The following is a 57,671-nucleotide window of genomic DNA, read 5'->3' on the forward strand; positions in this document are numbered from 1 at the left end:
GCGTGCTGCAATGGCATCGATCGCGCGAAAAGCTCACCAACAACACCCTTCGGGCCCAATCCCATCAGGCCAACGAACTATTGCGCTCGGCCGGCATTTTGCCCCGCAAACTCCCGCCCGCCATGCTGGACATTGCCGCAAAGGGAGACTTCGACGACTTCACCGGCAACTCGCCTAATCTGATTGAGCTGATCATGCAAGGCGAAGGCGATGACGATTCCGACAACGACAACGACGGAGCCACCCGCCTGGTGGCCGTGCATTTGCGCCTCTCGGAAATTCACTTTAGCAACCCCGACCTGAAGCCCCAGCGGGCCGCGATTCAACAGGTGCTGGAGCAGCTTGATCAACTCCGCACCCGCTACGAGAAGGTGCAACATCGCCAGGCGATCGCCTCCGCCGAATCCGCTTGGCGTAGTGCTTGGTTTGAAGACTAGGAAGGACTCGAGTTCATCAGCCAGCTAAAGATTTGCCTCAGGGATCAGCGCCCACCAACCCGATCGCGCCTTGATCGCACCTCGATCGCGCCCGATTCCTTGAAAATCCATCACCACACACCCAACGCCTCATCCCAGGTGCTAGGTTATTGGGGATTTCAAACCCCCTAGCGCAACGTTGCCATGAGAATCCTCGTCACCGGAGGCGCGGGCTTCATCGGTTCGCACTTGATCGATCGGCTAATGAACGCCGGTCATGAGGTCATTTGCCTCGACAATTTCTACACCGGCCACAAGCGCAACATCGTTCATTGGCTGGGCCACCCGAACTTTGAACTCGTCCGCCACGATATTACCGAAGCTATTCGGCTGGAAGTGGATCAGGTTTATCACCTGGCCTGTCCTGCCTCTCCGGTGCACTACCAATACAATCCCGTCAAAACCGTTAAAACCAACGCGATCGGGACCATGAACATGCTGGGCTTGGCCAAACGGGTCAAAGCCCGGTTCCTGCTGGCCTCCACCTCCGAAGTCTACGGCGATCCAGAAGTCCATCCCCAAAGCGAAGACTATCGGGGCAACGTCAACCCGATCGGGATCCGCAGTTGCTACGACGAAGGCAAACGGATTGCCGAAACCCTCACCTTTGACTATCACCGCCAAAACGGCGTAGACATCCGCGTGGTGCGTATTTTCAACACCTACGGAACTCGGATGTTGGAAAACGATGGGCGCGTGGTCAGCAACTTCATTGTGCAAGCCCTGCGTGGCCAGCCCCTGACCATTTATGGAGACGGCTCCCAAACCCGCAGTTTCTGTTACGTGTCGGATTTGGTGGATGGGTTGATTCGGATGATGAACAATCCCGACCACACTGGCCCCGTTAACCTCGGCAACCCCGGGGAATACACCATTTTGGAGCTGGCCAAAGCCGTCCAAGCCCAGGTGGGTTCCGGCGTGGAAATTGACTATAAACCCCTGCCCCAGGACGACCCGCGCCGCCGCCGTCCCGACATTACCCGCGCCAAGCTGTGGCTGGGTTGGGAGCCAACCGTGCCCCTCGAAGAAGGATTGCAAAAGACGATCGAGGACTTCCGCCAACGGATTACCGCTGAAGCCTAAGGGGCAAGTTGGAACAGGCAGCGTCTCAAAACCATCCAGGAACCATCCGGGCCAGAAACCATCCGGGCGGTCGCAATCAACCGGACTGATGCCAGGCTCCAGGGAATACGGATCTCAGTTTGTCTGCACCATTTGGCCCCAATAGAGCTGAATGGTTGCCGATCGCCCCAACTTGTAAGGACTCCACTTGTACAGAAGGTGAATTTATGCGTGTTTGTGTAATTGGAACGGGCTACGTGGGCTTGGTAACCGGAGTTTGCTTGGCGCGCACAGGCCACCATGTCACCTGCGTAGACAACAACGAGGAAAAGGTGAAGCTGATGAAGTCGGGGCAATCCCCGATTTATGAGCCGGGTCTGTCGGAATTGATGCAGGCGGCCATGACGGAGGGGACGATCGAGTTCACCAGCGACCTGGCTTCCGGGGTTGATCAAAGCGACATCCTCTTCATTGCCGTGGGCACGCCGCCCCTTCCCACGGGGGAAAGTGACACGCGCTATGTGGAAGCGGTGGCCCGGGGCATTGGCACCAGCCTGAAGAGTGGCAGCAACTATAAGGTAATTGTGAATAAGTCCACGGTGCCGATCGGCTCGGGGGACTGGGTGCGCACCATCGTGCTCGATTCCTTTAAGGAAAATTCACCGGGCCAACCGGAGCCGGCCTTTGCGGTGGTCAGCAATCCAGAATTTTTGCGGGAAGGTTCGGCCATTTACGACACCTTCAACCCCGATCGGATCGTGTTGGGCAGCAATGACCCCAAGGCCCTGGGGATGATGAGCGAGTTGTATGACCCGATCGTCCGGCGCGACTTTGCAGAAAACCAAGCCCTGCCTCCGGTGCCGATCGTCACGACGGATTTGGCCTCGGCGGAAATGGTGAAATATGCGGCCAATGCATTCTTGGCCACTAAGATTAGCTTCATCAACGAAGTGGCTAATATCTGCGATCGGGTGGGGGCCGATGTGACCCAAGTGGCCAAGGGCATTGGCTTAGATTCGCGGATTGGCCCCAAGTTCTTGAATGCGGGGATTGGCTGGGGTGGTTCCTGTTTCCCGAAGGATGTGTCCGCCCTGGTGCATACGGCCAGTGACTATGGTTACGATGCGGAACTGCTGAAGGCGGCGGTGAACGTGAACCAACGGCAACGGGCGATCGCGATCGAGAAGTTGCAACAGACCCTCAAGATCCTGAAGGGCAAGACGATCGGCCTGTTGGGCCTCACCTTCAAGCCCGACACGGACGACATGCGCGATGCACCGTCCCTGATTTTGATTGAACAACTCAGCCGCCTGGGCGCGAAGGTGAAGGCCTACGACCCGATCGTTTCCCAAACCGGAATGCGCCACGGCCTCTCCAACGTCTATGTGGAAACCGATCCCGAGCTGCTGGCGGATGGTTGCGATGCGCTGGTGATTGTCACGGAATGGGAACAATTCCGCACCCTGGATTACGCCAAGATGGCCAAAGCCATGCACAATCCCACGGTGGTTGATGGTCGAAACTTCCTCGATCGGGCGGCTTTGGAGGCCGCAGGCTTCCACTACGTAGGCATTGGCCGATAAAGATCACCTTCAGGGGCCCCGGGGGCCCCTGCGATATACTGGCCCACAAGCGGTTTTGGCCGTCCCCGCCTTGGGAGGCTCTCGATTGCTCCCAATCCAGCTCCCTAGTTTTGTCCAAAACACCCTCAACACAAGCATGAGGGGGAGAGCAGGCGAGGTTTTTTACTGAGTTCTTGCGCCCGATGGCGCTGTTGCTGTTGCCCTTCAATTCACAGCATTACCGGTTCGCGGGGCACCTCGCGGGGCATCTCGCGGGATATGGCATCCTCGGCAAACGTCAGGGAATTGTGACCCAAGACAGCCGCGATCCCCATCCTCGGGGCGATCGCGCGGGAGGCAACTGTGGCTGAGATTGCCCAAACCCTCATCCTGGCCGTTTTGGTGGGCATCGGGGCCCAAATTGTGGCGGCCTGGTTGCGGCTGCCCGGCATCGTTTGCCTGCTGGTGTTTGGAATTAGCCTGGGGCGCAGCGGCCTCGGGGCGATCGACCCGCAACAGTTGGGCCCGGCCCTGGAGGCGATCGTTTCCTTGGCAGTGGCCCTCATTTTGTTTGAAGGGGGTCTGGGCCTGGAGTTACGCGATGTGGGCAAAGTCTCCGGCAGCCTGCGCAACTTGGTGACGATCGGGACGTTGGTTTCCTTTGCGGGCGGCGGCATGGCGGCCCACTGGTTAGCGGAGTTTCCTTGGCCGATCGCCCTGCTCTACTCCTCCCTGGTGGTGGTGACCGGGCCCACGGTCATCGGCCCCCTGCTGAAAAATATTCAAGTTGATCGGCAGGTTTCAGCCCTTCTCGAAAGCGAAGGCGTATTAATTGACCCGATCGGGGCGATCTTGGCCGTCGTTGTCCTCGACATCATCATCGACGGCGGGGGCGACCCAAGCGCCATCCTGGCCGGCATGTTATGGCGCTTGGGATCCGGCAGTTTGATCGGTGGGTTGGGCAGCTGGGCGATCGCCGCCTTCCTGCGGCGGGCCCCCTTCCTTTCCGATGACCTTCGAAATTTAACCGTTTTGGCCGGAGCCTGGGGTCTATATAGCCTGTCGCAACAAACCGCCAGCGAATCCGGCCTGATGGCAGTGGTTATTGCAGGCATCGTTCTCCGGGCCGCTGAGCTGCCCGAAGCCCGCACCCTGCGCCGCTTCAAAGGGCAACTGACCCTGCTGGCCATCTCCGTCCTGTTCGTCCTGTTGGCGGCAGACCTCTCCCTCGCCAGCGTTTTCACCCTTGGTTGGGGCGGTTTGGCTGCCGTTTTGGTGTTGATGTTGGTGGTGCGCCCGCTGAACGTGTGGCTTTGCACCGCCGGTAGCGACTTTAATTGGCGACAAAAACTATTTGCCGGTTGGGTGGCTCCCAAGGGAATTGTTTCCGCGTCCGTGGCCTCCCTGTTCTCGATTTTGTTGACCCAAGGGGGCATTACCGGCGGCGAGTCCATTAAAGCCTTGGTGTTTTTGACGATCGCCACCACGGTCACCGCCCAAGGCCTGACGGCGGGCTGGGTAGCCGATTGGTTGCGGTTAACCTCCACAGAGCGGCGCGGCATCGCGATCGCCGGGGCCACGCCTGTTGGATTGCTGGTGGCGCGGCTGTTTGCTGATCGCGGGGAAGCGGTGGCGATTGTGGAAACCGACCCGGAAGCCTGCAAGCAAGCCGAAAGCGCCGGATTCCGTGTTTTTTCCAGCAGCGCCCTCGACACGGCCGTTTTGGAAGCGGCCGGTTTGGAGTCCGTGGGAACATTCCTCGCGGCCACCAGCAATGGGGAAGTGAATGCGGTTTTGGCCCAACGCGCCGCCGAAGAATTCGCCCCGCCTCGGGTCTTGGCCGCCGTTCCCACCGAAGAGAACAGCAACGGTAACGGCCAAGCCAAACGCAGCAGCAAGGTGCAACCCGCCTTTGCTACCCAACGCAGCCTCAAGGAATGGAATCAATTGGTGAGCGATCGGGCGGTCAAACTCGGGGAAACGATCATGCGATCGACCGATTTAGACTTGCAACATGCCCATCTCACGGCCCTGATTCGCACCGGAGAATTAATTCCATTGTTGATTGCTCGGGACGATCGGCTGATGGTGGTTTCTGCCCACGACCCATGGTTAGCGGGCGATCGGCTCATCTATTTACTCCATGATCCCAAGCCGAAGCTCCTGCAAAGTTTGGCCGGATCTCGCAAGCCCGAATTCACGATCGAGCGGCTGCCTTCTGTGGAGGAGTTGCCCCTTGCCAGCGAAGCAATCCAAGAAGCCATGTAACTGGATTGTTAAGACCACCAAGTTTACCGTTTCGCTCAAAGTGACGCATATCAATATTGCCGATTTTGTCAGTGAAGTTGATGCAGATTCGCGATCGCACAGCTACCGGACTAATCCCAAATCAAGGATGCAGGTACTGTGAGGACAACGACATTGATCGCTATAAATTAAATTTTGATCTCCAAAGCGACCAAATGCGCCCTTATGTAGAAATTGCACTTAGCAAATAAACCAATCAATTAGGAGGCTTTGAGATGTTAATTATGCCAGTGACAGAAACTGTTCCTTTAGCCATTGATGCTACAGGTGTCATTCGCGTGGGAGGAACCCGCGTGACATTGGACACAATAATTTTGGCATTTCTAGAAGGCAATTTAGCTGAGGAGATTCAAGAGCAATATCCTTCGCTTCAGTTGGCTGATATCTATTCTGTGTTGGGATATTATTTGCGACATCGATCGGAAGTTGATGACTATTTGCGATCGCGATCTAATTTGGCGGTAACAGTACAGCAAAGAATTGAAGCAACTGATAACCCAGTGGGTTTGCGCGATCGGCTGCTGGCGCGACAGATGAATCACTAATTCACTTCTAAAGTATGAAGTTTCTTGCGGACGAAAATTTCAATAATCAGATTGTGCGCGGTATTTTACGGCGCAATACCGCCATAGATATTGAGCGAGTTCAAGATGTGGGCTTGTCGGGCGCGGATGATCCTGCTGTTTTGGCTTGGGCTGCTGACGCGAATCGGGTGACGTTAACCCATGATGTATCTACGATGGCGGGATTTGCCTATGATCGAGTCAAAGCAGGTCTGAAAATGCCTGGACTGGTTGAAGTTAGCCGCCGGGTAGCCGTTTCAGTGGCGATCGACGATATTTTACTCTTAGAAGAATGTGCGTTAGAAGAGGAATTAGAAGGGAGAGTTTATTTCTTACCGCTTCGCTAACTGGGTAACAATTTTCTCAAATTCTATCTTTCCTAGAATGGCGTATTGTTCAAGGTGATCGATTGCTTCCAGGATATCTAGCAACTTTTTCTGATCGCTTCTCATAGGAAAATTACTTTATCCAAAACCCATTGGCTTTATTCAACCAAGTCAATATGCTCACTCTTAAGATCAAACCGGATAGTTAGCTCAAGAGAATCTGACTCTTTTGGATTCCTTGAGAGAAATGCAAAATCTAGGAGCTATTTGGTGGCATAAACTCAACAACTTTCAACCCTTTCCAGAGGTACAAGATCCTTGGGCTATCAAATATTGTCAACAAGAAACTGAATCGTTAATTTTCTCACTGCCAGGTCTTTTCCCCAAAGCACAGTGGGTCAATAATTACTACAACATTGGATTGAGCTTTTAACAGGATTGCCGATGGTTCAGGCCATGGTTGAACTGTTGGAGCAACTGGCCGATCGCTACATCAGCCTCTAGCCAACCCTCAGCCAAGCGCAATAGCCAACCGATCGCCCTAAAAATATTGAGCCTTGGGACAATCATGGCGGTAACCATCATCCCAAGGCCAACAGTAAGCAGCCGCTAGAATCGCTCGATCGAGCCGTGACTATTCGGAATATTCGTAAGTGCCGCCATCACAGACAGAGACGCTGGATTGGATCAAAGCTCCCCGACCCACACCATTCCCGGGGCCGAGCACGCCTTTGAAATCGTAGAGACAATCCTCGCGGCCGTCATCGATCGTGATCTCAATGGACTCGCCCGGATTGAGCACATCAGTTCCCAGAATGTCTGATTCCCAATCGTTGGTGCTGGGGGGAGATGCATAAAATTCTTCGAGCACCCGACTGGTGGAATTCGTCAGAGTGAAGGTCACCGACTGATATTCAGCAGCAGCGGGTTGTGCGCCCAGGGCCGAACCCACGAGGGCCACAGCTAGCCCTGCCAAGGAGGAGTGCCAAAAAAAGCGATTTTTCGCCATAGAACGTCTGAAGAAGAAGTGGATTGCAATTCAAGGGATTGCTGGGCCCCGTGATGGTGGCGGCAACCCTATCCATTGCGTCCATTAAGGTAGCCTACTGATCGGGAAGAATCACAGGGGGATCCACAGCTTTCCAAGGCTGGGGCGATCGCCCGTTAACGCTCGTAAACCCCACTGACCTCCCCGATCGGCTGGTCAATGGGGTTTATGAACCGGTTTCGCTAGATTGCGCCAGATTTTGCGCAGCTACGCGAGCATTACCAGATTTACTTGCTGGTCATGGTGAATGCACCATCCCACTCGGCCTCGGGGGGATTGGTCAGGTAATGCTGACAGCGTTGGAGTTGCAGTTGAGCGGCTTTTTCGTCCTTGTTAATTTCCAACACCATGCCGAATTCAGCCATGGCCCGGGCAAACTGCCGATCGAGATAGAGCCGCCGACCGCGGCCGTAGTGATCCAGGATATCCAGCTTGGCTTGGGGCACTTCGCGAGCCAGGGGCCCTTCCTTGATGGCGATGATTTCGTACACCGAGACGGGCTTGTTCTTGCCCTTCACTTTGATGTAGTCCAGTTCGCGGGCCCAGAGTCGATCGGGGTTGCACTTGCGATAGGTGTTTTCGCTAATCAAGATGTCGCAGCCATATTGCTTGGTGGCCCCCTCCAGGCGAGACCCCAGGTTCACACCGTCCCCGATCGCGGTGAACTCCATCCGCCGACTGGAACCAATGTTGCCGCTAATCACTTCATCGGAATGCAAGCCAATCCCAATGCTGATTTCCTTCTTGCCCTGTTCACGACGCTTCAGGTTGAACTCCACCAACCGATGGCGCATATCCACCGCCGTTTGCACCGCCATCCAAGCATGGTCATCGAGGGGCAACGGTGAGCCAAACACGGCCATGATTGCGTCCCCGATGTATTTGTCGAGGGTTCCCTTGTGTTGGAACACCGCATCCACCATCGACTCGAAATATTCGTTGAGCATGGCCACCACCTCTTCGGCGGTCATGCTTTCGGTGATGGTGGTGTAGCTGCGGATGTCGGAGAACAGCACCGATACATCCTTGCGATCGCCCCCCATTTTGGTTTCACCACTGGCCAGGAGCTGTTCCGCCAACTCTTGGGTCATGTAGCGATACATGGTGCTCTTCAGGCGTTTTTCATCGCTGATATCTTCCATCACGATCAAAGCCCCGCGCACCTGGGTGGGATCGGCCGCGTCGGCAATCGTGTTCAGGGACAGGTTAACGCTATGTTCCTCCTGCTTGGCCTCCGGTTCCGGCTCGGGAACAATCATCGTCGGCTCGTCCCACAGGTCGTCATCAAGGCCGGGGGGCTTGGGCACGGGAGTTGGGGCAGGGGGCGGCGGCGGCGCTTCGATCAGGGTCGAAGGCATCAAGGTTTGGTCGGGGTAATATTGCCGGCGGGCTTTTTCCTCGCTGGCGGAAAGGGCCGCTTGCACCCACTGGTTAAACTTGTCGCCCCCTTCCCGATCGGCCTTGGCCTTCAGGCGCACCACATCCGTGACCGAAAGCCCTTCCAGTTCGTCATCGGACTCCAGACCCAGCAGCTTTTTGGCGCTGTCGTTGGCGGCCAGGATTTTGCCGTTTTTGTCGGTGGAAATCACCCCATCGGAGAGCGATCGCAGAATGTCCTTCTGCATTTGCTCCTGCTGTTTGATTTCCGCAAACAATTTGGCATTTTGCAGCGCCACCCCCGCTTGGATGTTGAAGGCTTCCATGAATTCTTGGTCGCTGCTGTCAAAGCTGGCTTTCCAGCATTCGGGGGCAGCGGGCCAATCGGCGGGATCGTAGGCGGGAAATTCGCCTTGGCGCTTTTTGTTAATGAGCTGGGTCACGCCGATCAAGTGCCGATCGGCATTGAACACCGGCATACACAACATGCTGCAAGTGCGGTAGCCGCTGCGCTGGTCGGTTTGTTTGGAGGTTTCGGAATCGGGGCGATCGTACAGGTCAAAGTCAATCCGCAGGGGCTGACCAGACTGGGCCACTTGGGCGGCGAAGGCCGTGCTGGCCGCATCAATCCGAATTTCCGTGGGCCGACCGTTGATCGGAATTTTGGTCCAGAGCTGATTTTTATTTTCGTCGTAGAGCCAAAGGGTGCTGCGATCGGCCTGCATCAGTTCCTTGGCCTGATCCATCACATTGGCCAGGGTTTCTTCCAAGTCCAAGCTGCTCTTGCTCAGACCTTCCGTGGCCTTCATCAGCGCATTGGCCGCCCGCTGACGTTTGATGGCCGCGTAGAACGCCCGCGACGACTCCAAAATTAGACGGATGGAGGGAGCAAACTCCCGAAACACCTGTTCATCGTGGCCGGTGAAGCCTTCGAGATCAATTTTGTCCGCCAGTCCCGTGCTCGGATCCACGCCGGGCTTCAGTTTGTTGATCAGTTGCACCACGGCCACGAGTTCTTCAAACTCGTTGAGCAGGGGCATTACCAGCATGGTGTAGGTGCGGTAATGGTTTTGCTGATCAAACTTTTTGGCGGCGGCCGATCGGGGATCGTTGTAGAAGTCGTAGGGAATGTTGATGACTTTGCGGGAGGTGGCCACTTCTCCGGCAATCCCGACGGTGGAAGGAATCCGAATTTCGGGTGCGCCCTTGGCCACCTTCGACCACAGTTCCCCCCGCTCTTCGTCTAACAGGTAGATGGTGGTGCGATCGGCGTTGAGCAGTTCCCCGGTTTTCAGGCTGATCGATTCGAGCATTTCCTCCAGAACCGTTTCAAACCCCCCTTGGTTGTCGTTGAGCACGTCCAACATGGAGAGGGTTTGGTTCACGACCCGGAGCTTATCCTCCACGTCGGTGACCACCTGTTTAAAGGTGTCGCGCTTCAGGGGTGCGAGGAACGCCTTAAACCCGCCTTGGCGCGAGACCACTAACCCACCGCCGCCGCTGCTGGAGGGGCGCGGATTGGCTGGGGGCCGGCTGGCCTCGTGGGTGGCAGCGGTGTTATCCGTCACAACCTCGGTAGCGCGGGAGTCCGTGGCGACGACATCCACGACGGTGGCTTCGAGAATGGTGGCTTGGGCGATCGGTTGCTTAGGCGACGAGGGGGCCATAGATGCTCGGGAGATTATCGCTGCGGGTCAAGGTGCGATCGAAGCAGAATCAGCAGGGAAGTAACTTGAATGGGGTGCAAATAGGGTGCGCGGGGAAATGGGTCAGCGGTGGGTGAAGATTATGGGTGCGAAGAAACCTCAAACAATCACGGAACTGAAACAACTGTCGGGAGCGGCTGATGATCGATCGCCCTACTGGATGAGTCACCAGTGATTAACCGGTTCGCAATTGGTTTTGAAGACCATTGCCCGAACCTGAGAATTGGCGTGGATCGTGGCGTTTCTGAGTCCACGGATCTAGGGTGATCGCTTCAAGGATGCAATCCGAAGCATTGTTTTTACGCCCTAGTGTAGTCTGTTTATTCTATTTTCCTCAGGGGGCAACTTCGGTGGCTTAGGCCCGGGGCCATGAATGAAGCCGTGGTTGTGGGAGTCCAAGAGGCGATCAAACAAAATGGGCGATCCAGCGTTGAAAAGCCATTTTGGGATGACGGGTTGATCGCTACTCTGACCATAGAGGGATTCAGGAGTCGAGATTGTCGTTGATTTTACGACGTTTTTCGAGGGAGGCGGCGCGGGGCCCGTGGGGGCCGATCGCCCTGGCGCAACCGGGCGGCTCGATCGAGCAGGGAATCGGCAAAGGCATTAGCCGCCGCCAGGGTTTCCGTGGAACCCGCTGGGCCGTCGAGGCCCCCGGCCAGTTGGGCCAGCTCCAACCGGCGATGTTCTGATCCCAAAGCGCTGAGGCGCACCACGGTTCGGATTCCTTCTGCATCATTTTGGTCAGTGATCGATTCGGCCAGGGGGGTGCTGATCGTCACTTTGGCCACGCGGAAGTGGTGATCAGCCATGGCCGCCACAATCGGCTGGTGCGTCACGCACAGAACTTGGTGATCTTGGCTGAGGTGATGGAGCTTTTGGGCGATCGCCTGGGCCACCCGCCCGGAAACCCCCGCATCAATTTCATCAAAAATCGCCGTTTGTACCTGGCTCACCTGGGAAAAACAGGCTTCAAACGCCAGCAAAAAGCGGCTCATTTCTCCACCGGAAGCCGTTTCGCTCAAGGGTTGCAAGGGTTCTCCGGGGTTAGGGCTGAAGGTGTAGGTAATTCGATCGAACCCGGCCGACGAGGGAGAAACCCGCCCAAACTCCACAGCAAACTGCACCCGCTCCATGGCCAGGGGAACCAATTCCGCCACCAGTTGCGTTTCCAGATCCCGTGCGGCCCGGCGACGCAGTTGATGCAAGCGATCGCACTCGGCTTCGAGGGCTTGATAGGCCGCTTGGTATTGGTGCTCCAAGGCCTCCAGGGATTGCCCCCCGTCCGTCAACTCCGCCACCCACTGTTCCAGCTCATCGCGCCGCGCAATCAGAGCACCCAGGTCGAGGTTATATTTCCGGCAAAGGGCCTTGAGTTGCATGATTCGCCCCTCCACCCACTCCAGCCGATCGGGATCGCTTTCCAGGCTGGCTCCGTAGGCGTTGATTTGCAGCCCCGCCTCCGTGACTTGGGTGAGGGCGCTGGTCACCATCTCCAAAATGGCTTCCACCTGTCGATCGAACCGAGCCGATCGCTCCAATAGGGCTTCCGCTTTGCCCAACAGTTCCGCACAAGAAGCCGCATCGTCGGCCCCGGCATAGAGCAACTCATAGGCCTGGTAGCTCTGCTGTTGCAAATCCACCACATGGGTCAGGCGATCGCGCTCTTGCTCCAGGTCAGCCAGTTCCTGTGCTTCCGTGAGGGCCGCCGCCATCAGCTCTTGCAACTGGAATTGATAGAGATCGAGTTGTTGTTGTCGCTGGGCTTCCTGTTGTCGGCGGCTGCTCAGTTGCAACCACAATTCCTGGGCTCGGTCATAGGCCTTGGCCACGGCCGATCGCTGCTTCAAAATCGGTGCGCCGCCAAACTCATCCAGCCAATCCCGCTGGGATTCTGCTTGCAGCAATTGCACCGTTTGTCCCTGGGCGGCAATGGTCACCAGTCGATCGCGCAGGATGGCCATGCGGGTTTTGGGGATGGGTTGCCCGTTGCAGCGAAACCGGCTGCGCACCGTGCTGCGGCCGCCTTTGCCCCCGTCGCCATTGCCGGGACTGCTGACAATTTCCACGCTGCAAACCAGCCGATCGCCCGTCATATCCCATTGCCTCGCTTCCAGCCAGGCCCGCAGCGATCGATCAATGGCAAAGGTCGCCTCAATTTCTGCCCGATCGCAGCCGGTGCGGATCGATCGGGCCGTGATGCGCCCGCCCAACACCGCCTCGATCGCGTCGAGAATAATCGACTTGCCCGCGCCCGTTTCTCCCGTCAGCACATTCAGCCCGGGCCCAAGGGTCACTTCCAGCGCATCCACCAGCGCAAAGTTTTCAATCCGCAATGACAGCAGCATGGACCGTTGATTAACCCCACTCGCCTAGCGCTCTCCTAGCTTAAGGCGTGTCGCCTACCAGGTCGAAAGGCTTGGCAACCGGGAAAGGCTTTCGGTAGCCTATGTTGATTCAGCCGACCCAGCGGAATGGACGAGGCAACCGGAACAGAATCGATCGTGACCCGCAACCAACGAAACCAAGATCGCCGTAGGGGTTGGGTCTCCCAACCCTGACCTGAGCGATCGCGACTTTTCAGACCCCCTTTCAGGTATCGATCCAAATCGATCAAATATCGATCAAGAGTGCTGTTTCAAGTAGGTTTCAATGGCTTGCCGAATATCCTGAGAAAACTGCTCCGTTGAAAATAGTTGAGCCTGTTTTTCAAGGGCCGATCGCATTCGACTTTGCAACTCCGAAGAGGACAACAGAGCCACAATTCTAGCCACCGCTTCCTCGTCATTGGCGAACATCAATTCTTTGTTCTGTTCTCCAACAATTTCCACCTGGCCACCTCCCCGATCGCGCACAAAGGGAATGGTTCCCACTTTCACCATTTCTGCGATCGAGATGCCAAAGGGTTCCTTTTTCCAGTGGAGTCCATAGCGGCAACGGGACAGCACATTCACATAATCGGCATAGCTCAAATTTTCGTAAAGGGTCACCCAATCGGCATTTTCATCAATTTTTTGTTGTAAAAACTGCCGATATTTCTGACCATAAACCCCGCCACCGCCACCCGTGAAATAGAGCTTGATCGGAAACCCCTGATCGCGCACCCGCTTCAAAATTTCCAGCACCCGATGCGGTTCCTTGGCTTTGGTCAAGCGCCCACTACAGATAAAAGCTTCCTCGCGATCGGGCCAAGCCACCGTCGGCGCATCCACGGCCACGGGCGGATAAACCACCACCGGTTGGCCACCATAACGCTCCTGGGCCACCGTGGCCACCATCCGCGAATTAGCGATCGACCAATTGCGCCGCATTCTGGCTTCCGAAAACTGCGAAACCCAATAGAAATTTCGGTTTTCTAGGACACCCACCCAATGGACATATTGCACCCCATCGCAACCCAAATCAATCGCGTTATAGCCAGAAACTGCCAAGTGATACTGCCGACTAAATTTCTTGAAAAATCGGATGCAAAAGTGGCAAAAAAACTTGCGAAAAAACTGACTATTGGCGATTAGAAATTCTACCAAATTCTTGAAGGGAGCCGGGATGCAGTAGCGCACTTTTACCCGATCGGAAAGTTGGGTTCCATAGAGCTGGTTTAACCGATTGAGGTCGATCGGGGTCAGTGTAAATAACGTCAGGTCATAGTCTGCCTGCAACGCATTCAACATCCACAGGGTCACGGCTTCCGCTCCCCCACCCGCAAAAAACGGATAAAAAACCGCGATCGTCGTTGGGGTTTGGGGACGGGGGTGTTGTTCTGAGGTCACGATGAAAAACCAATGAGCGACGAGCGATCGACCCGGCCAGCCATCGGGCCCAGGTCGGGAGCCAATCCACAGGGCGATCGGCTGGGGCCATTATCGCCTAGCCTAACTTCCATCTCTTTGCCCGCCAAGGATTCAGCCAACCGGACAATTCCCCCAGGAGCGCTTGCCCCGATCGTTTCTTGATAATCATCGGTAACCCGATCGGGAAAGTGGACTTTTTGGAACAGGAGTGATACCATGCACTGCATTAAACGGTAATCCGATCGGAAAACCGGTCTTTTTAGATCCAAGCAGTTCAAGGGCAAATGAGGGTTTCGACAAATGGGCAGGATCAATGGCAGCGATCGTTGGACAAAACGAGCGTTCCGGCGTTGGCACTTCACAACCTGGCTGTGGGGCATGTTGGCGATCGCCCTTGTGGTGTTGTTGCCCACTTGGGCCTTACCCGCCGTCGCCAACGCTCCCAAGGCGAAAATTGAATTTGTGTCACCCCAGTGGCTCAGCCAACATTTGAGTGATACCAACTTGCGCGTTTTGGATGTGCGCAACTCGCCCCTGGACTACATCGGGGGCCATGTTCCCGGCGCTGTGCATATTGCAGATTTAGCCTTTCGCGGCCCCGATGGCTTTTTGCCGGTGCAATATTGGGACAACGAAAAAATCGCATCGCTTTTTGGCAAAGCTGGGGTTAACAATCGCCAAAAGGTCGCCGTTTATTCCAACGGCAATGACGTGTTAGGCGCAACCATGGTGGCCTACCTGTTGGAGCGATCGGGAGTCAAAGACATTGCGATCGTGGATGGTGGCTTTGCCGGTTATCAGACCTCGGGTCAAACCGTCACCAAGGAATATCCCCGGTACGATCGGCAAACATTCCAACTCAAAGACGATCCCTCCGTTCGCGTCACCCTGGCCGATGTGCGGAAATTAATTGGCCAGCCCAACGTGGTTTTTATTGACCCTCGCCCTCCGGAATTATTCAGCGGTGAAAAGCCCCTTTGGGTGCGAAACGGTCACATTCCCGGTGCGAGAAATATTCCTTGGCCAACCTTTACCGAAGCCAACAATTCCCAAGAAGCGCTCAAAAATCCCCACAAGCTGAAGTCCTTGGATGAAATTCGGCAGATTCTGGCCAGCCGTAACATCACCCCCGACAAACAAATCATTGTTTCTTGCAGCACTGGACGGGAAGCCACTTTGCAATATGTGGTGCTGAAGCATCTTTTGGGCTATCCCAATGTGCGCATTTATGAAGGGTCTTGGACTGAGTACAGCACCACTGATTTACCGGTGGAAACTGGCCCCGATCGTGCCTAGGCATTGACCCAAAGCTGACTGAAAATTCAGGCCAGGATTTTGATTCTTGGGGTCGGTTGTAAAAATTGGTCAATCTTTAACCCGTTGATCAGCATTGATCCGGTACTGATTGACCAATCCCTTTGATTCAAAATTCACTTGATTCAAAATTACAGCCTGTACCTAGCTCAAACCTGTAGGGTGGGCATTGCCCACCTCCTAACCGCTTCATAGCACCTGCGGTTTGACGCACCAATCGTTCTCGGTAAAGGCTGTATGAATCGACTAGCCTGAATTTTCTGCCAATCATTACCCCAAACCGAAGAACCAGGAGAGATAAAAATGACACTATTTTTGGTTGAAGCATCCATATTGAACCGGCATGGGGATGAAATTCGTACCGCTTTGGATCAAGTATCAAAAGCGGCCCTCGCAACCGATTCGGAATTGATTGAGGCCCAAATTGGCAAGGATCTTTTTCGGCTTTTTGCCATCCTTGATGCCCAGGATGAAGTATCAGTGCGTGCGGCTTTCTTGAATAGTAGCCTGACGATCGAGCTGGTTAAACCTGTGCGCTTGGTGGGGCAAGACTTAGCTGCCGTTAAAAACCAGAAGGACAAAGCTAATTACCTGGTGGAATGGGATTTGCCAGCGGGGCTAACGATGGACAAGTATTTGCAACGTAAGGCTGAAAAATCCCCTCTTTATGCTCAAGTACCAGCGGTTTCCTTTGAGCGAACCTATGTTTGCGAGGACTTGAGTAAGTGTCTCTGTTTTTATGACAGTCCCGATGAGGCAACGGTGAAGCAAGCCCGCGAGGTGGTGGGTGCGCCCATCGATCGGCTCACCAGTCTGGAAACGCTGGACTAAGACTCAGGTTTAAGACTCAGGTTAATGCCCAGAAAAATGACCAATTTAGGGTCGATTTAGGTCGGTAATTTTGTAGGCAATCATTCTGTAGGCAATAGATGTGAAAACTGGTGTTGTCGATCCACAGGCGATTCGGGCTTTGCTGGCGGAGCAAGCCCAAGCAGTGAATGATGGCAAGGGTTACCGAGACAGTCGGAACTCGTTGCGGTTGTTGGCATCGGTTGGCTGGCTTGGGCTGGGCATTCCTGAGCGCCAAGGCGGGACGGGGGGCACGCGCTTGGATGCCATCGAGGCGATCGCCCAAACGGCGGAGGACTGCTTAACCAGCGCCTTTGTGTTTTGGTGCCAGCGAGCCTTTGCGGAATATTTGGTGGCCAGTGATAACGACAAGTTGCGCCAAACCCTCCTGCCCCAGGTGGTACGGGCCGATCGCTTCGGCGCGACGGGTTTATCGAACGCCATGAAGCACTTGGCGGGCATTGAGGCCTTGCGGGTACAAGCCCGTTGGCAGGGGCAACGGTTACGCTTGGATGGCCATTTGCCCTGGGCTTCTAATTTAGTGCCGGGTGAGTTTTTGGTGGCGGTGGCGGCGGAAACCCCTGAGGGGGAGGCGATCGTGGCGGTGATTCCGGCGAATACCCCGGGCCTGTCGCGTAGTGCGGATTTGGATTTGTTGGGGCTGCGTGGTTCCAACACGGCGGCCTTAACCCTGGAAGGGGTGGAGGTCGATCGCACTTGGGTTTTGAGCGATCGAGCCAGGCAGTTTCTGCCAACCATTCGGCCGGCATTCTTGCTGTTGCAGTGCGGTTTGAGTTTGGGCAAGGCTCGATCGGCTCGGCGGGCCATTCGCAACACGCTCCAAACCCGATCGCAGGTATTGCGGGGAGCCTTGCAGCAGCTTGATCACCGCTACGACGAGCTGGCCACGCAACTACGGCAATTGGCGGCGCTCTCCGAGTTTTCCTTTGCTGAAACGCGGCATCTGTTTGAAGTCCGCATTGCCTTAACCCGCCTGGCCGTGGATGCCATCACGCTGGAGTTGGAAGCACAGGGGGGCGGGGCCTATCTCAACGACCATGCAACGGCCCGGCGCTGGCGGGAAGTAGCGTTTTTACCGGTGCTCACCCCCAGCTTGGTGCAACTGGAAACGGAGTTGGCCCGCGTCACGCCCGCCATCGTGAGCGACCCGGAGATCGAGTCAACCATCAGCCCCGCGATCCACAACCCCTCCCGCACAGCCCTGACCACTGCCCCCGTTCTGGCTACGGGGGCCATTCCACCGTCGATCGCCAAAACCGCCGCGAGTCGATCGCCCTCCCGATCGGAGGTCAGGCGATGAGTGAGTTGCTGCCGGTGACCGTGGGCCGATCTCCGGATCTGTGGGAGTCCGGGGAGTTACCCGATCGCTCATCCACGGTCTCAGACATCCCTACCCCAAAGCCGCCCGATCGCCTCAAAACCTCAACTCTTCGATCGCCCCCATCAGTCGCACCTCAATCCGGTGTCGGGAACGCTGCGGCCGATCGGGAAACGGATCAAACAGATCGAACGGATCGCCCATTGCTGACCGTGCGGGGGCTAACCCATCACTACTCCGCAGGACGCGATCGGGTCTTGGCCTTCGCGCAAATTAACCTCGACCTTCACCCTCGGGAGTTGGTTTGCCTGCTGGGCCCCAGCGGTTGCGGCAAGTCTTCTTTGCTGTTGGCCATCGCCGGTTTGCAACGGGCCACGGCCGGAGAAGTGCGGCTGAAGGGTCAACCTATCCAAGAGCCACAACCCTCGGTGGGGATGGTGTTTCAGGGGCCGGCCTTGCTGCCCTGGTTAACGGTGACCCAAAACATCACCTGGGGATTGAAGTTGCGGCGAATGCCTGCCATTGCCAAAGCAGTTGCCCGATCGCGCGCGGCCGAAGCCTTGGCCAGCGTTGGCTTAGGGGGCGTGGAACGGGCCTATCCTCACCAACTCTCGGGCGGGATGGCGCAGCGGGTGGCCCTGGCACGGGCCCTGGTGCGGCAACCGGAACTGCTGCTGTTGGATGAACCGTTCAGCGCCCTGGATGCGATTACGCGCCGATCGATGCAAGCGTTGCTGCTTCAGGCGATCACCCGCTACCCAGCGGCCGTGCTCATGGTCACCCACGACATTGATGAGGCTTTGGCCCTGGGCGATCGGGTGGTGTTGATGGATCGCAATCCCGGGCGGATTCGTCGCCAGTGGATTTTGCGATCGCCCCCCACAGATCCGAACAATCGCGCCCTGCGAGACCCCGCCGCCCAAGGGGCCCTGCGTCGCGAAATTTTAGAGGAGTTGTTGACCGTGATTGACCCCGTTGTTCTGCCCTCGATCGCGGGAGGTGTCCAACCATGACCAGCGATCGCCAAGCCCGCGCTCGATCGAGCCGTGCCACCCCCCATTGGATTGCGCCCCCCTTTGCCAGCGGCCCCACTGCCGGCCTGGGTTGCGACTGCTGCGGCCTCAGTCGGCGAGATTTCCTGCAACTCACAGGACTATTCTCAGCCTCCCTGGGGGCAACCCTGGCCGTCGGGGGCTGCCAGCCAACCCAAGGCCCCGCTCAATCTAGCCCCGCTGCTTCAGCCCCGGCGACACCCACGGCCCAACCCCCGGTCAAAATTGGCTACCTGCCGATCACCGATGCGGCTCCCCTGTTGGTGGCCCATGCCCGCGAGCTATATCAAGCGGAGGGACTAACGGCCGAAAAACCAACCCTCTTTCGTTCTTGGCCGCAGGTGGTCGAAGCGTTTTTGGCCAGACAGGTGAATGTCATCCATATCCTGATGCCCGCCACCTTGTGGTTGCGCTATGGCCGCAAGTTTCCGGCCAAGATTGTGGCCTGGAATCACACCAATGGTTCAGCCCTGACCGTCTTGCCGGAAATTAATCGCCTGGAAGACCTGGGCGGTCGCAAGGTGGCTGTGCCCTTTTGGTATTCAATCCACAACGTGGTGCTCCAGCAACTGCTGAAGAAAGCAGGATTGAAGGTGGTGCGGCGGCCCAAAGAGGCCAAGGTGGCCGCCAACGAGGTGAATTTAATTGTGCTGCCGCCACCGGATATGGTTTCGGCCCTCGCCAACCAAGCGATCGCGGGCTACATCGTGGCGGAACCTTTCAACGCGGCGGCAGAAAACCTCAAAACAGGCAAAATTCTGCGCTTTACCGGCGATGTGTGGAAGGATCACGCCTGCTGTGTGGTGCTGATGCATGAAGACGACCTCACCCAGCATCCCGATTGGGCGCAGCGGGTGGTGCAGGCGATCGTCAAGGCCCAGTATTGGAGCGGCGAAAACCGCACAGGTGTGGCTGAAATTTTGTCGAAGGAGGGGGGCAAATACACGCCTCATCCGAAAGCGGCCCTGATTCGGGCCCTAACGGCCTACGACCCAGCCGTTTATCAAGCCCAAGGGGCGATCGCCCATCCCGATTGGCAGATCGATCGAATTGATTTTCAACCCTATCCTTTTCCGTCCTACACCGCTGAGCTGGTGCGCTTGCTCAAGGAAACCCAAGTGGAAGGAGAAACCCAGTTTTTACAAGATCTTGACCCCGAGTGGGTGGCCCAAGACTTGGTGGATGACTCCTTGGTGAAGGCGGCCCTGGCTGCGGTGGGCGGCCCCGCTGCCTTCCGGTTACCCGAAAGCCTGACCCGGGAGGAAACGATCGCGCTCTGAAGCCTTGGGCATCACCCGATCCAGCTCGCTTGAGCATCAATTCCACGTCAATTTCACCGGGTCAGTTCCCGATCGACAGATCACAGTCATGCCGAGTCATGCCGATCTAGATTCACGCCGATTTCGGGGAAGGGTGGCCAGCGATTCCACTCATTGGCCCCACTCATTCAGCCAGCATCGTCAAGACAAGCTATTAGGCATTGGAGGGATTGGGCAGCCATGGCGGTTGGAATGTGGCAAAAAGCAGGGCGATCGGGCGTTGCTCGACAACTTCGCGGAGTGTTGGGGATCGTGAGTAGCCCCTTGCTTGGCCTGCTGCTGGGGCTGTTGCTGTGGTGGGTGCTCACGTCCCCGCTGTTGCATCCCGGCGCGATCGTGGGGGACTTTTCACCAGAAAAATCGCTCACCACCGTCCTGAAGCTGCTGGGTGACGGCACTTTGGAACCCCACATTGGCGCGAGTTTGCGGCGGGTCGTGGTTGGCTTAGCCGCTGCCGCCCTGATTGGGATTCCCGTTGGCATTGCCCTGGGGCTGTGGCGGCCCCTGGAGCAGGGCACGTCTGTTCTGTTTCAGTTTGTGCGGATGGTGTCGCCCCTGTCTTGGATGCCACTGGCTGTGATGGCCTTTGGGATTGGAGATGCGCCCGTGTACTTTCTGCTCACCGTGGCGGCGGTTTGGCCCGTGTTGCTGAATGCGGCGGCGGGAGTGCATAGCGTCGATCGGCGATGGTTGCTGTTAGCCCGCAGCCTTTGTGCAACCCGTTGGGAGGTGATCGGTCGGGTCATTTTGCCCGCGATCGGGCCGCACCTTTTCGTAGGGCTGCGCCTGGCAGTCGGCGTGATTTGGATCGTGTTAGTGCCCGCCGAAATGTTAGGGGTTAGCTCGGGCTTGGGCTACTTCATTTTGGATACGCGCGATCGCCTGGCCTATAGCGAATTGATGGCTGCTATTTTGACCATCGGCGCGATCGGCTATGGGCTGGATACCGGGTTGCGATCGCTCAATCGCCTCACCCATTATTCCTAATTGTGATTAATAAGGAGCGCTTATGGCACAGAGCATGTTTTTTGCGACCGATAGTTGGCCCACGATGGTTTTTCGCCTCAGCTTTGCCGCCCTGGTAGGTCTGGTCATTGGTCTCAATCGAGAGCGTCGTGGGCGCTCAGCAGGAATGCGCACTTTTATGTTGGTCAGTACAGGAGCTGCCATGTTTGTCATGATTCCACTGCAAGCGGACGGCGACAGTTCTTTTGCTGCCGCTAACGCTCTTAGCCGCACCATTCAAGGTGTCGCAACTGGTGTTGGCTTTCTGGGAGCTGGACTCATTTTGCAACCGCAGTCTAAACAATCCAGCACAGTCAAGGTTCGTGGACTCACAACAGCAGCCTCCGTGTGGATGGCGGCTGCTCTCGGCGCAGCCATCGGTTGTGGTCTGTGGCAAATGTGTCTATTTGGTAGTGTGCTATCTCTGTTGACCCTCAGTGGGGTCAAGCGGGTACGTCGGTCATTACCAAAGTCAATTTTGCGGCGACATTCACGAAGTGAGCAGCAGCCACCCCCCCCTCCAAACCTCCAGTAATTTAGTTGATTTAGTTCACTTACCCTGAATCAGGACTCAGTACCTTCCATCGAACTTGGCAATTCTTTAATGAATTTTGAAAATTGCTTGGAAAAGTCTTAAAGGATATTCAATTGGCACGATCTTAATCATGAGAGCAAGTCTCAGTTTAAATATCTTAAATTTATTCTTGACTTAATTAGTCACGTAACGAAATTTACAATACTTTGATCAATTTAATCCAGAAAAAAGGAGAAAATTAAGTCATTAAAATGTGAATTCATATTTTTACAAGCTCATATATTTTGAATTGAATAAAAAATCTGTAAGATCTCTGACCACCGATAAAAATATCAGCTATAATTTGACTCTTGACTATCATGAATTCATCTGTTAGCAACTTTACCAAAACCACGTCAATCGACATCATGTCTTACAATTCTAGAAATCTTGATCCCTTTCTCCTATCAAAAGGAGAAAACACTACAGAGATAGTAATTCCTGAAGTATCAGCAGAAGTTCTTTACGAATGGCTGAAGACTCAAAAAATCACCTTAATTGATGTGCGGGAAGTTCAAGAGTTCCAGACAGAGCATATTGCTGGTGCTGTTTTACAACCCTTGAGTCAACTAAATGGGACAGCTTGGAGTGCTGAATCAGAAACAGTGGTGTTATATTGCCGCAGCGGCAGACGATCGGCTGAAGGAGGTCAGCGACTCTTGCGCGATCGCAATCTACCGTTGGTGCATCTGAAGGGAGGAATTTTAGCTTGGAAAGCAGCGGGTTATCCAACCGTCGTGAAGAATGAAAGCGATTCAATTTAGTTCTGCAAAGTCATTTAATTTTGGAGAGGCAAGTCACCAAAATCCTGAATGGGATGGTGAAGGATCTGAATTTGGCACTGCACTCAAAATTGGAGTGTTAGCCAACCGAGGATTAAAGATTGCTGAGTCCATGTGGCAACCAACGGCTGATTATTTATCGGCCGTTGTTTCTGATCGTCAATTTACAATAGTTCCCCTGAGCTTTGATGATATCCATCAAGCCATTGCCAGCCAAGCCGTACAGTTTGCCATTGTTAATCCGGGGCTGTATGTGGAGTTTGAAACACAATTTGGTCTGAACCGAATTGCCACTTTGAAAACGCTGCAATTGGGAAAACCGGCAACGGAATTTGGCGGCGCAATTTTTAGTCGGCGCGATCTCCTGCCCATGACTCAGTTGTCAGATTTGAAGGGGCGATCGGTGGCGGCGGTGGCGGAAACCTCCCTGGGGGGCTGGCGGATGGCGTGGCGGGAATTGATCGAAGCGGCGATCGATCCCTATCGAGATTTTGCGGCGCTGGAGTTTTTAGGGAGCCACGATCGGGTGGTGGCCGCCGTGCAATCGGGTCAAGCAGAGGTGGGGATCGTCAGCACCCATGTTTTGGAACAGCTCGCGGCAACGGGGGCGCTGGACTTAAACACGATTCAAATTCTGCCGCCTCCAGCGATTGTGCCGTCGGCGCTGCCCTTTGCCCTCAGCACTCGGCTCTATCCGGAATGGCCCTTCGCTGTTTTGCCCATGGTTCCTCGGGCGATCGCGGAGGCGGTGACCATTGCGCTGTTGCAGATGCCCACTGACGCGCCCGCAGCCCAGGCGGCTGGGGCCGCCGGTTGGACAATTCCCCTGAATTATCAGTCAGTGCATGAATGTTTTCAGGTGCTGCAAGTGCCGCCCTATCGAGATTTTGGGCGCACTACGGCGAGTTTTGCCCTGGCGGTGAAGGGATCCCACGATGGTCTGTGGGATTGGATGGTGGAAACGGGCCGGACGCTATTTTCCGATCGCTGGGCGGCTTTGTTGGGCTATCAACCCGCAGACATTCCGCCCCATGTTGATCAATGGTTTGATCGCTTGCATCCCGACGATCGTGATCGATTCACTCAGGCCTTAAGCCAATTTTTTGCCAGCGATCGCACCCAATGGGAGTTGGAATATCGCCTGCGACATCGTGATGGTTCCTATCGCTGGGTATTGTGCCGAGGAACCTTGCAACGGAACTATCAAGGGCGACCCTACCGCATGGCCGGTTCCCACACCGACATTACCAATCGCAAGCAGGTGGAAGACCAGCTCCGAACATCCAAAGTTCATCTACAAGAAAAGGCACAAACCCTGCAAGCCACCTTGCAAGAGTTGCAATCAACCCAACTCCAACTCATTCAGGCAGAAAAAATGTCGAGCCTCGGTCAATTAGTAGCGGGAATTGCCCATGAATTGAATAATCCTGTCAGTTTTATCTATGGCAATATGCGTTATCTCGAAGAATATGCTGCGGAGCTGGTGAAAATCATTCAACTGCTGAAAACACACCAAGAATCGCCTCACTTGCAAGAAGAAATTCTTGATCAACTCGATCTGGATTTTATTCAGACTGACTTACCCAAGCTGATTACCTCGATGAAGACCGGCACCGATCGCATCCGATCGCTAGCACTGTCTCTGCGTAATTTTTCAAGGGTTGATGAAGCGGAAATGAAGGCGGTGGATTTACATGAGGGCTTGGAAAGTACGCTGTTGATTTTGCAGCATCGACTCTTACCCTCGTTGAAGGGCTTGGAGATTCAAATCGATCGCCAATATGGTGATTTGCCGCTGGTGGAATGCTATCCCGGGCAAGTGAACCAGGTTTTTATGAACTTACTCAGCAACGCGATCGATGCCCTGGAAAGCCAGTTTCAGCCGTTAGCCTATGGTGTTGCTGGTGGGGAAAGTTCCACGAAACTCGTTCCCAAGATCACCATTCAAACGGTCGTGGAAGATCATGAGGTGGTGGTTAAAATTACCGATAACGGTACGGGCATTAACCCAGAGGTGCGATCGCGCATTTTTGACCCCTTTTTCACCACAAAGCCGATCGGTCAGGGCACTGGTTTAGGCCTGTCGATCGCCTACCAAATTGTGGTGGAACAACACCATGGTCGGCTCAGTTGCCAGTCTGCACCGGGTCAAGGAACGGGTTTTGAAATCCGGCTGCCTCGACGCGCGGGTTGGGCGGTTGCTTCTCAATTGTCCGCGCCAGAACTGGCGGAAGCTGTTTAATCAAAGCCGGAATAACAACCGCAACAACCGAAATAACAACCGATCGCTCGCAGATTTCGGGCAGATTTTGGGTTGAATTTATCCGCTGGAATTACAAATCCAAAAGACCAGCGGGGGGCACAATTTCCAGACGCTTGGTTGTTAGGTCAACGATCGGGACAATTTCATCCACAAAGGGAATCAAAATCACCTGTTCCGAGTCCGTGAGTTGCACTTGCAGCAAATCCTGAGCAGCGGTCGCCAGGCCCACCACTTGCCCGATCGAAACCTGTTGCACCTGATCAAACACCTCCATGCCCATCAAGTCCATCAGGTGATATTCCCCCGCTTCCAAGGGAGGGCGGCTGTGGGCCGAAACTAGCAACTTGGCTCCCCGGAGGTTTTCGGCACTGGTGCGATCGACCACTTCCGCAAACCGCACCACATACAGATTTTGCTTATTCAGATATCGACCGCTCAGCAGGCGCACCGGTTGGGGTTCGTCCCGCCCCAGCTTGGCCCCCGGCGGCAACAACCAGCGCTGGCCCGGCTCCATAAATCGTTCTGGAAAATCGGAATCGGGATAGATCCGCAGTTCCCCCCGCAGACCTTGAGGGGCAACAATTTTGCCCACTTCAAGCCAATCATCAGGGGTGCTCATGGATGCAAAGAGGAGGTAGAGGTCAAGGAAGGGGATGAACTATTGCCGGTGGCTTGGCCGGTGGTTTGATCGGTGGTTTGATCGGTTGACTTGCTGCCTAAGGGGCTGTCTGAATGGTTGTTGGGATGACTATGGGCATCACCATTGGACTGGCCATTGCTGTCGATCGGCTGGGCGGGCGGGGTCACGGGTTCCAAACCAGCCATCTGCAAAATTTCGGGGATTAAGTCCTCGCGGCGCACCGCCATCAGATGGACTCCCTGGCAAATGTGGCGGGCCATGGCCACCTGTTCAGCGGCGATCGCCATGCCCTCGCGTAAGGGGTCTTGGGCCCGAGCCAGGCGATCGATCAAATGCTGAGGAATTTCTACGCCGGGCACATTGCGGTTGATAAATTCCGCATTTTTCGCTGATTTCAGCAGAAAGATCCCCGCCAAAATTGGCTTTCCGCAACCGGCAGCCACCTGGGTCATGAACTGATCCAGGCGATCGAAGTCAGAAATTAATTGACTTTGGAAAAACTGGGCCCCGGCAGCTAATTTGCGCTGAAAACGCCGCTGCACCCCCGACCAACTCTTGCATTGGGGATCCACCGCCGCTCCAACAAAGAGATCTGTTCCGCTATTTTCCAAGGGGCGATCGGCCGCATCTTGCCCTTGGTTGAGCCGCTTCACCGCTTCCAACAGGCGCACCGCTTCCCAGTCAAAGACGCTGCGGGCTTCGGGAAAGTCACCGGCCTTCACCGGGTCACCCGTGAGGGCCAATACGTTCTGAATCCCCAGGGCATGGGCCCCCATCAAATCCGCTTGGAGGGCAATTCGGTTTCGATCGCGACAGGCCACCTGCCACACGGGTTCAATGCCCCGTTGCAACAGCAAGCTCGCGGCCGCCAACGAAGACATCCGCAACACGGCCCGGCTGCCGTCGGTGATGTTCACCGCATGAACCCAAGGTTGCAACTGCTCGGCCATGGCCAACATGTGGCTAGTGTCGCTGCCCTTCGGTGGCATCACCTCGGCAGTCACCAAAAAAGTGCCAGCGCTGGCAGCAGTACGAAAACGCGATAACACGGGCATTAACTAACGGCGCAAGAGACAGGGGTTGCGCAGGCATAGATCGACATTCTACCCGGAAGTTTTCCCCCCAAAATCTTCCCTTTGGCGAGGGATTTTGCGAGCTAGTCTAATTTTCTGGCCCGATCGCCCGCTGTTCCCCCACCTTGGGCGATCGGCCTTGTGTTGGGGCCGGCCCCTTGGCACAATGAAGCCCGTGGATTGCCCACAGATTCCGGCCATTGCCCCCGCTGCGGAAGCCAGCCTCCTCCTTGGGTATCGAACTCCGAAGCTACGTTTATCTCGATCGCCTGCAACCCCAACATGCGGCCTACATTGGCACAGTGGCGATCGGCTTCTTGCCGCTCCCCGGGGACAGTTCCCTTTGGATTGAAGTATCGCCCGGGATTGAAATCAACCGCATCACCGATGTGGCCCTCAAGGCCACCTCCGTGCGGCCCGGCGTGCAGTTTGTGGAACGGTTATATGGCCTGTTAGAAATTCACTCCAGCCGCCAAGGGGAAACCCTGACAGCGGGCCGGGCCATTTTGCAGGCTTTGGGAGTGCGGGAGAGCGATCGCCTCAAGCCCCGCGTCATCTCCAGCCAAATCATCCGCAATATTGATCCTCACCAGGCGCAATTAATTAACCGCACCAGCCGTGGCAACATGCTGCTGGCGGGTCAAACCCTCTATGTTTTTGAGGTGGAACCGGCGGCCTATGCGGCCCTGGCCGCCAACGAGGCGGAAAAGGCCGCGTTGATCAATATTCTGCACATCACGGCGGTGGGCAGCTTTGGGCGGATGTACCTCGGTGGCGAAGAGCGAGATATTTTGGCAGCAGTGGCAGCGGTCGAGGATGCAATCGCCCATGTTTCTGGACGCGATCGGGATGACGGCAACGATGGCCGCACCCCGGTGCTCCTGACCCGAAAGGAGTAGCAATCGATCGTGGCAGACGCAGCGGATCTTATGTATTTGGCCCGATCGCCCCGACAGTGGGCCGATTGGCGGGCACAACAGGGCGATCGGCCTGCCGACTTGCGCGGTGCAGATCTGAGCGGTTGGCGTTTGCCCCAGTGGGACTTGGCCGGGGCCCAACTCCAGCAGGCAATTCTCGATCGCGCCGACTTGCAAGGGGCCAACGGTTCCCATCTGCAAGGTCTCGGTTTACGGGCGATTGGGATGCAGGGCTTCGGAATTCAGTTACGCCACAGCCAAGCCATTGCGGCCAACTTCCGCCAAGCCGACCTGCGCCACGCAGACTTGCGGGATGTGAGTTGGGCCGGCGTGAACCTGGCCGAAGCTGACCTGCGGGGAGCCAACCTCAGTCGCGGACAACTGGCGCGATCGACCTGGGCCTTCACCCGTGCCCAAGGGGCAATTTTGCAAGGGGCCCTGCTCGATCGCGCCTTGGTCTTGGGGGCCGAATTTGGGCAACTGCAAGCCCACGGCCTCCAGGCCCGAGAATTACGGGGCGATCGCTCCCACTGGGCCGCCGCCCAACTGGCCGAAGCCGACCTGTCCGGAGCCAGCCTGGTTGGTGCAGACTTTGCCTGGGCGAATCTCAGCGATGCCAACCTGCAAGGGGCCGACTTACGAGGGGCCAATTTGCACGGAGCGAACCTCTGTCGCGCCGACCTACGCGGAGCCTTACTGACCGATGCCGATTGGAGCCTCAGCATCACCCTAGACACCCTTTGGCCAGAACCCTAGCCTGATCTTGCTCCCACAAAATCTCCGGCTTCTCGGGTCAATTTACTCCAGAGCAAGCATTCTGAGAGCCTCAATCATCGCCTCAATCACCTTGCGTCCCTAATGATCCAATTCAAGGAAAGGAACTAATAACAGCTCCCAACAAAACATCAATTTAGGATTCGTTCCTTTACGGATAGCAACATTTTCCTTTTTACATTGGCATTCACAGAAAGGATTTCTATAAATGGATGAATGGTTGAAGGGATGTTAAACCGTTCATTATTTTTATGACCACTTTCTCTCTCAGTGACTCTGTTCTCGCACCCGCCTCTCTCCCCACCGCTTCTGAATCTTCCCGTTGCAGTTGTCGGGCCTGTCGATCGGCCCGGGGTGGCAGCACCAACGGCAGCTCAGCCCCCACCCGCCCCCTAGCGGCCGGCAGCGGTTCGCCTGTGGTGGATACGATCATTGCCACCACTGACTCAGGCGCTCCCGACAAGTGGCCCGTGGGCCCCGGCGGCACCATCACCTACAGCTTCATTTCCCCTGCCACCGTTAGTACCTATAACGCGAGTCAGGATGAAACTAACATCCAGGAGGTCGAAGAGTCCGTTAAAAACAACGTGCGGGCAATCTTTCGCCACTACAGCGAAATTGTGCCGCTGAATTTTGTGGAAGTGGCGGACTCCGCAGACAGCAAGGTACGGATCGTTTACTCCCAGGGACCAGGGCCAGAGGGCAATGCTTACGCCTACTATCCCAGCAATTCCGAGCGGGGCGGCGCAGTTCACCTCCAGCCCGCAAACAACAGCGACCCGAGCACGGCCTTTACCTCCGGCCCCGGCAGCTATGGCTACTCGACGCTGATCCACGAAATTGGTCACGCCTTGGGCCTGAAGCACCCCGGAAACTACAACGCCACCGCCAACCAGGATCCTGGCCAACCCGCAGAAAACGCAGGTGAAGAACCGTTTCTTGATTCGGCTCGCGACAATATCGTGAACACGGTCATGAGCTACAACGGCGATGCTCAGCAGGACAAGGGATTTGCGGATCCTTCAACGTTGATGGCGTTGGATATTGCCGCGTTGCAGTTCTTGTATGGCACCAATCGCGGTTCACGGGCAGAAAACACCACCTATCGCCTAGATTCCAGTAATCTCCGCACGGTGCAAGCGATTTGGGATGGTGGGGGCAATGACACGGTGGACGCATCGGCCCTCCCGGCAGGCGATTACCTGTTTGATCTGATCGATAACGGCCGCTTGACGGAGCGTTCTGCCTTGGGCGCACGTATTTACAAGGGCAAAAACGAACCGACCGGCCCCGACTACCAAGACATGGGCTACGGCTGGGTCGTTGGGATTGGGGCCAATTTGGAAAACGTGGTTGGCACGGCTGGGACTGATGAAATTTTGGGCAATGCCTTGCCGAATGTCTTGCAAGGGGGCGCGGGCAATGACCAAATTTCCGGGCGGATTGGCCCAGATACCCTTGATGGCGGGGCGGGTAATGACCTGCTGCGGGGTGGTTTTGGGTTTGATGTGTTGATTGGTGGCCCTGGTGACGACATCCTGTCGGGCGATCGGGGACGGGATCAACTGACCGGGGGCGATGGAGCCGATATCTTTGTGTTGCGGACGAGCACCCCTGCGCCCACGCCGGAAGTGACGGATATTTTGACGGACTTCACCCCAGGGGTCGATCGCATCGGTTTGACGGATGGATTCTCTCCCTCGGCCGTGGCCTATGCGCCCTTTACGCTCAACGGTCAGGCTGGAACCATGATGAGTATTGCGGGCAGCAGCAATGCTTTCTTGGCCTTTGTGCCCGGCGTGGGAGCTGAGGCGATCGGGGCGGCCCTGATTGCCTCACCGGTTCCCTAAGCGCGATCGATCGGGATCATTGATTCGCAGGTTCGCAGGTTCGCAGGTTCGCAGATGCCTGAGCCGATCGCGGGTCGATCGGGCTTGGGAGCTGCCCGCTTTGAAATTTTGCCCGGAATTTAACCCCTAATGTCGGGTCGGATTCGATCGGCTGAAAGGGTTATTTTTCGGGCATAGGGCAGCCGAAATAACAAGACCACAATTGCCAATTAAGGATTGCAAACAACTGGCATCCGTCTTTGGGCGATCGTCGTCTGCTATGTTAAATGCGACAATTCAGCGACGCGTCCCAAGCCTGAGCGGTGCGGGACGTTTTTTTTCAGGTCATTTTTCACCCGGATTGATTGTTCAGGGTGATTGAAATTTGACCTTCGGGAAAAACCAAAAATAATGCCGACCCAAACTATCTTGGGTCGGCCAGGGATGATTTAGATGATTCAGCAGATCAACTTTTTGCCAAACCTGTAACCAAACAGGCAAAGGAAAAAAGCATTGAACCCATTGGGGGCTAAATCATCGGAAAAATTCAAAAACCCCAAGGTTCCGAGGCAACAACTAGGCAGCTTTGGCGAAGTTTTCAGCCACAAACTCCCAGTTGATCAGCTTGGTTACGAAATCGCTGATGTAGTCGGGACGGCGATTTTGGTAATCCAAATAGTAGGCATGTTCCCAAACATCCATGGTCAGGAGGGGAATTTGGCCGGCGGTCATGGGGTTTTCGGCGTTGCCGGTTTTGGTCACCTTGAGCGTGCCGTTATCGAGCACCAGCCAAGCCCAACCACTACCGAATTGGGTAGCCCCGGCGGCTTTGAATTGGGTCACGAATTCATCAAAGCTGCCGAAGTCAGCCACAATTTTGTCCAGCAGTGCGCCGGCCGGTTGGCCGCCACCGTTGGGCTTAATGCTGTTCCAGTAGAAGCTGTGATTCCAGGCTTGGGCAGCGTTGTTGAAGATGCCAGCTTTGGATGCATCACCAGCAATGGCTTTGATTACGTCTTCGATCGGCTGTGCGTCCAGCTCAGTCCCTTCAACGGCCTTGTTGTAGTTGGTGACGTAGGCGGCGTGGTGCTTGTCGTGGTGGAACCCGAGGGTTTCCTTGCTGATGTAGGGTTCCAGCGCCGTGTAATCGTAGGGCAGGGCAGGAAGTTGGTAAGCCATGATTGCAGTGCTTTCTCTTGGTGCTTCTCTCGGTTCTTGGCGATTGCACGGTTGTTGGCGGCAGACTGGGGCGATCGCACGCCACCGGCCAGCCGATTAAAACAACTTCTGGCGAGCAAAACAGCCGCCCTCTAGGGTATCGCAAAATCTGTGCATCCCGTGCAGGGACAAGTTTGCTGGTTGGTCTTGGCCGATGGGTTGAAACCGTTCACCGGGCTGGGTCTTGGCTGGGCAATCACCCAGCTCAAATCACCCAGCTCAAATGGTTCAGCCCAGTCGATCGGGTTTTTCCGGTTCTAGCTCTGCAATTTCTAGATTTGTGATCTCTAGATTTGCGATCTCTAGTCTGCGATGCCAAACACCTGGGGCACAAAGCTGCCATGCAGACCATAAGGAACATGGTGCTTGAGTTTCAACCGAGCCACCAGGGACAGATCCTGAGCGGCCAGGATGATCAGATCGGAGGCGTGGCGCTCGGCATTGTAGGCCAGCAGCAACACCCAACCATCGTCCTCTTGGGTGGCTTGGGGATTGGGAACGAACAGAGGTTCACCGCCAAAAACCCGCGCGCCCAGGTCAAACAGGGACCGATCGCCCGTTTGCAAATCCAATTTCAACACCGCTTGCAGGGGCGCGTTGCCTTGGGGCGATCGGGCTGCCCCGATATATAGGTAGCGATGTTCATGGCCCACGGCATTGGGGTGCAAGCTGGGAAATTCACAGCAGCGACTTTCGATGCAGTGCGATCGCACCCGATCGGTGGTCAAGTCCATTTCAAATCGCCAAAGCTGTCCTTCCGGCAGGCTACCAAAATCAACCGATCGGAAGTCTGCGCCCGGTTCCAGGGTTGGGAACGAGTCATAGCAAACGGAATCGATCGTGATTTGTTGACCATCGGGGCTTTCAAAGGCGTTGCCGTGGTGAAACACAAAGCAAGGCGGCACATCCAGCACGCGCACCGCTTGGCTCGGATCCCGAGGAATCAGCAGGGCCCGAGTGGGTTGTTTGGGGTCAAATTCCAGGCATTGCCCCGCCCCTTTGAATCCCAGCATGAAAGGCAGCGGATTAAATTTGACGGGATTTTGGAAAAAGATGCACCAATGGGGAGTGATGGCAAAATCATGCAAAAAGGCAAATCCCGGCACGCTACGGGTTTGGCGGCTGGCGAGTTTTCCCGCTTCGTCTAATTCATAGATCGTGATGTTGGTGGAAAGGCCGGGCTTCACGGCAAAGTTCACGAAGCGCCGATCGCCCGCCGAGTTGGGACTCATGGCCCAGCGGTTGGCTCCGGTGGCTGTTTCGGCCGCGCCGGGAACCGTGCCAGGATCAATGCGGGCATGGGCGGCAAAGGCATCGCCGGGCTTCAGCAGTCCATCGATCGAATCCAGCCCGATCGTCTCCAGGGTTTTCGGATCCAAACGGTGGGGTTCGGCCGCTTCCCAAAGGGCCCAGAGTCGATCGGCCCAATACATCACATGGGTATTGGCAATATTTTTAATCTTCAGATCCAACAAATTCGCCAGCCAACCGCCGGCCTTTTGCGTACCAAACACGCCGCGATAGAGAATTTTGCCGGCTGCCTGTTCGGCCAAATAGCCTTCGGTGCGCACAAACCGATTGCGAAAATGGGCCCGACCATTTTGGAAGGTAATTTGGCAAATCATCCCATCCCCATCAAAGGGATGTCCGATCGGCTCGCCGGCCACATCCAGCAGGCCGGGGCCATTGCGAAACAGCGTGCCGGTGAGGTTGCTGGGAATTTCCCCTTCAATGTCATCAATCCAGGTCTCAAACTCTTGGGGTTGAGATTCATAGCCCCGCTGCCAGTCCGCGAGACTATAGGGCACTGGTTTTGATGAGGTTTTCGTTTCAAGGCTTTGCATGGATCGCGGTCAAATCGAGTTGGGTGGCGGTTGCAGAAGACCCGATCGGGCGACCAATTTCGGAGCAATCGCGGCCCATGGGTGACCGCAATGCACAATCACAATGGACAATCACACAGGGCGATCGCTCCAACGCCCAATCCGTAAGGCTTGCTTCTCTAGTCTAATGGTCTGTCTTGTCTGGAACCGCGCAGAACCGGCAATTCTCGGGCAATTAGCCCCTATTGGTGCAAATCGCGATCAAGTGAATTTTGTTTCGGGTCAAAGTTGATCTTTTAGGTATTCCAGATATTTATCAAAGATTTTCAGGTGCGTTTTCGTGTTTTTTGCTTAATTTTTGCTTTAATTTGTATTATCCAAATAATCATTCAAATTCAATCATTTTAATTTTATCTTGATTTTATTTTGATTTGATCTTTATCGGCTTGTTCTCATGAGAATTCATGGATTTTCATGAGTTTTGATGGTCAGATTTTAAGTATAAACCCGATCAAATTGGTCAATCTTCAAAAACAATCAAGGCAATAATTAAGTTGTTTTATTATCTAGAAAATGACTTCAAGGATGAATCTCAGTCAGGGTATTATTCAGAATTTAGCGCTGATCTTTCAGGTGACTATGGGCAGGGGGTGAGGTCGTTATCATGATTGGGGATCGTTGCGATCGCCCATGATAATTATTCATCCCCACTATTTATTGATTGATCAATCTCTTTGGGGTTTCCGGGATTTGTCTCAACTTTCCTGATTCTTAGCAGTCATTCGGAGAGCAGAGACCACAATTCCTGAACCTAAAAATCAGGGAGCAAAGTGGCTGTCCTTCAGGTTTGAGCTTTAAGAAACATCAGCCGCTTTGGCCCTGATAGAAAAGACAATAGCCTCTTCATCAAGCAAGGGTTGCGGGGCAGTAACCCAAACCAGCAATAAATTGCTTGCAGAATTCCTCTATTTCTTCCTTGTCCGGACGACCGTGGGAAATGACGGCTACCTGATGACGTTCCATGACGGAAATAGGAGACTGACCCAATTCAAGGCTCCAGAGCACAACTTTGAGCTGCGGCGAGGGCAAGTAAGGCGAGCCTAATTCTTGCAAAAAGGCTTGCAAATCGAGATGGGCTTTGGAAATGAGCGGCGAAAACAACTTGAGACGCAAAATCCATCCATCAATCTGATGGAGAACGGTGACAAATTGCAGAGAGGAGCGCCAGGAGGTGCTGACATGCTCGATCGCTCGGAGCGTTAGACTGGCGTTGGCGAAGCGGTAGAGGTATTCCATGGCCCGAGCTTGGATTTCCAAGCGATCGATACATTTAATATTCTCTCAAGATTTACGTTTCTTGACTTAAAATCTTAAGCGATTCTTACAAAACGTGACTATTCCCTTTTTATGGGATACATCAACGACCCCGATCGATCGCTGGACGGCTATCACTACGAGCTACCCAATGATCGAATTGCCCAAAACCCGCGAGAACCCCGCGATCGATCGCGATTGCTGGTGGCCACCTCGCCCCATGAGATTGTTCACCGACAGTTTCGCGATTTGCTGGAATTCTTAAGACCCGGCGATCTGTTGGTGATGAATGATTCTTCCGTGATTCCAGCTCGGCTCCATGGCCACAAGGCCAGCGGAGCGGCGGTGGAAGTGTTGTTGCTGGAAGCGCGATCGCCCGATAGCTGGCTGGCCCTGGTGCGGCCCGGCAAGCGACTGCCGGTGGGAACCCAAATTGAATTTGACCCACCGCCCGGTATGGCACAGGCGAATCTGACAGCAGCTCCGACAGCAACTCCGACAGTCGCCAAACTATCGGCTGAAGTGGTGGCCGTTGACCGGAACACGGGGGGCCGCCTGCTACGGTTTCAGTTGCCGCCAGGGGTCAACTCTCTGCTGGAAATTCTGGATGCTTGGGGCGAAATGCCGCTGCCGCCCTACATTACCGATTCGGCGGCCCCGCCCGATCGCTACCAAACGGTTTATGCCCGCGATCCCGGTTCGGCGGCGGCTCCCACGGCCGGCTTGCACTTCACCCCAGAATTACTCGATCGCCTGAGTGCCGCTGGTGTGGGGCGGGCTTTCGTGACGCTGCATGTGGGCGTGGGAACGTTTCGTCCCGTGGCCAGCCCAGATATCACCGCCCACAAAATGCATGAGGAATGGGCCCTGCTGTCCGAAGAGGTGGCCGAAAAAATTCGGACGACTCGGGCCAATGGCGGCCGGGTATTTGCGGTGGGCACAACGGCGGTGCGAACCCTGGAGTCCGCCGCACGCCATGGCCAAGTGGAAGCGTTTTGCGGCAAAACAGATCTGTTTATTTATCCCGGCTATCAATGGCGGGTTGTGGACGGCCTGATCACCAATTTCCACCTACCCCGATCGAGCTTGATGATGCTGGTGGGGGCTTTTGTGGGACGGGCCCGTCTCTTGGAGCTATATCAGGCTGCCTTGGATGCGCCAGCGGATCCCTACCCCGATCGTTACCGGTTCTACTCCTTTGGAGATGCCATGTTGCTGCTGCCGGATGCTTGCATCGCCCCCCGTTTCGAGACTGAGGACTAATCAACGCTAGACTGGTGGCAAGACCAGTCCAGATTCGGCAGCTATCTCCTCATTCCATTCCAATCTCTGCCTGAGCCGGTTTTTCTCCAACGCCCTGTCAATTCGTTTGTTTTCCCATTCCTTGTAAACCTAGGGATTCCCGGCCAAAATCTCCTCCCAAATCCCTAGGCAAGCCGAAATCTCAGGCCCAAATCTTCAGGAAAGCTGGTTGCAAATCCATCAGGATTCGCCCCCATACTCCTTGGAAAGATCCAGAGAATCCAGCGCATAACTTACCGGATCGCCACTGATCGCCACACACCATGCCATCGCTTCTTTTAAATAGCCTGCCTGCAACTGAGAGGAGGGTTTCAACGGCCCGGGCGATCGCCCAACTCAGGGATAGACGGCTGGTACAAAACGTAATAGAATCCAGCTCGACTGTCACCGGTACAGTCATTTTTGGCGAAGCAACTTCAGTTCCTGACCTTGTGGGGGCTTAAAACGTGGGTCTTTTTAATGGCTTCTCCTTGTCTCGGGATATGGGCATCGACCTCGGGACGGCCAATACCTTGGTGTATGTGTCCGGCAAGGGCATCGTGCTCCAAGAGCCGTCCGTCGTGGCGATCGATCAAGACAAGCGAGTCCCCCTAGCGGTTGGCGAAGATGCCAAAAAGATGTTGGGTCGAACGCCCGGCAACGTCATGGCCCTGCGGCCCCTGCGTGACGGGGTAATCGCCGACTTCGACACAGCGGAGTTGATGCTGAAGCACTTCATTCGGCGCGTCAACGAAGGCAGAGCTCTGGTGCCACCCCGAATTGTGATCGGAATTCCGAGCGGCGTGACCGGCGTGGAGCGGCGAGCCGTCATGGAAGCGGCACACCAAGCCGGAGCCAGAGACGTTTACTTGATTGATGAACCGGTCGCAGCGGCGATCGGGGCCGGTCTGCCCGTGGCAGAACCCACCGGTAACATGATCGTAGACATCGGCGGCGGCACAACCGAAGTTGCCGTTCTCAGCTTGCAGGGAACGGTGTTGAGCGAATCCGTGCGCGTGGCGGGCGATGAACTCAGCGAATCCATCACCCAATACATGAAAAAAGTCCACAACCTCGTCATTGGGGAACGGACAGCGGAAGAAGTCAAAATCCAAATTGGCTCTGCCTACCCCAGCAACGAAGATGACGTGGTGTTGGAAGTGCGCGGACTGCACCTCCTGTCCGGTTTGCCTTGCACCGTTGCCGTAAAACAGGGCGAAGTGCGCGAAAGCATGTCGGAGCCGCTGTCGGTGATTGTGGAAGCCGTGAAGCGGACTTTGGAACGAACCCCGCCGGAATTGGCCTCAGACATCATCGATCGGGGAATTATGCTGGCGGGCGGCGGCGCGTTGCTCAAGGGACTAGACACCCTGATCAGCCATGAAACGGGCATCGTGGTTCACGTGGCTCCCGATCCGCTGAGCTGTGTGGTGTTGGGAACCGGTCGCGTTCTCGAAAACTTCAAACAATTAGAGCGGGTCTTTAGTGGCAGCTCGCGTAATCTCTAAGACCGACTGAAGCACCTGACCTCCGCTAAGGTGGAGGTGCAGTCAAAGCCTGCGTTGCATAGTTTGCATCTACAGTTGCACAGTCTACATTCAGTTTGCATTCAGCCTGAGCCTGCACTGTTCAGCTTCTGTTGTTCAGCTTGCATTGCTCAGCCTGTACTGCACTGATCTTGGCTGACCCCAATTCACCGTTTCCTTAACCGGTATCGATTGGCCCTTACCAACCACCGTTCGTCATGGGCAATCACGGGTCGCCCACCTTGGTTAGACGGGAGTAGCCCGGAATGCATCACCGCAAGTCCTGGAGCCAACCCGCCAACAAACCCCTTAATTTCAGGATTAATCAGCAACTTTCGTGGGCAAGCAAGCCACTCAATTTCTAGAACGGAGCGCTGGTCGTGTATGACGTTCGACGATGGTGGGGGCGCAATTGGCTAAAGGCAGTCCTAGCCGTCGCTGCACTGGGCTTAGCCCTTGGTGTGCGACAGAGCCGGGCCGGTTTTTTGGTGGAAGCCTACCGGGCCTTGACGTTGCCCCTGCACCTGGGAGCACCTTCTCAAAGTGACCTCGCGGATGCCCGAGTCCGTGAACTTCAGCAGCGGCTTGAGGAGGTGGAGAGCCGCAATGCTCAGTTGCAAACCCTGCTGAATTACCGTAAAACCCTGCCCGTGGAAGGCATTGCATCGCCGGTCATTGGCCGCAGTGCCGATCGCTGGTGGCAACAAATTACCTTGGGCCGCGGCGCAACCGATGGCATTCAACAGGGGGCGATCGTCATGGCTCCTGGGGGCGTGGTGGGCCGTGTCACGGCCGTGACTCCCCACACCAGCCGGGTGCTGTTGGTTAGCGATCCCGGCAGCCGCATTGGCATCTCGGTGACCCGATCGCGCTATATGGGTTATCTCCGGGGCAAGAGCGATCGCACGGCAACGGTGGAATTTTTTGACAAGTTGCCCGATGTGAAACCAGGCGACGCGATCGTCACCTCTGCCTACAGTCAATTCTTCCCAGCGGGCTTGCCGATCGGGCGCATCGTCGCGATCGACACCAAGAAATCCCTCGCCCCGGAAGCGGTGGTGGAACTATCCGCTCCCCTGAGCACGTTGGAATGGGTGACTGTCTTGCCCCATAACCCAGAACTCTTTCAGCAGTTCCAGGAACCCGCCCCCGCAACGCCCAGCGGATCGGGGAACCCCAAGCCTAACCCCAATTCCGGAACCAACCCAGCACCCAAGCCGCCCGCAACGCCCCGCGCATCGGCCAACTAACCCACCCTTGATTAGCCCACCATTGATTCGATCGGCATGGTTGCCGTCTAGGCCTTGAACGGAATCAAGCAAAAACCCCAACTACGCGATATTCTCGATCGCTACCCTGTGCTGGTGCAGGTGGCGATTAACGTTGCCGTTTCGGCCGGCTCCTTGTTACTTTGCGCTGCCCTTACGCCGCTGCGGCTACCCGGACTGGAACTACTGGGGGTAGGCGTTGACTGGCCCCTAATTTGGGTTGTGAGCTGGAGTGTGGGTCGCCCCTGGTGGGTGGCCATCTTCGGTGGCGTGGTGGCGGGCCTGCTTCAGGATGGGATGACGGAGTTTTGGCCCAGCCATGTTTGGGGGTTGGCCCTGGTAGCCCTGCTGACGGCCCGCATCCACCAACGCGCCACCACCACGGCCTGGGTGATGATTCCCCTAACCACCTTTGTTTTGGTGGCGGTTTCGGAAACCACGATGGCGGCTCAATTTGCCTATCTCTACGGCCGCGACGCGGGCGACGTGTGGGCGCTGCATCAAAAGGTCACGCTTTGTTCTGCGATTCTCAGCAGTTTGTGGTCGCCGGTGGTGTCCTGGCCCTTGGGGCGTTGGTGGCGGATGATGGAATCCTTGGGCAATCGTTGAACCCCAGCCTTCTCCTCCAGAATTTCCCCCTCCTTGAGCACCCCCTTTCCAAGCCCCCCTTCTACAATCAATCCTAGAAAGCAATCAACCATAGATCCCGGTCTTGCCCCCACCTGTGTTTATTAGTGTCATCATTCCAACTTATAACCGCTTGCCCATCCTCCAAAAGTGCCTGTTGGCCATGGAGCATCAACGGTGGCATAGCCCCGACCTGATCGCGGGCTATGAAATTGTGGTGGTGGATGATGGCTCGACGGATGGCACGGTGGCTTGGCTGTCGGAGTCGCGCGATCGCCTGCCCCATGTGCGCTTAATTGAGCAGGATCATGGCGGGCCCGCTGCGGCCCGGAACCGGGGCTTGCGGGCGGCCAAGGGAGATACGATCGTCTTCATTGACAGCGATTTAGTGGTGCTGGAGGATTTTTTGCAGTGCCATGCCCGAGCGCTGGCGGCAGCTCAGACCCGATCGGGTGGTGATGCCTATTTCACCTACGGGCGGGTGGTGAATACTTGCAATTTTGACGATCCCACCGCTGAACCCTTCAAGATCACGGATCTTTCCCGTGCCTTTTTTGCAACGGGAAATGTGGCGATCGCGAAGCATTGGCTCGATCGCGCGGGGGCCTTTGATGAGCGCTTTACCCTCTATGGCTGGGAAGATTTGGAATTGGGGGTGCGGCTCAAGGCTTTGGGCGTGCGCCTCATTCCCTGTCCGGAAGCCGTGGGCTATCACTGGCATCCTCCCTTCAGCCTCGATGAGATTCCGGGCCTGATTCGGCGGGAAATGGAACGGGGCCGAATGGGCATTGAGTTTTATCGCAAGCATCCCACCTGGAATGTACGCTTGATGATTCAAATGACTTGGCTGCATGTGGCCCTGTGGGGGTTGCTGTCCTTGGGCGGCCGCTTAAACGAGCACACGCTTCGCCCCCTGTTGCAGTGGTTGATCGATCGGGGTCGGCCGCAACTGGCCCTGGAGGTGGCTCGGGTTTTCCTCAACTGGTACAACGTGCAGGCGGTTTATCGGGCCCGATCGGGCGTGGAAGTTGCCCCCTAACGTCAGTAATTGTCAGGCAACCAGGCCGCACCGGCCAGGAAAATTCGTCCGGAATTCGCCATTTTTTTGGAGTCGGTCTGGATCCGCAAGATCCGCGATCGCCCATATCATAGGAAACGCCCCGTTGAAAACACCCCTTGGGTCAGCTTTCGTCGCGCCATGAGCAACGCCACCCTCCATTCCAAAGTCGCCGTCGGTTTGTCCGGTGGAGTCGATAGTTCAACCACGGCCGTGTTGCTGAAAGAGCAGGGGTTTGAAGTCCTGGGTGTCACCCTTTGGTTGATGCGCGGCAAGGGCCAATGCTGCTCGGAAGGCATGGTGGACGCGGCCCAACTCTGCGAAAAATTGGGCATTACCCACCATGTGGTGGATATTCGCGACACCTTTGAAAGCTACATCATTGATTATTTGGTGGATGGCTACCAAAGCGGCACCACACCGCTCCCCTGTTCCCAATGCAACAAGGCGGTGAAGTTTGGCCCCATGTTGCGCTATGCCCGCGAGGAGTTGGGAGCCGATCGCATTGCCACCGGTCACTATGCCCGCACGGACTACGACCCGGATCAAGGGCGTTATCAATTGCTGCGGGCGCTCGATCGCAACAAGGATCAATCCTATTTCCTCTACGACCTGGATCAGGACGTGTTGGGCGCGGTGCTCTTTCCCCTGGGGGAATATGACAAGGCCCAAACCCGGGAGTTTGCTCGCAAGTTTGGGCTGCATGTGGCCGACAAGCCTGAAAGCCAAGACCTGTGCCTGGTTGAGGCCCATGGTTCCATGCAGGCCTTCCTCGACAAGTACATCACCCCCAAGGCGGGTGAGATTGTGGATCTCGATGGCAAGGTGTTGGGCCAACACGAAGGCATTCATCACTACACGATCGGGCAGCGCAAGGGCATTGGCATTTCAGCGCCGGAACCGCTTTACGTGGTGGCGCTGGATGCGGTGCGAAATCGAGTGGTGGTGGCCACGCGCGATCGAGCCACCCGCCCCAGTTGCACGGTCAGCCGTGTGAATTGGGTGTCGATCGCTCCGCCCCGCACCCCCATTCACGCGGAGGTGCAAATTCGCTACCGATCGCCCGCCGTGCCGGTCATGATCGTGCCCTTAGAGGGGGGCGATCAGGTGAAGCTGGTGTTTGATGAGCCACAATTCAGCGTCACGCCGGGTCAAGCGGCCGTTTGGTATCGGGGTGAAGTGTTGCTCGGCGGCGGGATCATCGATCGCTTCGAGGACACGGCCAGCTCAAGCGCCGGTTAAGCCAGCTTAAGGCTGACTTCAAGCTCAGGCTAACCGCAAGCTAAGAACGGCTAATGGATCTGTTCTAGGATTCCATCTCGCCATTGGTGTCGATCGTCCAAGGCCAGGCGTTAGGATAGCAGGAGTCGCCGTTCCCGATCGAGCCTGATCAGAGCCATGTTGTCCGTGCCGTCTCCCCTTGCCAAAGCCGCGCCCCTGGCCGACTCACGCGACTCCTTCGCCATTACCTTTGCGCCCCTTTCGCTGGACGCGGTATATCGCTTGGCCGATGACCCGGCCAACGGCGCGATCGTGGTGATGAATGGCACTGTGCGCCAAGAAACAGACGGCAAACCCGTGGTGGCCCTGGATTATCAAGCCTACGAACCCATGGCGATCGTTATCTTTCAGCAAATTGCCGCCCAGATTCGCCAACGCTGGCCCGTGGTGAATCGGGTGGTGATTCACCATCGGATCGGCAAGCTAAAAATTGGCGAAATCAGCGTGCTGGTGGCGATCGGGTCTCCCCATCGATCGGAAGCTTTCGAGGCCTGCCGCTACGCGATCGACCAACTGAAGCACAACGCCCCCATTTGGAAAAAAGAATTTTGGGCCGATGGTTCCAGCAACTGGGTCAGCATCGGCGCTTGCGAACAAACCGGCGACTGTTAGGCCACCGCTAGGCGACCGTGAATCGATGATTGGTCGATTATTGGTCGATCGTTAGTCGGTTTTTTCTGGGCTACCGCAATTGCAGAATTTTGATGGTGACGGCCATGCTTTCTTCATACAGCACCTCCCGGCCCCAACGCTGAAGCTGTTGGGCCATCAGCAATTCTGCCTTTTGATCGGGCAAAGCCGTCACCTGCTCGGTGCGGGCCGATTGGGCACTGCCCCCCGCCTCCATCCGCATACAGCCCGTCATTTCCGAACAAAGAATCGTGGCACAGTCAGCATTGGGATTGGTGGAAGCCAAACGCAGCCCAATCAAATCCCCCGGAATTTCACCCACATCGGCCGTGGGAATGGCGGCCAACTCTGCTTGGATCGATCGCCCGTCACCGCGTTCAAAATCCACATATACCAAGTCATAGTCACCGCCCGTGGCCCGATAGGCGATCGGCTCCCACCCCAGGCGGCTCGCAAACCACCCGAGGAACATCAACGCTTGGGCCGCGCTGCCTTTTTCGTAATCGATCGAGATTCGATCGACCTCCCCCAGCCACATCCGCCGCTCCGGGGGATCAAACGAAGCCGCCGTCAGCTCCTGCCAGAGGGACAGCCGGTGCCAATTCAAATCAGCAATGTAGGTTTCCTGATCAATCAGCGACTGAATTTTCAAAAATTCCGCCTCGGGATCGCTGAAGTAAGACGAATCCAAAATCAGGCAATTGGCCGTTTCCGCCAGGGTTTGGAACAGGCCCTGTTCAGGATTGGGCGTGGCCTTCCACCAGGCAAACTTCGGCAAATCAGGAATCAACAACGACACCACCAAATCGGCAACCCGCTCCAGGGCCTCCTTGGTTCCGCGTAGCGTGATGTATTCGCAGCAAACCAAATTCCGACTCTTGCTCTTTTGCACGGGGCAATAGGCGGACACTTGGGCAGTTACCCCTTCATCGGGCCCCAGGGTGGGACAAAGGGCAATGATCCGAGAAGGATTTTGCGCCGCGATCGCATCGCTGACGGTGGCCCCGCGCAAATCTAAATTGGGGGAGCGCGTTTGCCCAAAGCTCACGTGGTCTTCGCGCAAGGCCCGCAGGGTGTCCATATCCACGCGCCCGGTTGCCCGAAACCCATAGGCCGACTGGGCCAACTTGATGGCATTACGGGTGTCGGGGCCATGCAACCCATCGATCGCCCCCTTATAAAACCCCAGGGAACCCAACAACTGCTGAAACTCCTCCGGCTCATAAACCACCATGCAGAACGTGGCAGCTCTGGTGGCGATCGCCGCATCACCGGATCCCTGACTCAGCCAAATCTTGTTTAACTCTGCCTCAATTTCCCCGAGCGAAATATCCTTGGGGGTTTGGAGTGTAATCGTTGTGGTCATGGTTTGCCTGCTGAGGGATCTGATTGAAAGATCTGGTTGAGGAATCTGCTTGAGCACGCTGAACGACCTACGGTTCAACGCCTGATTTCCGAATTGCCGAGTTGCAACACCTGATTTCGATAACCTCCCGTTCTGCCTAGAGTCGTCGCCAGTGCCGACCGTCACGCTCCAGCAATAACTCCGCCTCCACCGGTTCCCAAGTCCCCGCTTCATAGAGCGGAATCGTTTCCGGCGGCGCAGGAGCATCCCACAGCCCCAAAACCGGCGTGAGGGCCCGCCAAGAAGCCTCCACTTCGTCATCTCGCGTAAACAGGGACTGATCACCCAACATACAGTCCATCAGCAGACGACCGTAGGCCTCGCCTTGGGATTGGCCAAAGGCACTTTCATAGCGGAAGTCCATATCGACCGATCGCGTCTTCAAGGATGCGCCCGGCATTTTCACCTCAAAACGCATCGAGATCCCTTCATTCGGCTGAATCCGCATGGCCAACACATTCGGGTTAGTTTGGCGCGCCGCCGACGGAAACATCAACAGGGGCACTTCCTTGAATTGAATGGCCACCTCGGTCACCTTTTTCGGCATCCGTTTGCCCGTGCGTAGATAGAAGGGCACACCTTTCCAGCGCCAGTTATCAATGCACAGCTTGAGGGCCGCATAGGTGGGCGTGGTGGAAGTGGGGCTGGCCCCGTCCTCTTCGCGGTAGCCCGGAACCGGCTTGCCACGCATCCAACCGCGACTGTATTGGCCCCGAACGGCGCAGAGATCCAAATTTTGCAGGTCTGCGAGCCGGGTTGCTTGCAGCACTTTCACCTTTTCGTTGCGAATGCTGTCCGCATCAAGGGAGTTGGGCGGCTCCATGGCCGTGAGGCAAAACAGTTGCATCAGGTGGTTTTGCACCATGTCCCGCAGGGCCCCGGAAGTTTCGTAGTATCCGGCGCGTCCTTCCAGCCCCACGGTTTCCGCCACGGTGATTTGCACACAGTCCACAAACTGCCGGTTCCAGAGGGGTTCAAAAATGGCGTTGGCAAACCGAAACACCAACAGGTTTTGAACGGTTTCTTTGCCGAGGTAGTGGTCAATCCGATAGACCTGTTTTTCGGAACAGACGGCCTGCACGACGCGGTTGAGCTGTTGGGCGGTGGCCAAGTCGCGCCCAAAGGGTTTTTCGATCACGAGGCGTTGCTTGTCGGGATCGGCAAGCATCCCGGCAGACCCCAGTTGCTGGATCGCTTCCCCAAAAAATTTGGGCGCTACGGACAGGTAAAAGACTCGGTTGCCCCGAGTGCCTCGGAGTTCATCTAGCTCTGCCAGGAAGGTTTTGAGCTTTTGATAGTCTTCGGGTACGTCAATGTTGGCGGGCCAATAGAACAGGCCTTTGGCAAAGTCTTCCCAAAGGTCGTCGCTTTGGGTTCCGCCACCAAATTCTTCGATGCCTTCGCGCAGGTGCTCGCGGAAGAAGTCGTGGCTCCATTCCCGGCGGGCAACTCCGACGATGGTGAGTTCGGGGGGCAGCCGCCGCTCTAGTTTCATTTGGTAGAGGGCGGGTACCAGTTTGCGCTGGGTGAGGTCACCGGAGGCCCCAAAGATAATCAGGATTTGGGGTTCGGGGATGCGTTCTTGCTGAAGACCAACGCGCAGGGGATTTTCTTGGAAGGTCAGCATTGGGGAAAGTGGGATCTGAAAGGGGCGATCGAGGCGAAAGATCGAGGCTGAATGGGGAAGGGGGTTGGGCAGGAAAATCGATGATCACGGGCCGCGGAGGGAAGGCCGAGGGTCGATCGCCCAGTTGGGGTTTTGAGGGGCTGCTGATCTCGATCGTCAGGGGTTAGCCCGATCCCCGCTGTAGCAAAGATTCCACTCGGTTGACTTCTTCGGGGCTGCCAATAATCAGGGGCGATCGGGCATGGAGTCGATCGGGAATCAGATCCATGATCGGTTTCTGGCCGTCGCTGGCCTGGCCACCCGCTTGCTCAATCAAAAAAGCGAGGGGAGCTGCCTCATACAGCAAACGCAGCTTGCCCTGAGGTTTTTGGCGAGTTCCTGGATAAAGAAACACGCCCCCTTGAAACAGAATGCGGTGCAGGTCGGCCACCAAGGCTCCGCTGTAGCGGGAGGAATAGCCGCCCACTTCTCGAAAATATTGAATGCAGGCTTGGGTGGCTGGCTCCCATTGGCCAAAGTTGCCTTCATTGACGCTGTAGAGTTTGCCGCTGGGGGGAATTTTCAGGTTTTCGTGGCTGAGGATAAATTCGCCAAGGCTGGGATCGAGGGTGAAGGCATGGACTCCGCGCCCGATCGAGTAAACCAGCATGGTGCTGGGGCCATAGAGAATGTAGCCAGCGGCCAGTTGCTTGTGACCCGATTGCAGCAGGTCGGCGGCTTCACCCGTCTCGTCGTTGCCTTCCTGCTGGCGAATGGCGAAGATGGATCCCACATTGAGGTCAATATCAATGTTGGAGGAGCCGTCGATCGGGTCATAAAGCAAGGTATAGCGACCGATCGGGCAATTTTCGGGAATGTAATAGGGGTGCTCCATTTCCTCGGAAGCCAAGCGACAAACCAAGCCACTTTGCTTAAACACCGAGATAAAAACATCGTTGGCGTAGAGATCCATCTTTTTGACGGCCTCGCCTTGGACGTTGGTGCTGCCCGTGAAGCCCAGCGCATCTTCCATCAAACCCGATCGGCTCAGGTGGCGAGCAATGAGCTTGCCCGCCAAGGCAATTCGGTTCATTAGGGCGCTGAGATCTTGGGCATCGGAGCCAAAACTTTGCAGTTGTTGCAGCACATGGCGACCCAGCGTGGTGCAATCTCGATCGAGCGATCGCTCCTGGGTCACGACATAACTGGCGGAATCAACACTGGCAGCATCAGCCATCTCAGAACCTCTCGTGACTGACGACGGAACGACAACGAAACATTGCCCCCGGGGGTCATGCCTTCAGTGTAGGAACCGATTTCCGAAAAGCTGGGGCGTTTTTAGAGAAACTTCATTAGTTCGTCGTAGTCCTTTGCAGTCCGTCGCAATTAACCGATGGATGATCCGCTGCGCCCGTTTGTTGGTGTCCTGGCCAGCATTCAACCAACTTTTCAGCCTCTAAGCGATCGCTCAAAGCCCAGAAAGATCCAAAAACGAAAGGGGCCAAGTCTCGTAGACTGACCCCTTTTCCAGAAGAGTATTGCTATTTCAGCGGAACCAAAACCTTGGTTCCCCGATCGGGCAATTCTGAATTAGGCAGACTGTTTTCCGCCGCGCTCCATCTCTGAAGACTTAGAACGCGTTATGGAAAAACGAGCGCCCACCGCCACCACCGGAGCGAGGCTCCTTAGGACGAGCCTTATTGGCACGGATTTGGCGGCCCATCCATTCTGCTCCATCGAGTTCTTTGATGGCGTGCTCTTCGGCCTGGTCGCTTTCAAGATCGATGAAGGCGAAACCGCGAATTCGGTTCACTTCGCGGTCGATCGGCAGGGTGATACGCTTAACAACGCCATACTCCGAGAAAACTTCTTGGAGATCCTGCTCGGTAGCGTCGTAAGAAAGATTGCCAACGTAAATCGTCATTTGAGTCCGGAACGGTAAAACAAGCGCGTGAAGTCTTCAGTTCAATTTGTCTCATGAGAACTTGGGTTGGCGGACTGGGACACAGTTCCACAAACTAAATTCCCACGCGGTGCTAGGCCCCAAGTCTATTGAGATTGTGCCTGATCGCGATCGCGCTCAAAACAAAAGAAGCTGAAAGGACATCACCATGATAGCGCCCTAAAGGGGTACTACTGGCGTAAACTTGGGAGTTTATTTTGCAATCCGGGGTAAGTCAGGGGTTGGCAGCGGGTAAATGGCTTGGATTTGGGGGCAAATTGCCCCTTCGCGATCGTTACCAATTGTTGACGACCTTTCCCCCCAATTGTCCGGATCCTTTGCGGCCGTGGGCGATCGCCCCGTTGCTTCCCGCCCGGCTCTCAGCCTCGATCCCCCAGGGATCTCTATCTATCTATATAAAGATCCCCGATGGATAAGGATCCCCAATAACCCAGGAACCCTCAGCGGGATCCCGCCCATTGAGCCTTCAGCTTTGGCCGCTCAGGTTCAGACGTTGACGACGGGTTCAGGAATTCGCTGACTCAAATTCACTGACTCAAATTCGCTGACTCAAATTCGCTGACTCAAATTCGCTGACTCAAATTCGCTGACTCAAATTCGCTGACTTGAATTCAGTTACTCGAATCCAGTTACTCGATCGAGATCGACTGAGGGCCGCCGCTGGGGCTGCTGGGTGCAGACTCCGTGGAGCCATTGGGGCGATCGCTCCCCAACTGTTGCTCCAACCAGCTCTTAATTGGATCCTGATTCAGATCTAGGCGCAACAGGCCGGAAGCCAGTCCACCCAAGAAGCTCACGGGCTGTTTGAGGCCTTCTTCAACAAGGGGTTTGAGTTCTTCTAGGAACATAGGGCCGGACACACCGTTTACAAATTGCAAGAATTGCTGTCCAGTGTATCAAGAGGTTTTCGGTTGATGGGTAGTGGAAATCAAGAGTCGATCGCCCCAAGCAACTCCAGCAAGGGCAGCCGCCTCATTACCTCCCTAGTTGCGCCAGCAGTCAAACTCTGGCTGCGATCCCAGGTGGAAGCCGCCACTGAAATCACCGTGCGGCTGGATGGGCGCGATCGAGACATTCTCGCGGGCCGCCTGCCCCAAGCCCAGATCAACGCCGAATCCGTGATCTATCAGGGCTTGCACCTCAGCCATCTCAACCTGCAAGCCACCAACATTGCCGTCAATTTGGGGCAAGTGCTGCGCGGCAAACCCCTCAGGCTACTGCAACCCATTCCCGTCAGTGCGGAATTAAAACTTTTTGCCCCCGACTTGGCAGCCTCTTTGGCGGCTCCCCTGCTGGCCCCGGCGTTGGCGGACTTTCTGGCTCCGCTGTTGGCCCTTTGGGGGCGACCCGTCACCTTCGAGCAACCCCAAGCCACCCTAGCCGGGGGGCAGTTAATTTTGTCAGGGGCGATCGAGCGGCAACCGGTGCAACTCTGCCTGGGGTTGGAATTGGTTGACCCCCAAACCTTGCAACTCTGCAATCCCCAGTGGCTGAACCAGGCAGGTGAGCCGATCGCCCAGGGATCCTCCGTGCGCCTACCCTTAGGCGAAGACGTGGCCATCAACAGCCTGTCGATCGAACCGGAAGGACTCCAATGCACCGGTACTTTGCTAGTGCGCCCTTAATCGATCTATCTATGGCAGTTGTCTATCTATGGCAGTTGCCTATCCAGTTGTCTATCTATTCTATCTATATAGATAGATCAAAATAGATGGGGCAAATTTGACTCAATCCAGTTGGACGAACGGGGAGGCGGGCCCCATCTGGCGGATCTAGCTGCATCGGAATTTAGTGAATGACCAAAGCCGCATCACTGACCAAGCAAAGCCCCCCAACCCGCTTCAAAATCGGGCGAATTAGCGTCACCAACTGATCCAATTGGGTCACATCCTGGCAAGTGGTCAGAATATAGCAATTGCCAAATTCTCGACCTAAATCATTGGTAAATTCTCCCCGATCACCCTTTCCCGAAGCATCGCGAATTACCGTATAACCCGGAAACTTCAGGCCATCCAGCATTTCCAAAATTTCCTCTAGCTCCAAAGAGCTAACAATAATTTCCACACGTTTTGTTAATTGCATATCAACCTACTAGCCAACAAGCCAATCCATGAACCCCAAAAACGCCCCTACAGCCCCAGGATTTTTTCCAGTTCTAAATACAACGGAATTCCCACAATAATGTTGAATGGGAAGGTCAAAGCCAGCGCCATCGAAACATATAAACTCGGATTTGCTTCCGGAACCGTCATCCGCATTGCTGCCGGAACCGCAATATAAGAAGCACTGGCACAAAGCACCGCAAACAGTAGCCCATTGCCTTCACCGATGCCCAGCAGCTTGGCAATCACAATCCCCAACACCGCATTCAGCAGCGGCACAATTACCGAAAAGCCAATTAAAAATAGTCCTGTTTTTTTCAGATCTCGAATTCGTTTGGCAGCAATGATGCCCATATCCATCAGGAAAAACGTCAGCACACCATAGAAGATGCCCTGCGTAAAGGGTTCTAGTTTGTGCCAACCGCTGGGGCCGCTCAGCATTCCAATAATCACGCTGCCCACCAACAGCAGCACAGAGCTATTCAAAAAGGCTTCTCGCAGCACTTCACCCCAAGCAAAGGGATGATCAGGATCGTCCTTATCATCCTTGGCATCAAAAATTCGCACCAAAATTAGGCCGATGATAATGGCGGGTGATTCCATTAGCGCCAAAGCTGCCACCATGTAGCCGCCATAGCTAATGTGCAGTTGATCCAGAAAAGAACTAGCCGTAATAAAAGTCACGGCGCTGATGGAACCGTAGGTGGCCGCAATGGCAGCCGCATTGGGTGGATCCAGGCGAATTCTTAGGATAAAAAATGTGTAAATTGGAACTAAAGAAGCCATCACAATCGAAGCAAGCAGCGTGCCAGCCACCTGCTGAGTAATGCCGCTTTCTAGTAGCTCATAGCCCCCTTTGAACCCGATCGCCACCAATAGATAGAGCGAAAATAGCTTGGGCAGTGGTGCAGGAATTTCCAAATCTGATTTACAGAAAACGGCCAACATTCCCAAGAAAAAGAACAAAATGGGAGGATTGAGAATATTGGAAAGAATCAGTCCACTATCCATCGGCTATCCAGGGCAAAAACTAGAAAGGGATAAATTCCAACCTAGCCCAGGTTTAGGGTTAGGTAAACCTCTGAAACTAATTAAGATTATTCTTCATAATTATTCACTATTATTCGCTTTCACTGATGAAGACTCTCCGCCATAGGTGTCACGGTTCCCCTTGCTTGCGACAGGATCAAGGCTGGATGATGATGAGAAATTGTTTAGAAACTGTTGGTTGTAGTGGGTTCTATGCCTCAAATTGCGCCCTACGGGACTTGGAAATCGCCGATTACTTCCGAAGCGATCGTGGCGGGAACGATCGGGCTGGGCGGTGGCCGTGCAGAAGGCGAAACGTTGTATTGGAGTGAATCGCGGCCGGCTGAGGGCGGACGTGTGGCAATCGTGACCCGATCGCCCGAGGGCCAAACCCAAGATGTGATTGCGGCTCCTTGGAACGCTCGCAGTCGGGTGCATGAGTATGGTGGCGGTGCTTGGACGGTCGATCGGGGCTGGATTTATTTTGTGAACTTTGCCGATCAGCGACTGTATCGCACCCGGCCGGGCCAGGAGCCGATCACCCTCACGCCTGAACAACCCTGGCGCTATGCGGATTTTGTGGTGGATGCCCAGCGCGATCGGGTGATTGGCATCCGTGAAGATCACAGCCAGCCCGATCGGGAGCCAGTGAACGAGTTGGTGGCGATCGCCCTGGATGGATCACAACAGGTGAGCCTATTGGCAACGGGTTGGGACTTTTACGCCTCGCCGGCCCTCAGTCCCGATGGGTCGCAGTTGGCTTGGTTGACTTGGAACCATCCCAATTTGCCTTGGGACAGCACCACCCTGTGGGTGGCGGCGATTGCCGATGATGGCTCCCTGCAAAATTCCCAGATCGTGGCCGGCGGGGCCGAAGAATCCGTGTTTCAGCCCAGTTGGTCGCCCGACGGCCAATTGTATTTTGTGAGCGATCGCTCCGGTTGGTGGAATTTATATCGCCAGGAATCCGATGGCAAGGCGCGGCATCTTTGCCCCATGGAGGCGGAATTTGGCTTGCCGCAGTGGGTTTTTGGGATGACCACCTATGGGTTTGTGGACTCAGAAACCCTTGTTTGTGCCTATACCCAAAATGGTCTGTGGCAATTGGCAAAATTGGCCCTTGCCGATGAAAAACTAACGGTCATTAACCAGCCCTATACTTCAATTTCTGATCCCTTTGTGGCGCAGAATTTTGTCATTTTTGGGGGTGGTTCAGCCGTTAAGTCAGGGGCGATTGTCCGGCTGGATTTGGCAACGGAAACAATCGAGGTTTTGAAAATCAGCAGCACTTTAGAAATTGATTCGGGCTATTTGTCGGAACCGCAATCGATCGCATTTCCCACCACGGGCGATCGGGAAGCCTATGCCCTCTTGTATCTGCCGAAAAATCGTGATTTCCAAGCACCGGATGGCGAAAAGCCACCATTAAAAGTCAAGATTCATGGCGGCCCCACGTCCCAAACTTCCAGTAGTTTGAATTTGTCGATCCAATATTGGACGAGTCGCGGCTTTGCGGTGTTGGATGTGAACTATGGCGGCAGCACGGGCTATGGCCGCGCCTACCATTGCCGGTTGGATGGCCAATGGGGGCTGGTGGATGTGGATGATTGCGTGAATGGTGCGCAATATTTGGTCGATCGGGGATTGGTGGATGGCGATCGCTTGACCATTGCCGGGGGCAGCGCCGGGGGCTACACAACCCTGGCCGCGTTGGCTTTTCGCGACCAGTTCAAGGCCGGAGCCAGCTATTACGGCGTGAGCGATTTGGAAGCCCTGGCCCGCGATACCCACAAGTTCGAGGCCCGCTACCTCGATCGACTGATTGGCCCCTACCCGGAGCGCCAGGATATCTACATTGATCGATCGCCCATTCATCACATCGATCGGCTCAATTGCCCCGTGGCCTTTTTCCAGGGACTTGAAGATAAAATCGTGCCGCCCAATCAAGCGGAAATGATGGTGAATGCGCTTCAGGAAAAGGGAATTCCGGTGGCCTACGTGCCCTTTGAAGGGGAGCAGCACGGATTCCGCAAGGCAGAAAATATCCGTCGCGCTCTGGACGGAGAATTCTATTTTTATGCCAAGGTTTTTGGCTTTGAACCGGCGGAGGCGATCGACCCGATCGAAATTGCTAATTTGGGTGACTCAATGGGTGACTAAACTCCCCAACTGAGCAACAGTCAGCACCTTTTCGGTTAACCAAAGGGCGATCGACCCAATGGCGATTATTAACCCCATGGAAAAATGGGTGCGCTAGCATGGGCAAAAACATCCTATGTTGCACCCAATTTCGTTGGCACGATCGACAACAGCCGATCGCGTCACGGCCACCGATTGGCTCGCTTACTTCCAACAGAATCACAGCCAATTGTTGCCGATTAATTGGCAGCAAACTGGGGGCTTCACCCCCCAAGAACAAAAACGGTTTCGCCAATCGATCGCGATTTTCCAGTTGGGGGAAAGTTCCGAGGGCCATCGGTTGATGCGAACGGTGCGGGCTTGGGTTGCCCAAGGAGCGGATCCCGTTTGGGTGGATGTGTTCAAGTGGTTTGTGCGGGAAGAACAGCGCCACGCGGCGGACTTGGGGCGACTGCTCGATCGCGAGCAGCTTCCCCGCCTGCGACACCACTGGGCCGACGCGGCTTTTCGGTGGCTACGAGGGGGCATGAATTGGGAATTGGCGCTGGCAATGCTGTTAACGGCGGAGGTGATGGGGTTGTTGTATGCCCGGGCATTGCAGGGGGCCACAGACCACCCGATCGCCCAAGCGGTTGCATGGCAAATTGAGTGGGACGAAAGCCAACATTTGCAAATGCAAGGTCAGTTACTGGCCCAATTGCGCCGGGGGCGATCGCCCCTGAATCAAAAGTTGACCCATGTGGCCCATCGTTGGTTTTTGACCCTGACCCTAGGAGCCGTGTGGTTAGATCATCGGCCGGTGTTTCGGGCAGCGGGCTGGACGTTTCGGTCTTTTGCCCAAGCGGCCAGGGCCGAACTCAACCAGGCGATCGACCCGAGGCCCTTGGCAATGCCGCGCCCCATCCTTCACCCCATCTCTCGACAACAACGCTCCAGATCCCAAGATGATTAGACTAGCTATTTCCATTGGCGACCCGGCGGGCATTGGGCCGGAAGTCGTGCTGAAGGCGCTGGCGGATCCGGCGGTGGCAGCTTTGCGGCCGGTACTGGTGGGCAGCCGATCGATTCTCAGCCGCACCTATGCGCAACTTCAGCCGCGCAGTTCCCAGCCGATCGCAGATCCGGCCAAATTGAGGATTCTGGATATTCCGATCGACCCGCTGTTGGAGCGATCGATTCATTGGGGGGTTGAAAATGCGGCCGCCGGAGCCGCCAGCTTCACTTGGCTCGATGCGGCCTTGGCGGCCACGGCGGCCGGCCGGTTTGCGGGAGTGGTCACCGCGCCGATCAGCAAAGCTGCCTGGCATTCAGCGGGCCACGCCTTCCCCGGGCAAACGGAGGTTTGTGCCGAACGGGCCGGGGTCGATCGGTTTGGGATGGCCTTTGTGGGTCGATCGCCCCAAACCGGTTGGAAACTTTGCGCCCTCCTGGCCACCACTCACATTCCCCTGCATCAGGTTCCTGTGGTGCTCACGGCAGAACTGCTCGATCGGAAGCTGGATTTGCTGATCACCATGCTCGATCGAGACTTGGGGATCACGCATCCCACCATCGCGATCGCCGGTCTGAATCCCCACAGCGGCGAAGGGGGACAACTGGGCACTGAGGAGCGCGATTGGCTGATTCCCTGGTTAGCCCAAGCACGCGATCGCTACCCCAACGCCACCCTGCGCGGCCCCATTCCTCCAGACACCATGTGGGTGACAGCGGGCCAAGCTTGGTTTGGGCCCACCCTTCCAGCCGGGTTGCCCGATGCCTACCTAGCGCTTTATCACGACCAAGGATTGATTCCCGTGAAGCTGATGGCCTTCGATCGCGCCGTCAACACCACGATCGGCCTGCCCTTTGTGCGCACCTCCCCCGACCACGGCACGGCCTTTGACATTGCTGGCCAAGGGATCGCCACCCCCACCAGCATGATTGAAGCAATCCATTGGGCGATCGAACTCACGGAAACCCGCAACCAATGGCGCGATCGGGTTGTGACCGCTGCCCACCGGGAATGAACCCGGCTGTTGAACTCGACTGAAATTGGAACTTAGGCTTTGGCCTGTGCGTAATAGTCCCTTGTGCCCTTCACCTCGATCGCTGCTCGCAGGCGATCGAGCGCATGGACATAGGCCGCCGTCCGCAGGGACAAATCCAGCGATTGGGCGAGCTGCCAAATCCGCTCCGTTTCACGGGTCATCCGTTCCGCCAACCGCTGTTCCACCTCCGCCGCCGACCAATACAAACCACTTCGATTTTGCACCCACTCAAAGTAGCTAACGGTCACGCCGCCTGCATTAGTCAAAATGTCCGGCAAGACATAAATTCCCTTTTGATTCAGGATGCGATCGGCCTCAAAGGTAATCGGCCCGTTTGCCACTTCAAAGATCAGTTTGGCCTGAATTTGATCGGCGTTTTCCGGTGTAATTTGATTTTCCAGCGCCGCCGGAATTAACACATCAACGGGCAGTTCCAAGAGTGCTGCATTGGTAATCGATTGATGATCTGCCATGTTGCAAACCGTGCCATGGCAGTAAAGGGCCTCCATGCCGCGCCCCGCTTCCTTGTTTTGGCGGATGGCAGGAATATCTAACCCCGCCGGAGCATAGATTCCGCCTTTGGAATCGCTGACCGCCACCACTCGGTAGCCCGCACGATAGATTTGTTCCGCCAAAAAACTGCCCGCATTGCCAAATCCTTGAATCGCAACGGTGGTTTCGGCCGGTGGGCGATCGAACTTGGGCAAAATGGTTTGCATCACAAAAAAAGCTCCCATGGCCGTGGCCGTTTCTCGGCCTGCACTGCCGCCCAGGGCGATCGGCTTGCCCGTCACCACCGCCGGACAGGACTTGCGCTGAATGATGTTGTAGCGATCCATCATCCAACCCATAATCGTGGCGTTGGTGTAAACATCGGGGGCCAAAATATCCACATCGGGCCCAATAAAATCCGCGATCGCATCAATATAGCCGCGCGTTAAACGCTCCAACTCCAAGCGCGAAAGCTGCTTAGGATTAACCGTAATTCCACCCTTGCCGCCGCCAAAGGGCAAATCCAACACTGCACATTTAAAGGTCATCCAAAATGCTAAGGATGTGACCTCATCCAAGGACACTTGAGGATGATAGCGAACCCCGCCTTTGGCAGGGCCGCGCGTATCGTCATAGCGAACTCGATAGCCCTGAAAAACCTGTAACGATCCATCATCCATCCGCACGGGAATTGAAACTTGCAGACTGGCTTTTGGATGCTTTAAATGTTCGATCGCATCTTCCGAAATGGCGATATGCTTCAGGGCCAAATCGAGATTTTGGCGCGCACCCACAAACAGCGATTGGCTTTCCATGCTTCGGGTCGTTCCTTGAAGGTAGTTGGAGCAACCTTCCTGTTTAAATTGTAGTCTTTGTTACGGTTTGCCCGCTAGCCACAGGGTTCAAGCAAGAATCAGGCAGGGATCAAGTAGAGATCAAGGAATAGAGATCAAGGAAAGATCACATGGAAAGCGAGCCAAATCCTGAAAACCAGGGCGATCGCTCGGTGGCCGGGATCATCCTCTGGCAACCCAAAACCGAACTGGGCCCGTGGTCAGATCCCAAACGCCAGGATTAAGATGGGCCCGATGTGCGGAGGATGGCTCGATCGCGCCCCAATTGCCCCTCAATTGCGCCGCCCGATCGCGATTGTCCTAAGTTCAAGGGCGGCCAAGAGCCGTTCGATCGAACCCAGTCGTAGCCTCATCCTCCCCACAGCATCCTCCTAGAATGCCCTTGACCATGGAATGGAATCCCGAAACAACTTGGATCTTTGCGGTGGGTTTGCTGGAGTGGCAAGACTCAGAAGCCTTCGCCCCTTTTCCTGATGCTGTCCCCAATCGATCAGACGCGCAGTTAGTGGAATTTTTCCGCAACCAAGGCGTGCCCCAATCCCAAATTATTTATCTTCAGGATCGTCAAGCCACCCTCTCCGCCATTCAATCTAAACTGCCGGATTTTTTGGCCAGCACCGATGAAAATGCTCTCTTAATGCTCTACTTTGCTGGTCATGGCGGCTGGGATTCCGAATCGGGAGAACATTATTTTTACAACTATGATGCCGATGCGGAAGATACAGAAACCTATTGGAAAGTGTCCAGCATCTTTGATGATATTGAAGAAAACTTCAATGGTTCCCATGCCTTGCTGATGGCGGACTGTTGCTTCTCTGGGGGACTGATTGATGAAGCCAAACGGCGGGAAAGCGAAATTGCTTACGCCTGTGTGACCTCTGCCTATGCCCACAACACTTCAACGGGCGCTTGGACTTTTACGGCTTCTTTGCTGAAGGGATTACAAGGAGATCCCACGGTTGATTTGGATGAAGATCGGGTGATTACGCTCTATGATTTTGCCCGCTACACGGAATTGGAAGTGGCATTCATTGAAGATCAAAAATCAATGTTTTTCACAACTCATGATTTTGATCCCCAAATGCAACTGTCACGAGTGACCGATCAGTTCGATCCCCAATTGGGCCGCCGGGTGGAGGTGGAATATGAGGAGGATTGGTATCGGGCAAAAATTGTGGAGGTGAGCGATTCAGACGGCGATCCGCAATACCGAGTGCAATACGTGGTGGATCAGTCAGAAGAGTGGGTCACGCCCGATCGCATCCGTCCCTACGAACCGGTGATGTATGACCTGGGAGCGGCGGTGGAGGTGCAGGATGAGGCGGGCGATTGGTATCCCGCAACAATCAAAAAGGCTTGGTATGGCCTGCACCATATTAGCTATGACGACTACGACGAAAATTGGGATGAGTGGGTGGGGCCCGATCGCCTGCGAGAACCGGAATAGGGCAGCGGGGCGCATGGTTACATCGAGCCAAATTGGGAATCGATCGCCCAAAAAATCGGGGTAGGTTTGCATCTACCCCGACTCGCTTTTGGACATTATTTGGGTATTAGTTGGACATTGGTTTAAACATTAATTTTGGACATTAATGTAAACCGGGAAATGGTTGAATTGCGATTGAATTTCAGCAACCGCAAACTCAGTAATGGATCAAGATTTCCCAAACACCTATTTCCAAGACACCTTCAGGCTGGCCGGTTGTCCAGGATTACCCACCAGCACCGGGCCGCGCCCATTGGCCGCCAAGTGCCGCAGGATCCAATAGATCGTTTCCACCTGCTCGATCGCCCCCACCTGCGTTGCCAACTCCGCAATCAACAGGGGTTCTCCCGCATCTTGCAAGACCGACACCAGCCGCTTTTGCAGGGCCAAGATGTTGGCGGCGGCTTTTTTGCCGGCCTCAACGCCCGGTTGGTGATAGGCATTGATGTTCACCAGGGAGGCATAGAAGCTGACGGCCCGTTCGTAGAGCGCAATTAGGGCCCCCACAATGCGCTCGCTGACGCGGGGAACCGTAATGGTGATTGACTCTCGATCATTGTCGTAGAGCGCTTGGCGCGTGCCTTGCAATAGCCCA

Annotated in this window: 49 protein-coding genes and 1 pseudogene (2 of these 50 running past the window's edge); 31 read left to right on the forward strand and 19 right to left on the reverse strand. The window is 55.6% G+C overall.

Going from position 1 to position 57,671, the window contains the following annotated elements:
- The 7 genes from H6F46_RS05675 to H6F46_RS05705 form a co-directional block, all read left to right on the forward strand.
- Positions 1–437, forward strand: the final stretch of a protein-coding gene (locus H6F46_RS05675; RefSeq protein ID WP_190353887.1) for a hypothetical protein. 715 nt of this gene lie to the left of the window's left edge; only the last 437 of its 1,152 coding nucleotides appear in the window; its start codon lies off the left edge, out of view; its stop codon occupies positions 435–437.
- 183 nt (positions 438–620) lie between these two features.
- Complete coding sequence (locus H6F46_RS05680) at positions 621–1,559, forward strand: UDP-glucuronic acid decarboxylase family protein (RefSeq protein WP_099533023.1); 939 nt, start codon at positions 621–623, stop codon at positions 1,557–1,559.
- Positions 1,560–1,765: 206 nt separating this feature from the next.
- Positions 1,766–3,121, forward strand: coding sequence for a UDP-glucose/GDP-mannose dehydrogenase family protein (locus tag H6F46_RS05685; protein WP_099533024.1), 1,356 nt, complete (start codon positions 1,766–1,768; stop codon positions 3,119–3,121).
- A gap of 182 nt (positions 3,122–3,303) precedes the next feature.
- Positions 3,304–3,471 carry a hypothetical protein gene (locus H6F46_RS05690; protein WP_158234409.1) on the forward strand — a complete coding sequence of 56 codons (168 nt, stop codon included), beginning with the start codon at positions 3,304–3,306 and terminating at the stop codon, positions 3,469–3,471.
- A complete protein-coding gene (locus tag H6F46_RS05695) occupies positions 3,464–5,368 on the forward strand; it encodes a cation:proton antiporter (protein WP_190353888.1) in 1,905 nt (634 codons plus the stop codon). The genes H6F46_RS05690 and H6F46_RS05695 overlap by 8 nt, the downstream gene beginning before the upstream one ends.
- Before the next feature lie 254 nt (positions 5,369–5,622).
- Positions 5,623–5,952, forward strand: a complete 330-nt coding sequence (locus H6F46_RS05700) for a DUF433 domain-containing protein (RefSeq protein ID WP_190353889.1) — start codon at positions 5,623–5,625, stop codon at positions 5,950–5,952.
- A gap of 14 nt (positions 5,953–5,966) precedes the next feature.
- On the forward strand, positions 5,967–6,317 hold the full coding sequence (locus H6F46_RS05705) for a DUF5615 family PIN-like protein (protein WP_190353890.1): 351 nt from the start codon (positions 5,967–5,969) through the stop codon (positions 6,315–6,317).
- Between the two features lie 613 nt (positions 6,318–6,930).
- Here H6F46_RS05705 and H6F46_RS05710 read toward each other — a convergent pair.
- From H6F46_RS05710 to H6F46_RS05735, 5 genes are all read right to left on the reverse strand, one after another.
- Positions 6,931–7,305: a hypothetical protein gene (locus tag H6F46_RS05710; protein ID WP_099533030.1), complete on the reverse strand. Its 375-nt coding sequence runs from the start codon at positions 7,303–7,305 to the stop codon at positions 6,931–6,933.
- Positions 7,306–7,571: 266 nt separating this feature from the next.
- The gene (locus H6F46_RS19060) at positions 7,572–10,388 is read right to left on the reverse strand and encodes an adenylate/guanylate cyclase domain-containing protein (RefSeq protein ID WP_199291401.1); all 2,817 of its coding nucleotides are present in this window, start codon (positions 10,386–10,388) and stop codon (positions 7,572–7,574) included.
- A 548-nt stretch (positions 10,389–10,936) separates the two neighbouring features.
- Positions 10,937–12,775, reverse strand: coding sequence for a DNA repair protein RecN (recN, locus tag H6F46_RS05725; protein ID WP_190353891.1), 1,839 nt, complete (start codon positions 12,773–12,775; stop codon positions 10,937–10,939).
- A 276-nt stretch (positions 12,776–13,051) separates the two neighbouring features.
- Positions 13,052–14,197, reverse strand: a complete 1,146-nt coding sequence (locus tag H6F46_RS19775; RefSeq protein ID WP_199291402.1) for a glycosyltransferase — start codon at positions 14,195–14,197, stop codon at positions 13,052–13,054.
- The gene (locus H6F46_RS05735) at positions 14,194–14,436 is read right to left on the reverse strand and encodes a hypothetical protein (RefSeq protein ID WP_190353892.1); all 243 of its coding nucleotides are present in this window, start codon (positions 14,434–14,436) and stop codon (positions 14,194–14,196) included. Before H6F46_RS05735 ends, H6F46_RS19775 begins: the two co-directional genes overlap by 4 nt.
- Before the next feature lie 160 nt (positions 14,437–14,596).
- On the opposite strand from H6F46_RS05735, the gene H6F46_RS05740 reads away from it, so the two are divergent.
- The 9 genes from H6F46_RS05740 to H6F46_RS05780 all read left to right on the forward strand — a co-directional run bounded on the left by H6F46_RS05740 (position 14,597) and on the right by H6F46_RS05780 (position 24,694).
- Complete coding sequence (locus H6F46_RS05740) at positions 14,597–15,514, forward strand: sulfurtransferase (RefSeq protein ID WP_190353975.1); 918 nt, start codon at positions 14,597–14,599, stop codon at positions 15,512–15,514.
- Between the two features lie 321 nt (positions 15,515–15,835).
- Positions 15,836–16,363, forward strand: coding sequence for a DUF4242 domain-containing protein (locus H6F46_RS05745; protein ID WP_190353893.1), 528 nt, complete (start codon positions 15,836–15,838; stop codon positions 16,361–16,363).
- Between the two features lie 100 nt (positions 16,364–16,463).
- Positions 16,464–17,702, forward strand: coding sequence for an acyl-CoA dehydrogenase family protein (locus H6F46_RS05750; protein WP_199291403.1), 1,239 nt, complete (start codon positions 16,464–16,466; stop codon positions 17,700–17,702).
- Positions 17,699–18,733, forward strand: coding sequence for an ABC transporter ATP-binding protein (locus tag H6F46_RS05755; protein ID WP_190353894.1), 1,035 nt, complete (start codon positions 17,699–17,701; stop codon positions 18,731–18,733). Before H6F46_RS05750 ends, H6F46_RS05755 begins: the two co-directional genes overlap by 4 nt.
- On the forward strand, positions 18,730–20,052 hold the full coding sequence (locus H6F46_RS05760) for an ABC transporter substrate-binding protein (RefSeq protein WP_190353895.1): 1,323 nt from the start codon (positions 18,730–18,732) through the stop codon (positions 20,050–20,052). The genes H6F46_RS05755 and H6F46_RS05760 overlap by 4 nt, the downstream gene beginning before the upstream one ends.
- 219 nt (positions 20,053–20,271) lie before the next feature.
- A complete protein-coding gene (locus H6F46_RS05765; protein ID WP_234406938.1) occupies positions 20,272–21,078 on the forward strand; it encodes an ABC transporter permease in 807 nt (268 codons plus the stop codon).
- 34 nt (positions 21,079–21,112) lie between these two features.
- Positions 21,113–21,631: an MgtC/SapB family protein gene (locus tag H6F46_RS05770; protein WP_190353977.1), complete on the forward strand. Its 519-nt coding sequence runs from the start codon at positions 21,113–21,115 to the stop codon at positions 21,629–21,631.
- Between the two features lie 407 nt (positions 21,632–22,038).
- On the forward strand, positions 22,039–22,434 hold the full coding sequence (locus H6F46_RS05775; RefSeq protein ID WP_190353896.1) for a rhodanese-like domain-containing protein: 396 nt from the start codon (positions 22,039–22,041) through the stop codon (positions 22,432–22,434).
- Positions 22,415–24,694, forward strand: a complete 2,280-nt coding sequence (locus tag H6F46_RS05780; protein ID WP_255508900.1) for a PhnD/SsuA/transferrin family substrate-binding protein — start codon at positions 22,415–22,417, stop codon at positions 24,692–24,694. Before H6F46_RS05775 ends, H6F46_RS05780 begins: the two co-directional genes overlap by 20 nt.
- A 91-nt stretch (positions 24,695–24,785) precedes the next feature.
- Here H6F46_RS05780 and rimM read toward each other — a convergent pair whose 3' ends face one another.
- Positions 24,786–25,334: a ribosome maturation factor RimM gene (gene rimM / locus H6F46_RS05785; RefSeq protein WP_190353898.1), complete on the reverse strand. Its 549-nt coding sequence runs from the start codon at positions 25,332–25,334 to the stop codon at positions 24,786–24,788.
- A gap of 182 nt (positions 25,335–25,516) precedes the next feature.
- Positions 25,517–26,410: pseudogene (locus H6F46_RS05790) on the reverse strand (methylenetetrahydrofolate reductase); the annotation flags it as partial.
- Between the two features lie 248 nt (positions 26,411–26,658).
- Between H6F46_RS05790 and H6F46_RS05795 the strand changes: the two are divergent.
- The 3 genes from H6F46_RS05795 (at position 26,659) to H6F46_RS05805 (ending at position 29,969) form a co-directional block, all read left to right on the forward strand.
- Positions 26,659–27,327, forward strand: a complete 669-nt coding sequence (locus tag H6F46_RS05795) for a hypothetical protein (protein ID WP_099533414.1) — start codon at positions 26,659–26,661, stop codon at positions 27,325–27,327.
- Positions 27,328–27,336: 9 nt separating this feature from the next.
- A complete protein-coding gene (locus H6F46_RS19690; protein ID WP_190353900.1) occupies positions 27,337–28,101 on the forward strand; it encodes a pentapeptide repeat-containing protein in 765 nt (254 codons plus the stop codon).
- A 269-nt stretch (positions 28,102–28,370) separates the two neighbouring features.
- Positions 28,371–29,969 (forward strand): matrixin family metalloprotease, encoded by a 1,599-nt coding sequence (locus H6F46_RS05805; protein ID WP_190353901.1) that lies wholly within the window; start codon positions 28,371–28,373, stop codon positions 29,967–29,969.
- A gap of 555 nt (positions 29,970–30,524) precedes the next feature.
- On the opposite strand, the gene H6F46_RS05810 is transcribed toward H6F46_RS05805, so the two are convergent.
- The 3 genes from H6F46_RS05810 to H6F46_RS05820 all read right to left on the reverse strand — a co-directional run bounded on the left by H6F46_RS05810 (position 30,525) and on the right by H6F46_RS05820 (position 34,285).
- A complete protein-coding gene (locus tag H6F46_RS05810) occupies positions 30,525–31,127 on the reverse strand; it encodes a superoxide dismutase (protein ID WP_190353902.1) in 603 nt (200 codons plus the stop codon).
- A gap of 341 nt (positions 31,128–31,468) precedes the next feature.
- A complete protein-coding gene (locus tag H6F46_RS05815) occupies positions 31,469–33,010 on the reverse strand; it encodes a carotenoid oxygenase family protein (RefSeq protein WP_190353903.1) in 1,542 nt (513 codons plus the stop codon).
- 885 nt (positions 33,011–33,895) lie between these two features.
- Complete coding sequence (locus H6F46_RS05820; protein ID WP_099533415.1) at positions 33,896–34,285, reverse strand: hypothetical protein; 390 nt, start codon at positions 34,283–34,285, stop codon at positions 33,896–33,898.
- 111 nt (positions 34,286–34,396) lie between these two features.
- Here H6F46_RS05820 and queA point away from each other — a divergent pair, with 111 nt between their 5' ends.
- From queA to H6F46_RS05855, 7 genes are all read left to right on the forward strand, one after another.
- Positions 34,397–35,566, forward strand: coding sequence for a tRNA preQ1(34) S-adenosylmethionine ribosyltransferase-isomerase QueA (queA, locus tag H6F46_RS05825; protein ID WP_190353904.1), 1,170 nt, complete (start codon positions 34,397–34,399; stop codon positions 35,564–35,566).
- A 521-nt stretch (positions 35,567–36,087) separates the two neighbouring features.
- Complete coding sequence (locus H6F46_RS05830; RefSeq protein ID WP_190353978.1) at positions 36,088–37,092, forward strand: rod shape-determining protein; 1,005 nt, start codon at positions 36,088–36,090, stop codon at positions 37,090–37,092.
- Between the two features lie 398 nt (positions 37,093–37,490).
- Positions 37,491–38,360 (forward strand): rod shape-determining protein MreC, encoded by an 870-nt coding sequence (gene mreC, locus H6F46_RS05835; RefSeq protein ID WP_190353905.1) that lies wholly within the window; start codon positions 37,491–37,493, stop codon positions 38,358–38,360.
- Positions 38,361–38,414: 54 nt separating this feature from the next.
- Positions 38,415–38,987: a rod shape-determining protein MreD gene (mreD, locus tag H6F46_RS05840; protein WP_099533334.1), complete on the forward strand. Its 573-nt coding sequence runs from the start codon at positions 38,415–38,417 to the stop codon at positions 38,985–38,987.
- Positions 38,988–39,102: 115 nt separating this feature from the next.
- Entirely contained in the window at positions 39,103–40,044 is a 942-nt protein-coding gene (locus H6F46_RS05845) for a glycosyltransferase (RefSeq protein WP_190353906.1), read from the forward strand.
- Between the two features lie 159 nt (positions 40,045–40,203).
- Positions 40,204–41,304, forward strand: a complete 1,101-nt coding sequence (gene mnmA, locus H6F46_RS05850) for a tRNA 2-thiouridine(34) synthase MnmA (protein WP_190353907.1) — start codon at positions 40,204–40,206, stop codon at positions 41,302–41,304.
- Between the two features lie 165 nt (positions 41,305–41,469).
- Positions 41,470–41,955 carry a molybdenum cofactor biosynthesis protein MoaE gene (locus H6F46_RS05855; protein ID WP_370567087.1) on the forward strand — a complete coding sequence of 162 codons (486 nt, stop codon included), beginning with the start codon at positions 41,470–41,472 and terminating at the stop codon, positions 41,953–41,955.
- A 70-nt stretch (positions 41,956–42,025) separates the two neighbouring features.
- Here H6F46_RS05855 and opcA read toward each other — a convergent pair whose 3' ends face one another.
- From opcA to H6F46_RS05880, 5 genes are all read right to left on the reverse strand, one after another.
- Entirely contained in the window at positions 42,026–43,339 is a 1,314-nt protein-coding gene (gene opcA, locus H6F46_RS05860; protein ID WP_190353908.1) for a glucose-6-phosphate dehydrogenase assembly protein OpcA, read from the reverse strand.
- Positions 43,340–43,475: 136 nt separating this feature from the next.
- Entirely contained in the window at positions 43,476–45,005 is a 1,530-nt protein-coding gene (gene zwf, locus H6F46_RS05865; protein ID WP_099533338.1) for a glucose-6-phosphate dehydrogenase, read from the reverse strand.
- 163 nt (positions 45,006–45,168) lie between these two features.
- Positions 45,169–46,221, reverse strand: a complete 1,053-nt coding sequence (gene fbp / locus H6F46_RS05870) for a class 1 fructose-bisphosphatase (RefSeq protein ID WP_190353909.1) — start codon at positions 46,219–46,221, stop codon at positions 45,169–45,171.
- A 393-nt stretch (positions 46,222–46,614) separates the two neighbouring features.
- Positions 46,615–46,908: an RNA-binding protein gene (locus H6F46_RS05875; protein ID WP_099533340.1), complete on the reverse strand. Its 294-nt coding sequence runs from the start codon at positions 46,906–46,908 to the stop codon at positions 46,615–46,617.
- A 668-nt stretch (positions 46,909–47,576) separates the two neighbouring features.
- Positions 47,577–47,795, reverse strand: coding sequence for a hypothetical protein (locus H6F46_RS05880; protein WP_099533342.1), 219 nt, complete (start codon positions 47,793–47,795; stop codon positions 47,577–47,579).
- Positions 47,796–47,861: 66 nt separating this feature from the next.
- On the opposite strand from H6F46_RS05880, the gene H6F46_RS05885 reads away from it, so the two are divergent.
- On the forward strand, positions 47,862–48,572 hold the full coding sequence (locus tag H6F46_RS05885) for a DUF2993 domain-containing protein (RefSeq protein ID WP_190353910.1): 711 nt from the start codon (positions 47,862–47,864) through the stop codon (positions 48,570–48,572).
- 163 nt (positions 48,573–48,735) lie between these two features.
- Here H6F46_RS05885 and H6F46_RS05890 read toward each other — a convergent pair whose 3' ends face one another.
- Positions 48,736–49,029, reverse strand: a complete 294-nt coding sequence (locus tag H6F46_RS05890; RefSeq protein ID WP_099533344.1) for a transcriptional regulator — start codon at positions 49,027–49,029, stop codon at positions 48,736–48,738.
- A 47-nt stretch (positions 49,030–49,076) separates the two neighbouring features.
- Positions 49,077–50,060: a sodium-dependent bicarbonate transport family permease gene (locus H6F46_RS05895; protein ID WP_099533345.1), complete on the reverse strand. Its 984-nt coding sequence runs from the start codon at positions 50,058–50,060 to the stop codon at positions 49,077–49,079.
- Between the two features lie 231 nt (positions 50,061–50,291).
- Between H6F46_RS05895 and H6F46_RS05900 the strand changes: the two genes are divergently transcribed.
- The 3 genes from H6F46_RS05900 to pdxA all read left to right on the forward strand — a co-directional run bounded on the left by H6F46_RS05900 (position 50,292) and on the right by pdxA (position 54,223).
- A complete protein-coding gene (locus tag H6F46_RS05900; protein ID WP_190353911.1) occupies positions 50,292–52,238 on the forward strand; it encodes a S9 family peptidase in 1,947 nt (648 codons plus the stop codon).
- 115 nt (positions 52,239–52,353) lie between these two features.
- On the forward strand, positions 52,354–53,169 hold the full coding sequence (locus H6F46_RS05905; RefSeq protein ID WP_190353912.1) for a hypothetical protein: 816 nt from the start codon (positions 52,354–52,356) through the stop codon (positions 53,167–53,169).
- Positions 53,162–54,223, forward strand: a complete 1,062-nt coding sequence (gene pdxA, locus H6F46_RS05910) for a 4-hydroxythreonine-4-phosphate dehydrogenase PdxA (protein WP_099533348.1) — start codon at positions 53,162–53,164, stop codon at positions 54,221–54,223. Before H6F46_RS05905 ends, pdxA begins: the two co-directional genes overlap by 8 nt.
- Positions 54,224–54,255: 32 nt before the next feature.
- On the opposite strand, the gene H6F46_RS05915 is transcribed toward pdxA, so the two are convergent.
- Positions 54,256–55,551 carry a Glu/Leu/Phe/Val dehydrogenase gene (locus H6F46_RS05915; RefSeq protein ID WP_190353913.1) on the reverse strand — a complete coding sequence of 432 codons (1,296 nt, stop codon included), beginning with the start codon at positions 55,549–55,551 and terminating at the stop codon, positions 54,256–54,258.
- Positions 55,552–55,978: 427 nt separating this feature from the next.
- Here H6F46_RS05915 and H6F46_RS05920 point away from each other — a divergent pair, with 427 nt between their 5' ends.
- The gene (locus H6F46_RS05920; protein ID WP_199312091.1) at positions 55,979–57,037 is read left to right on the forward strand and encodes an agenet domain-containing protein; all 1,059 of its coding nucleotides are present in this window, start codon (positions 55,979–55,981) and stop codon (positions 57,035–57,037) included.
- Between the two features lie 225 nt (positions 57,038–57,262).
- Here H6F46_RS05920 and H6F46_RS05925 read toward each other — a convergent pair whose 3' ends face one another.
- A protein-coding gene (locus H6F46_RS05925; protein ID WP_190353914.1) for a glucose-6-phosphate isomerase crosses the window boundary here: on the reverse strand, positions 57,263–57,671 show its 3' portion. Its footprint extends 1,196 nt past the window's final position; 409 of the gene's 1,605 nt are visible here — the last part of the coding sequence; the start codon falls outside the window, past its right edge; the stop codon is at positions 57,263–57,265.

Source organism: Limnothrix sp. FACHB-1083 (assembly GCF_014696485.1).
Classification (GTDB): domain Bacteria; phylum Cyanobacteriota; class Cyanobacteriia; order CACIAM-69d; family CACIAM-69d; genus CACIAM-69d.

Excerpts from the sequence above, each read along its gene's own strand:
- H6F46_RS05820 (WP_099533415.1), bottom strand. The coding sequence starts at position 34,285 with ATGGAATACCTCTACCGCTTCGCCAACGCCAGTCTAACGCTCCGAGCG.
- H6F46_RS05815 (WP_190353903.1), bottom strand. The coding sequence starts at position 33,010 with ATGCAAAGCCTTGAAACGAAAACCTCATCAAAACCAGTGCCCTATAGT.
- pdxA (WP_099533348.1), top strand. The coding sequence starts at position 53,162 with ATGATTAGACTAGCTATTTCCATTGGCGACCCGGCGGGCATTGGGCCG.
- H6F46_RS05885 (WP_190353910.1), top strand. The coding sequence starts at position 47,862 with ATGGGTAGTGGAAATCAAGAGTCGATCGCCCCAAGCAACTCCAGCAAG.
- H6F46_RS05890 (WP_099533344.1), bottom strand. The coding sequence starts at position 49,029 with ATGCAATTAACAAAACGTGTGGAAATTATTGTTAGCTCTTTGGAGCTA.
- H6F46_RS05705 (WP_190353890.1), top strand. The coding sequence starts at position 5,967 with ATGAAGTTTCTTGCGGACGAAAATTTCAATAATCAGATTGTGCGCGGT.
- H6F46_RS05710 (WP_099533030.1), bottom strand. The coding sequence starts at position 7,305 with ATGGCGAAAAATCGCTTTTTTTGGCACTCCTCCTTGGCAGGGCTAGCT.
- H6F46_RS05895 (WP_099533345.1), bottom strand. The coding sequence starts at position 50,060 with ATGGATAGTGGACTGATTCTTTCCAATATTCTCAATCCTCCCATTTTG.
- H6F46_RS05740 (WP_190353975.1), top strand. The coding sequence starts at position 14,597 with ATGTTGGCGATCGCCCTTGTGGTGTTGTTGCCCACTTGGGCCTTACCC.
- H6F46_RS05805 (WP_190353901.1), top strand. The coding sequence starts at position 28,371 with ATGACCACTTTCTCTCTCAGTGACTCTGTTCTCGCACCCGCCTCTCTC.
- H6F46_RS05775 (WP_190353896.1), top strand. The coding sequence starts at position 22,039 with ATGTCTTACAATTCTAGAAATCTTGATCCCTTTCTCCTATCAAAAGGA.
- H6F46_RS05770 (WP_190353977.1), top strand. The coding sequence starts at position 21,113 with ATGTTTTTTGCGACCGATAGTTGGCCCACGATGGTTTTTCGCCTCAGC.
- H6F46_RS05780 (WP_255508900.1), top strand. The coding sequence starts at position 22,415 with ATGAAAGCGATTCAATTTAGTTCTGCAAAGTCATTTAATTTTGGAGAG.
- H6F46_RS05880 (WP_099533342.1), bottom strand. The coding sequence starts at position 47,795 with ATGTTCCTAGAAGAACTCAAACCCCTTGTTGAAGAAGGCCTCAAACAG.
- H6F46_RS05900 (WP_190353911.1), top strand. The coding sequence starts at position 50,292 with ATGCCTCAAATTGCGCCCTACGGGACTTGGAAATCGCCGATTACTTCC.
- H6F46_RS05755 (WP_190353894.1), top strand. The coding sequence starts at position 17,699 with ATGAGTGAGTTGCTGCCGGTGACCGTGGGCCGATCTCCGGATCTGTGG.
- zwf (WP_099533338.1), bottom strand. The coding sequence starts at position 45,005 with ATGCTGACCTTCCAAGAAAATCCCCTGCGCGTTGGTCTTCAGCAAGAA.
- recN (WP_190353891.1), bottom strand. The coding sequence starts at position 12,775 with ATGCTGCTGTCATTGCGGATTGAAAACTTTGCGCTGGTGGATGCGCTG.
- H6F46_RS05875 (WP_099533340.1), bottom strand. The coding sequence starts at position 46,908 with ATGACGATTTACGTTGGCAATCTTTCTTACGACGCTACCGAGCAGGAT.
- H6F46_RS05920 (WP_199312091.1), top strand. The coding sequence starts at position 55,979 with ATGGAATGGAATCCCGAAACAACTTGGATCTTTGCGGTGGGTTTGCTG.
- rimM (WP_190353898.1), bottom strand. The coding sequence starts at position 25,334 with ATGAGCACCCCTGATGATTGGCTTGAAGTGGGCAAAATTGTTGCCCCT.
- H6F46_RS05765 (WP_234406938.1), top strand. The coding sequence starts at position 20,272 with ATGGCGGTTGGAATGTGGCAAAAAGCAGGGCGATCGGGCGTTGCTCGA.
- H6F46_RS05745 (WP_190353893.1), top strand. The coding sequence starts at position 15,836 with ATGACACTATTTTTGGTTGAAGCATCCATATTGAACCGGCATGGGGAT.
- H6F46_RS05685 (WP_099533024.1), top strand. The coding sequence starts at position 1,766 with ATGCGTGTTTGTGTAATTGGAACGGGCTACGTGGGCTTGGTAACCGGA.
- H6F46_RS05680 (WP_099533023.1), top strand. The coding sequence starts at position 621 with ATGAGAATCCTCGTCACCGGAGGCGCGGGCTTCATCGGTTCGCACTTG.
- opcA (WP_190353908.1), bottom strand. The coding sequence starts at position 43,339 with ATGACCACAACGATTACACTCCAAACCCCCAAGGATATTTCGCTCGGG.
- H6F46_RS05735 (WP_190353892.1), bottom strand. The coding sequence starts at position 14,436 with ATGGTATCACTCCTGTTCCAAAAAGTCCACTTTCCCGATCGGGTTACC.
- H6F46_RS05830 (WP_190353978.1), top strand. The coding sequence starts at position 36,088 with ATGGGCATCGACCTCGGGACGGCCAATACCTTGGTGTATGTGTCCGGC.
- H6F46_RS05915 (WP_190353913.1), bottom strand. The coding sequence starts at position 55,551 with ATGGAAAGCCAATCGCTGTTTGTGGGTGCGCGCCAAAATCTCGATTTG.
- fbp (WP_190353909.1), bottom strand. The coding sequence starts at position 46,221 with ATGGCTGATGCTGCCAGTGTTGATTCCGCCAGTTATGTCGTGACCCAG.
- H6F46_RS19060 (WP_199291401.1), bottom strand. The coding sequence starts at position 10,388 with ATGGCCCCCTCGTCGCCTAAGCAACCGATCGCCCAAGCCACCATTCTC.
- H6F46_RS05690 (WP_158234409.1), top strand. The coding sequence starts at position 3,304 with ATGGCGCTGTTGCTGTTGCCCTTCAATTCACAGCATTACCGGTTCGCG.
- H6F46_RS05700 (WP_190353889.1), top strand. The coding sequence starts at position 5,623 with ATGTTAATTATGCCAGTGACAGAAACTGTTCCTTTAGCCATTGATGCT.
- H6F46_RS05810 (WP_190353902.1), bottom strand. The coding sequence starts at position 31,127 with ATGGCTTACCAACTTCCTGCCCTGCCCTACGATTACACGGCGCTGGAA.
- queA (WP_190353904.1), top strand. The coding sequence starts at position 34,397 with ATGGGATACATCAACGACCCCGATCGATCGCTGGACGGCTATCACTAC.
- H6F46_RS05760 (WP_190353895.1), top strand. The coding sequence starts at position 18,730 with ATGACCAGCGATCGCCAAGCCCGCGCTCGATCGAGCCGTGCCACCCCC.
- H6F46_RS05905 (WP_190353912.1), top strand. The coding sequence starts at position 52,354 with ATGTTGCACCCAATTTCGTTGGCACGATCGACAACAGCCGATCGCGTC.
- mnmA (WP_190353907.1), top strand. The coding sequence starts at position 40,204 with ATGAGCAACGCCACCCTCCATTCCAAAGTCGCCGTCGGTTTGTCCGGT.